59 protein-coding genes (2 of these 59 only partly in view) are annotated in these 54,129 nt (G+C 70.9%); 37 read left to right on the top strand and 22 right to left on the bottom strand.

Annotated features, from left to right (window positions below; genetic code table 11):
- The 5 genes from ACIP63_RS19750 to ACIP63_RS19730 all read left to right on the top strand — a co-directional run.
- Positions 1-1,181, top strand: partial view of an acyl-CoA dehydrogenase family protein gene (locus ACIP63_RS19750; protein WP_401517216.1) — the 3' portion only. 10 nt of this gene lie to the left of the window's left edge; the window shows 1,181 of its 1,191 coding nt (coding positions 11-1,191); the start codon falls outside the window, past its left edge; its stop codon occupies positions 1,179-1,181.
- A complete protein-coding gene (locus tag ACIP63_RS19745; protein WP_401517215.1) occupies positions 1,178-2,299 on the top strand; it encodes an acyl-CoA dehydrogenase family protein in 1,122 nt (373 codons plus the stop codon). The genes ACIP63_RS19750 and ACIP63_RS19745 overlap by 4 nt, the downstream gene beginning before the upstream one ends.
- 223 nt (positions 2,300-2,522) lie before the next feature.
- The gene (locus ACIP63_RS19740; RefSeq protein ID WP_401517213.1) at positions 2,523-3,413 is read left to right on the top strand and encodes a phosphatidylinositol-specific phospholipase C/glycerophosphodiester phosphodiesterase family protein; all 891 of its coding nucleotides are present in this window, start codon (positions 2,523-2,525) and stop codon (positions 3,411-3,413) included.
- A 137-nt stretch (positions 3,414-3,550) separates the two neighbouring features.
- Positions 3,551-3,745: a hypothetical protein gene (locus ACIP63_RS19735; protein ID WP_401517211.1), complete on the top strand. Its 195-nt coding sequence runs from the start codon at positions 3,551-3,553 to the stop codon at positions 3,743-3,745.
- Between the two features lie 164 nt (positions 3,746-3,909).
- Positions 3,910-4,659: a hypothetical protein gene (locus ACIP63_RS19730; RefSeq protein WP_401517209.1), complete on the top strand. Its 750-nt coding sequence runs from the start codon at positions 3,910-3,912 to the stop codon at positions 4,657-4,659.
- A 6-nt stretch (positions 4,660-4,665) separates the two neighbouring features.
- Here the strand turns inward: ACIP63_RS19730 and ACIP63_RS19725 are convergent, their stop codons facing one another.
- Positions 4,666-5,280 carry an endonuclease gene (locus ACIP63_RS19725; protein WP_401517207.1) on the bottom strand — a complete coding sequence of 205 codons (615 nt, stop codon included), beginning with the start codon at positions 5,278-5,280 and terminating at the stop codon, positions 4,666-4,668.
- Positions 5,277-5,459 (bottom strand): hypothetical protein, encoded by a 183-nt coding sequence (locus ACIP63_RS19720; protein WP_401517206.1) that lies wholly within the window; start codon positions 5,457-5,459, stop codon positions 5,277-5,279. Before ACIP63_RS19720 ends, ACIP63_RS19725 begins: the two co-directional genes overlap by 4 nt.
- Before the next feature lie 127 nt (positions 5,460-5,586).
- Between ACIP63_RS19720 and ACIP63_RS19715 the strand changes: the two genes are divergently transcribed.
- Positions 5,587-6,825, top strand: coding sequence for an aromatic acid exporter family protein (locus ACIP63_RS19715; RefSeq protein WP_401517204.1), 1,239 nt, complete (start codon positions 5,587-5,589; stop codon positions 6,823-6,825).
- A 6-nt stretch (positions 6,826-6,831) separates the two neighbouring features.
- Here the strand turns inward: ACIP63_RS19715 and ACIP63_RS19710 are convergent, their stop codons facing one another.
- The 5 genes from ACIP63_RS19710 to ACIP63_RS19690 form a co-directional block, all read right to left on the bottom strand.
- A complete protein-coding gene (locus ACIP63_RS19710; protein WP_401517202.1) occupies positions 6,832-7,059 on the bottom strand; it encodes a CDGSH iron-sulfur domain-containing protein in 228 nt (75 codons plus the stop codon).
- Positions 7,043-7,726, bottom strand: coding sequence for a HemK2/MTQ2 family protein methyltransferase (locus tag ACIP63_RS19705; RefSeq protein WP_401517200.1), 684 nt, complete (start codon positions 7,724-7,726; stop codon positions 7,043-7,045). The genes ACIP63_RS19710 and ACIP63_RS19705 overlap by 17 nt, the downstream gene beginning before the upstream one ends.
- A 50-nt stretch (positions 7,727-7,776) precedes the next feature.
- The gene (locus ACIP63_RS19700; RefSeq protein ID WP_401517199.1) at positions 7,777-8,739 is read right to left on the bottom strand and encodes an iron-containing redox enzyme family protein; all 963 of its coding nucleotides are present in this window, start codon (positions 8,737-8,739) and stop codon (positions 7,777-7,779) included.
- A 111-nt stretch (positions 8,740-8,850) separates the two neighbouring features.
- Entirely contained in the window at positions 8,851-9,870 is a 1,020-nt protein-coding gene (locus tag ACIP63_RS19695; protein ID WP_401517197.1) for a PHP domain-containing protein, read from the bottom strand.
- A 2-nt stretch (positions 9,871-9,872) separates the two neighbouring features.
- Positions 9,873-10,316: a hypothetical protein gene (locus tag ACIP63_RS19690; RefSeq protein WP_401517195.1), complete on the bottom strand. Its 444-nt coding sequence runs from the start codon at positions 10,314-10,316 to the stop codon at positions 9,873-9,875.
- A 123-nt stretch (positions 10,317-10,439) separates the two neighbouring features.
- Here ACIP63_RS19690 and ACIP63_RS19685 point away from each other — a divergent pair, with 123 nt between their 5' ends.
- The 14 genes from ACIP63_RS19685 (at position 10,440) to ACIP63_RS19620 (ending at position 20,754) form a co-directional block, all read left to right on the top strand.
- On the top strand, positions 10,440-10,760 hold the full coding sequence (locus ACIP63_RS19685) for a gas vesicle protein (protein WP_104782644.1): 321 nt from the start codon (positions 10,440-10,442) through the stop codon (positions 10,758-10,760).
- Between the two features lie 31 nt (positions 10,761-10,791).
- Positions 10,792-11,238: a gas vesicle structural protein GvpA gene (locus tag ACIP63_RS19680; RefSeq protein ID WP_401517193.1), complete on the top strand. Its 447-nt coding sequence runs from the start codon at positions 10,792-10,794 to the stop codon at positions 11,236-11,238.
- Between the two features lie 3 nt (positions 11,239-11,241).
- Complete coding sequence (locus ACIP63_RS19675) at positions 11,242-11,991, top strand: GvpL/GvpF family gas vesicle protein (RefSeq protein ID WP_401517191.1); 750 nt, start codon at positions 11,242-11,244, stop codon at positions 11,989-11,991.
- 1 nt (position 11,992) lies between these two features.
- Entirely contained in the window at positions 11,993-12,247 is a 255-nt protein-coding gene (locus ACIP63_RS19670) for a gas vesicle protein GvpG (RefSeq protein WP_362930336.1), read from the top strand.
- 7 nt (positions 12,248-12,254) lie between these two features.
- A complete protein-coding gene (locus ACIP63_RS19665; protein WP_401518300.1) occupies positions 12,255-13,172 on the top strand; it encodes a histone protein in 918 nt (305 codons plus the stop codon).
- 6 nt (positions 13,173-13,178) lie between these two features.
- Positions 13,179-14,273, top strand: a complete 1,095-nt coding sequence (locus ACIP63_RS19660) for an SRPBCC family protein (protein WP_401517189.1) — start codon at positions 13,179-13,181, stop codon at positions 14,271-14,273.
- Positions 14,270-14,602: a gas vesicle protein gene (locus tag ACIP63_RS19655; RefSeq protein ID WP_401517188.1), complete on the top strand. Its 333-nt coding sequence runs from the start codon at positions 14,270-14,272 to the stop codon at positions 14,600-14,602. Before ACIP63_RS19660 ends, ACIP63_RS19655 begins: the two co-directional genes overlap by 4 nt.
- A 22-nt stretch (positions 14,603-14,624) precedes the next feature.
- The gene (locus ACIP63_RS19650; RefSeq protein WP_401517187.1) at positions 14,625-15,443 is read left to right on the top strand and encodes a GvpL/GvpF family gas vesicle protein; all 819 of its coding nucleotides are present in this window, start codon (positions 14,625-14,627) and stop codon (positions 15,441-15,443) included.
- A gap of 2 nt (positions 15,444-15,445) precedes the next feature.
- Entirely contained in the window at positions 15,446-15,673 is a 228-nt protein-coding gene (locus ACIP63_RS19645; RefSeq protein ID WP_356741204.1) for a gas vesicle protein, read from the top strand.
- Positions 15,670-15,948 carry a gas vesicle protein K gene (locus ACIP63_RS19640; RefSeq protein WP_325744821.1) on the top strand — a complete coding sequence of 93 codons (279 nt, stop codon included), beginning with the start codon at positions 15,670-15,672 and terminating at the stop codon, positions 15,946-15,948. The genes ACIP63_RS19645 and ACIP63_RS19640 overlap by 4 nt, the downstream gene beginning before the upstream one ends.
- 155 nt (positions 15,949-16,103) lie before the next feature.
- Positions 16,104-16,259 (top strand): DUF6131 family protein, encoded by a 156-nt coding sequence (locus tag ACIP63_RS19635; protein ID WP_401517184.1) that lies wholly within the window; start codon positions 16,104-16,106, stop codon positions 16,257-16,259.
- Between the two features lie 111 nt (positions 16,260-16,370).
- Positions 16,371-17,039 carry a lytic polysaccharide monooxygenase gene (locus ACIP63_RS19630; RefSeq protein WP_401517182.1) on the top strand — a complete coding sequence of 223 codons (669 nt, stop codon included), beginning with the start codon at positions 16,371-16,373 and terminating at the stop codon, positions 17,037-17,039.
- Between the two features lie 183 nt (positions 17,040-17,222).
- Entirely contained in the window at positions 17,223-18,902 is a 1,680-nt protein-coding gene (locus tag ACIP63_RS19625) for an MFS transporter (RefSeq protein WP_401517180.1), read from the top strand.
- A 43-nt stretch (positions 18,903-18,945) separates the two neighbouring features.
- Complete coding sequence (locus ACIP63_RS19620; RefSeq protein WP_401517179.1) at positions 18,946-20,754, top strand: serine/threonine-protein kinase; 1,809 nt, start codon at positions 18,946-18,948, stop codon at positions 20,752-20,754.
- Between the two features lie 86 nt (positions 20,755-20,840).
- Here the strand turns inward: ACIP63_RS19620 and ACIP63_RS19615 are convergent, their stop codons facing one another.
- From ACIP63_RS19615 to ACIP63_RS19605, 3 genes are all read right to left on the bottom strand, one after another.
- Entirely contained in the window at positions 20,841-21,422 is a 582-nt protein-coding gene (locus ACIP63_RS19615; RefSeq protein ID WP_401517177.1) for an N-acetylmuramoyl-L-alanine amidase, read from the bottom strand.
- A 124-nt stretch (positions 21,423-21,546) separates the two neighbouring features.
- The gene (locus ACIP63_RS19610) at positions 21,547-22,839 is read right to left on the bottom strand and encodes an SWF or SNF family helicase (protein ID WP_401517175.1); all 1,293 of its coding nucleotides are present in this window, start codon (positions 22,837-22,839) and stop codon (positions 21,547-21,549) included.
- Positions 22,836-25,706, bottom strand: coding sequence for a DEAD/DEAH box helicase (locus ACIP63_RS19605; protein ID WP_401517173.1), 2,871 nt, complete (start codon positions 25,704-25,706; stop codon positions 22,836-22,838). Before ACIP63_RS19605 ends, ACIP63_RS19610 begins: the two co-directional genes overlap by 4 nt.
- Positions 25,707-25,964: 258 nt before the next feature.
- On the opposite strand from ACIP63_RS19605, the gene ACIP63_RS19600 reads away from it, so the two are divergent.
- The 3 genes from ACIP63_RS19600 (at position 25,965) to ACIP63_RS19590 (ending at position 27,847) form a co-directional block, all read left to right on the top strand.
- On the top strand, positions 25,965-27,029 hold the full coding sequence (locus ACIP63_RS19600; RefSeq protein ID WP_401517171.1) for a fatty acid desaturase family protein: 1,065 nt from the start codon (positions 25,965-25,967) through the stop codon (positions 27,027-27,029).
- A gap of 96 nt (positions 27,030-27,125) precedes the next feature.
- Positions 27,126-27,308 carry a hypothetical protein gene (locus ACIP63_RS19595; protein ID WP_028442276.1) on the top strand — a complete coding sequence of 61 codons (183 nt, stop codon included), beginning with the start codon at positions 27,126-27,128 and terminating at the stop codon, positions 27,306-27,308.
- On the top strand, positions 27,305-27,847 hold the full coding sequence (locus tag ACIP63_RS19590) for an MOSC domain-containing protein (protein WP_401518257.1): 543 nt from the start codon (positions 27,305-27,307) through the stop codon (positions 27,845-27,847). Before ACIP63_RS19595 ends, ACIP63_RS19590 begins: the two co-directional genes overlap by 4 nt.
- 37 nt (positions 27,848-27,884) lie before the next feature.
- On the opposite strand, the gene ACIP63_RS19585 is transcribed toward ACIP63_RS19590, so the two are convergent.
- Complete coding sequence (locus ACIP63_RS19585; protein WP_401517169.1) at positions 27,885-28,787, bottom strand: hypothetical protein; 903 nt, start codon at positions 28,785-28,787, stop codon at positions 27,885-27,887.
- A 207-nt stretch (positions 28,788-28,994) separates the two neighbouring features.
- Between ACIP63_RS19585 and ACIP63_RS19580 the strand changes: the two genes are divergently transcribed.
- A complete protein-coding gene (locus tag ACIP63_RS19580) occupies positions 28,995-29,900 on the top strand; it encodes an oxygenase MpaB family protein (protein WP_401517167.1) in 906 nt (301 codons plus the stop codon).
- Between the two features lie 60 nt (positions 29,901-29,960).
- Here the strand turns inward: ACIP63_RS19580 and ACIP63_RS19575 are convergent, their stop codons facing one another.
- Positions 29,961-30,560 (bottom strand): class I SAM-dependent methyltransferase, encoded by a 600-nt coding sequence (locus ACIP63_RS19575; protein WP_401517165.1) that lies wholly within the window; start codon positions 30,558-30,560, stop codon positions 29,961-29,963.
- 161 nt (positions 30,561-30,721) lie between these two features.
- On the opposite strand from ACIP63_RS19575, the gene ACIP63_RS19570 reads away from it, so the two are divergent.
- From ACIP63_RS19570 to ACIP63_RS19530, 9 genes are all read left to right on the top strand, one after another.
- A complete protein-coding gene (locus tag ACIP63_RS19570) occupies positions 30,722-31,519 on the top strand; it encodes an MHYT domain-containing protein (protein WP_401517163.1) in 798 nt (265 codons plus the stop codon).
- 76 nt (positions 31,520-31,595) lie between these two features.
- Positions 31,596-34,178 (top strand): nitrate- and nitrite sensing domain-containing protein, encoded by a 2,583-nt coding sequence (locus ACIP63_RS19565; RefSeq protein ID WP_401517162.1) that lies wholly within the window; start codon positions 31,596-31,598, stop codon positions 34,176-34,178.
- On the top strand, positions 34,175-34,612 hold the full coding sequence (locus ACIP63_RS19560; protein ID WP_362940537.1) for a roadblock/LC7 domain-containing protein: 438 nt from the start codon (positions 34,175-34,177) through the stop codon (positions 34,610-34,612). Before ACIP63_RS19565 ends, ACIP63_RS19560 begins: the two co-directional genes overlap by 4 nt.
- 16 nt (positions 34,613-34,628) lie before the next feature.
- On the top strand, positions 34,629-35,075 hold the full coding sequence (locus tag ACIP63_RS19555; protein ID WP_401518255.1) for a DUF742 domain-containing protein: 447 nt from the start codon (positions 34,629-34,631) through the stop codon (positions 35,073-35,075).
- Positions 35,076-35,248: 173 nt separating this feature from the next.
- The gene (locus ACIP63_RS19550; protein WP_401517161.1) at positions 35,249-35,884 is read left to right on the top strand and encodes a GTP-binding protein; all 636 of its coding nucleotides are present in this window, start codon (positions 35,249-35,251) and stop codon (positions 35,882-35,884) included.
- A gap of 180 nt (positions 35,885-36,064) precedes the next feature.
- Positions 36,065-36,448 carry a roadblock/LC7 domain-containing protein gene (locus ACIP63_RS19545; protein ID WP_356710879.1) on the top strand — a complete coding sequence of 128 codons (384 nt, stop codon included), beginning with the start codon at positions 36,065-36,067 and terminating at the stop codon, positions 36,446-36,448.
- Positions 36,449-36,582: 134 nt separating this feature from the next.
- Positions 36,583-37,590 carry a DUF6397 family protein gene (locus tag ACIP63_RS19540; RefSeq protein ID WP_401517160.1) on the top strand — a complete coding sequence of 336 codons (1,008 nt, stop codon included), beginning with the start codon at positions 36,583-36,585 and terminating at the stop codon, positions 37,588-37,590.
- 41 nt (positions 37,591-37,631) lie between these two features.
- Positions 37,632-38,153 (top strand): GNAT family N-acetyltransferase, encoded by a 522-nt coding sequence (locus ACIP63_RS19535; RefSeq protein ID WP_401517158.1) that lies wholly within the window; start codon positions 37,632-37,634, stop codon positions 38,151-38,153.
- 170 nt (positions 38,154-38,323) lie between these two features.
- Positions 38,324-38,968 (top strand): LAETG motif-containing sortase-dependent surface protein, encoded by a 645-nt coding sequence (locus ACIP63_RS19530; protein ID WP_401517156.1) that lies wholly within the window; start codon positions 38,324-38,326, stop codon positions 38,966-38,968.
- 155 nt (positions 38,969-39,123) lie between these two features.
- Here ACIP63_RS19530 and ACIP63_RS19525 read toward each other — a convergent pair whose 3' ends face one another.
- Positions 39,124-41,217, bottom strand: coding sequence for a SpoIIE family protein phosphatase (locus ACIP63_RS19525; RefSeq protein WP_401517154.1), 2,094 nt, complete (start codon positions 41,215-41,217; stop codon positions 39,124-39,126).
- 178 nt (positions 41,218-41,395) lie between these two features.
- On the opposite strand from ACIP63_RS19525, the gene ACIP63_RS19520 reads away from it, so the two are divergent.
- Positions 41,396-42,454: an enoyl-CoA hydratase/isomerase family protein gene (locus ACIP63_RS19520; protein WP_401517152.1), complete on the top strand. Its 1,059-nt coding sequence runs from the start codon at positions 41,396-41,398 to the stop codon at positions 42,452-42,454.
- 84 nt (positions 42,455-42,538) lie between these two features.
- Here ACIP63_RS19520 and ACIP63_RS19515 read toward each other — a convergent pair whose 3' ends face one another.
- The 5 genes from ACIP63_RS19515 to ACIP63_RS19495 form a co-directional block, all read right to left on the bottom strand.
- Positions 42,539-44,020 carry a rhamnulokinase family protein gene (locus ACIP63_RS19515; RefSeq protein ID WP_401517150.1) on the bottom strand — a complete coding sequence of 494 codons (1,482 nt, stop codon included), beginning with the start codon at positions 44,018-44,020 and terminating at the stop codon, positions 42,539-42,541.
- An 81-nt stretch (positions 44,021-44,101) separates the two neighbouring features.
- Positions 44,102-46,147, bottom strand: coding sequence for a bifunctional aldolase/short-chain dehydrogenase (locus ACIP63_RS19510; protein ID WP_401517148.1), 2,046 nt, complete (start codon positions 46,145-46,147; stop codon positions 44,102-44,104).
- A 65-nt stretch (positions 46,148-46,212) separates the two neighbouring features.
- A complete protein-coding gene (rhaI, locus tag ACIP63_RS19505; protein ID WP_401517146.1) occupies positions 46,213-47,379 on the bottom strand; it encodes an L-rhamnose isomerase in 1,167 nt (388 codons plus the stop codon).
- A gap of 360 nt (positions 47,380-47,739) precedes the next feature.
- Positions 47,740-47,967: a hypothetical protein gene (locus ACIP63_RS19500; protein ID WP_401517145.1), complete on the bottom strand. Its 228-nt coding sequence runs from the start codon at positions 47,965-47,967 to the stop codon at positions 47,740-47,742.
- 86 nt (positions 47,968-48,053) lie between these two features.
- Positions 48,054-48,539 carry a hypothetical protein gene (locus ACIP63_RS19495; protein ID WP_401517144.1) on the bottom strand — a complete coding sequence of 162 codons (486 nt, stop codon included), beginning with the start codon at positions 48,537-48,539 and terminating at the stop codon, positions 48,054-48,056.
- Positions 48,540-48,667: 128 nt separating this feature from the next.
- Between ACIP63_RS19495 and ACIP63_RS19490 the strand changes: the two genes are divergently transcribed.
- Entirely contained in the window at positions 48,668-49,567 is a 900-nt protein-coding gene (locus ACIP63_RS19490) for a pentapeptide repeat-containing protein (protein ID WP_401517142.1), read from the top strand.
- Between the two features lie 51 nt (positions 49,568-49,618).
- On the opposite strand, the gene ACIP63_RS19485 is transcribed toward ACIP63_RS19490, so the two are convergent.
- Positions 49,619-50,236 (bottom strand): TOPRIM nucleotidyl transferase/hydrolase domain-containing protein, encoded by a 618-nt coding sequence (locus ACIP63_RS19485; protein WP_401517140.1) that lies wholly within the window; start codon positions 50,234-50,236, stop codon positions 49,619-49,621.
- Positions 50,237-50,338: 102 nt separating this feature from the next.
- Positions 50,339-51,223, bottom strand: a complete 885-nt coding sequence (locus ACIP63_RS19480) for a SigB/SigF/SigG family RNA polymerase sigma factor (RefSeq protein WP_401517138.1) — start codon at positions 51,221-51,223, stop codon at positions 50,339-50,341.
- Positions 51,224-51,485: 262 nt separating this feature from the next.
- On the opposite strand from ACIP63_RS19480, the gene ACIP63_RS19475 reads away from it, so the two are divergent.
- Complete coding sequence (locus ACIP63_RS19475; RefSeq protein WP_401517136.1) at positions 51,486-52,673, top strand: PP2C family protein-serine/threonine phosphatase; 1,188 nt, start codon at positions 51,486-51,488, stop codon at positions 52,671-52,673.
- Positions 52,674-52,709: 36 nt separating this feature from the next.
- On the opposite strand, the gene ACIP63_RS19470 is transcribed toward ACIP63_RS19475, so the two are convergent.
- Positions 52,710-53,201 (bottom strand): MarR family winged helix-turn-helix transcriptional regulator, encoded by a 492-nt coding sequence (locus ACIP63_RS19470; RefSeq protein ID WP_401518251.1) that lies wholly within the window; start codon positions 53,199-53,201, stop codon positions 52,710-52,712.
- Positions 53,202-53,515: 314 nt separating this feature from the next.
- Here ACIP63_RS19470 and ACIP63_RS19465 point away from each other — a divergent pair, with 314 nt between their 5' ends.
- Positions 53,516-53,890 carry an STAS domain-containing protein gene (locus tag ACIP63_RS19465; protein WP_401517135.1) on the top strand — a complete coding sequence of 125 codons (375 nt, stop codon included), beginning with the start codon at positions 53,516-53,518 and terminating at the stop codon, positions 53,888-53,890.
- Positions 53,891-53,957: 67 nt separating this feature from the next.
- Here ACIP63_RS19465 and ACIP63_RS19460 read toward each other — a convergent pair whose 3' ends face one another.
- Positions 53,958-54,129, bottom strand: partial view of an SRPBCC family protein gene (locus tag ACIP63_RS19460; protein WP_401517133.1) — the final stretch only. The gene runs 374 nt beyond the window's last position; only the last 172 of its 546 coding nucleotides appear in the window; its start codon lies off the right edge, out of view; its stop codon occupies positions 53,958-53,960.

Below are 54,129 nucleotides of genomic sequence, written 5' to 3'. Positions count from 1 at the left end.
CCATCGACGCGGCACAGATCCGCCGCCTCACCCAGGAACTGCTGGCGGCCCACCCGCCGGCCACCACCGACCGCACCGACTTCCTCAAGGCGCGCTTCGACGCCGGTCTGGCCTGGGTGCACTACCCCGCCGGGCTCGGGGGCCTCGACGCGCCGCGCTCCCTGCAGCCCGTCGTCGACGCCGAGCTCGCCGCCGCGGGCGCCCCCGACAACGATCCCCGCCGTATCGGCATCGGCCTCGGCATGGCCGCTCCGACGGTCCTCGAATACGGCACCGAGGAGCAGAAGCAGCGCTTCCTGCGCCCGCTGTGGGTCGGGGAGGAGGTCTGGTGCCAGCTCTTCAGCGAGCCGGGAGCCGGTTCCGACCTCGCCGCGCTCGGCACCCGCGCGGTCCGCGACGGAGAGGACTGGGTGGTCGACGGGCAGAAGGTCTGGACGTCGAGCGCCCATGTGGCCCGCTGGGCGATCCTGATCGCCCGCACCGACCCGGACGTACCCAAGCACCGCGGCATCAGCTACTTCATCTGCGACATGACCGACCCCGGCGTCGAGGTGCGGCCACTGCGCCAGATCACCGGGGAAGCAGAGTTCAACGAGGTCTTCCTCACCGGAGTACGCATCCCGGACAGCAGGCGTCTCGGCCCGGTCGGCGCCGGCTGGAAGGTCGCCCAGACCACCCTGATGAACGAGCGCGTGTCCATCGGCGGAGCCCGCATCCCCCGCGAGGGCGGCATGATCGGCACCGTCGCCAAGACCTGGCGCGAGCAGCCCGGTCTGCGCACCCACGACCTCCACCAGCGGCTGCTCACCCTGTGGGTCGAGGCCGAGGTCGCCAGGCTCACCGGTGAACGGCTGCGTCAGCAGCTCGTCGCCGGACAGCCCGGGCCGGAAGGCTCCGGCATGAAGCTGGCGTTCGCCCGTCTCAACCAGGAGATCAGCGGACTCGAGGTCGAACTCCTCGGTGACGAAGGTCTGTTGTACAGCGACTGGACCATGCGCCGCCCGGAGCTGGTCGACTTCACCGGACGCGACGCCGGGTACCGCTATCTCCGGTCCAAGGGCAATTCCATCGAGGGCGGCACGAGCGAGGTCCTCCTCAACATCGTCGCCGAGCGTGTCCTCGGTCTGCCCGTCGAACCGCGTAACGACAAGGACGTCGCCTGGAAGGATCTTGCCCGATGACCGCACAGACCGAAGCCGCCCAGGCACCCGACCTGCTCTACTCGGAAGCCGAGGAGGACCTGCGGTCGGCCGTGCGCTCGCTGCTCGCAGACCGTGCCGACGCGCCCACGGTGATCGCCGGGATCGAGTCCGACACGCCGTACGACCTGCGCCTGTGGGAATCGCTCGCCGCGGGGATCGGGGCAGCGGGGCTGCTGGTCCCGGAGAAGCTCGGCGGGCAGGGTGCCACCCACCGTGAGGCCGCCGTGGTCATGGAGGAACTCGGCCGCAGCGCCGCCCCGGCGCCGTACCTGACGAGCGGCGTCGTCGCGACCGAGGTCCTCCTCGCGCTGGGTGCCGATGACGGCCCGGCCGCCGGACTCCTCGGTGAGCTGGCGGCGGGCAGCCGGATCGCCGTGCTCGCCCTGCCGTTCGCCACGGCCCCCGCCGACGGGGCCGCCGCGATGACCGGAACCCTGGAGCGGACCGTGACCGGCGTCGCGGATGCGGCGGCCGCCGACGTGCTGCTGGTGCCCACCGCGGAAGGGCTGTACGCGGTGGAGACCGGCTCGGACGGTGTCGCCGTCCAGCCGCTCGTCCCGCTCGACCTGACCCGCCCGCTCTCCACGGTCACGCTGGCCGGGGCCACCGGGACCCTGCTCGCGGAGGCGGGCCCGGCGGCCACCGCCGTGAGCAAGGGTCTGCTCGCCGGTGCGGGGCTGCTCGCCTCCGAGCAGCTCGGGCTGGCCGAGTGGTGCCTGACCGAGACCGTCCGGCACACCCGCGAACGCCACCAGTTCAACAGGCCGGTGGGCTCGTTCCAGTCGCTCAAGCACCGGATGGCCCAGCTCTGGCTGGAGGTCGTCTCCGCCCGCGCAGCCGCCCGCAACGCGGCGGACGCGCTGGCGACCGGGAGCCCCGACGCGCCGCTCGCGGTGGCCGTGGCGCAGGCCTACTGCTCCAAGGTCGCGGTACACGCCGCGGAGGAATGCGTACAGCTGCACGGCGGCATCGGGATGACCTGGGAGCACCCCGCGCACCTGTATCTGAAGAGGGCCAAGGCCGACTCGATCGCGTACGGAACCGCGGGACGCCACCGCGAGGCCGTAGCCGGTCTGGTGGAGCTTCCGGCTCCGTGAGGCGCTGACGGGCGGGGGTACGTGATCACACGTGCCCCCGCCCCGTCGTGCCTGGCGGACGACCGGAGCGGTGAGCAGGGAAACGGCAGACGCAGCGCAACCGACGCGCGGACGAAGGGCGTTCCAACTCTTGGCAGGTACCTGCCTATCGGTCGGCCCGCGCCTCCATAATCATCGCGTCCCCCCGCCCGCTCTGCCCGCCCGACCGCTTCAGGGAGACCCCATGGCACACCTGACCCGTCGCAGAGTCATCACCACCGCCCTCGCCACCGCAGCCGCGGGCGCGTTCGTCCCCGCCCAGGCAGCGGCAGCGGCACCCGCCGCGACCGCGCGCCCCCAGGGGCCCCGGCCGCTGGCCCGGGCGCACGCCCACAACGACTACCTGCATCCGCGCCCTCTCCACGACGCGCTCGCGCACGGGTTCTCGAGCGTCGAGGCGGACATCTTCCTCGTCGACGGCGAACTGCTCGTCGCCCACGAGGCCGAGAGCCTCGACCCCGCCCGCACCCTCGTCTCGCTCTACCTCGACCCCCTGCTCACCCGGGTCCGCGCCAACCACGGCACCGTCCACGCCGGGCACCCCGCCCCGCTGCAGCTGCTGATCGACATCAAGACCGACGGTGCGGCCGCCTACCTCCAGCTCGACCGGGTGCTCCGCCGCTACAAGCCGATCCTCACCCGCTCCGTCCACGGCGGGGTCCGCACCGGCGCGGTCACCGCCGTCATCTCGGGAGACCGCGCCGCGCGCGTCCCGATGGAGCAGCAGACCACCCGGTACGCCTTCTACGACGGCCGCCCGGAGGATCTCGGCACCGCCGCCCCCGCCTCCTTCGTCCCGCTCATCAGCGGCAACTGGGCCGCGAGCTTCAGCTGGCAGGGGACCGGTCCCTTCCCCGCCGCCGAGCGTGACCGGCTGAACGCCTTCGTCGCATCGGCCCACGCGAACGGGCAACGGGTCCGCTTCTGGGGCACGCCCGACCTCGCGGGCCCGGCACGCGACGCCGTCTGGACCGAGCTCCTCGCGGCCGGCGTCGACCATCTCAACACCGACGATCTGGCGGGGCTGGAGGCCTTCCTCCGCCGGCACGAGGCCGACGGCCGTCGAAACGGCTGACCGCCCCCCGGCAGTCCTCTCCGGTCACCGTGCGTCAACACCCGTTCGGCGGACACGCCAGCGCGCCGAGCGGTCCCTCCGCTGCGCCACACTGGCGGCCGAATGCCGCAATTCCGGCGCGGCGGAGGAGGTTGGCCATGGCCATTTCGATCTCAGTGGTGCTGCTTCTGCTGGTCCTCGCAGCGATCTTCCTGCGCAACGGCGGGCTCAAGCTGTCGCACGCGATCGTCTGTGGGCTGCTCGGCTTCCTGCTGGCCAGTACGAGCATGGCCCCCACCATCCATGAGGGGATCACGGCCACCGCGAACGTGGTCAGCGGCCTGAGGCCCTGACCCCGCACGCACCGTCCGGGTGCGGGAGAATGTCTGCCCGATCGCGGCACAGCGCCGCGGGGGACCCGGCCGGGGCGGTACCGTCGTCCGAGGGCCCCTGCGCGCGCTTCGTCGACATGGCTTGGACCTGACCGATCCTCGCCACGTACCTGGAGAACGCATCCATGTCATTCCCGCCCCCCGGACGGCACTCGGGCGCCGCCCACCACGAGTACTGCAACAACGCCCTGTGCTGCCGCTGCCAGCAGCGCCAATGGACGACGAAACTCGGCGACGAGCGGCTCTGCGGCCCGTGCGCCGCCTGCTGCCGTGACTGCGGCCGCGCCCCCGCGCCGCATCTGGACGGGCTCGACGACGGACTCTGCGCCGAGTGCCGGGGCCGCTGCGGACGGTGCCAGCGGGCCCTGCCCGCCGAGGGCGCCTGCACCTGCCGCAAGTGGCGCGAACGCGCGGCCGGCGATCCGGTCGCGTACATCCTTCAGGCCCTCCCGCAACCGCTGGTCCAGGCGCTCGGCCACCGCCACCCGCGTACGGTGCACGATCTGATCCACCAGGAGCTCGCCCGGCGCACCCCGGACCAGCTCCTGGAGCGGCTCGAACGCAGGTGGAACGTCCGCTGGTCCCACGCCCTCCACGAGAAGGACGAGGACGGCCGCCGCCGCTGGGCACCTCAGGAGATCGCCGAGGCGCTCGTGAGCCCGGGCCGTTGCGCGAATCCGCAGTGCGAGGACGGCTACCTGATCACCACCGACACGCCGTGCGGCCAGTGCCTTCGCCCCACCCACCGCTTCGTCACATCGGTCGCCGACCGGACGGCCACCTCGGAACACGCCCGTGCGACCGCCGCGCAGATCCGGCGCGCCCTCGTGGAAGGCCGCTCCACCAAGCCGGGCAAGCGGCGGCCCGCCGGCTGAGCCCGCTCAGCCCTTGTCCAGCGCGCCCCGCACCAGCGCCGCCGCGAGTACGGCCGGGTCCTCGTCCTTCGCCATCCGGAGGAGCTTGTCCGGCGTGGTGGGCAGGCCGAGCCGTTCCGCTCCCTGGAGCGCCTTGGCGTCGAGGTAGGGCGACGCCTCGGGCCACACCGTCTGCACCTCGCGCAGGAAGATGTCGGCACCCGCCGGCCCTATGCCGGGGAAGCGGCGGAGTCCGGAGCGCAGGGTGTCCATGTCGCCGTCGGCCTTCCGGCGCAGGCGCCGCAGGTCACCGCCGTACTCGTCGAGCACGAGCTGGGCACCGTCCCCCAGCTGGGTCGCCGTCCGTTCGTCGTACCGGCGGTAGCCGCCCTCGCCGAGCGCGTCGACGCGCTCCTGCCACGTGGCGTCGGTCATTCGGCGCGGAGTGCGCAGCCCGTGCGAGAAGAGCGCCTGCGCCGCGGCCACCGCCACCTGCGCGCGGATCCGCGCGCTCAGCAGGTGGCTCAGGACGAGCAGTTGGTACAGGGGCTGGGGGGTGTCACGCAGCCGGATGCCGGCCTCGGCGGCGTACGTGGTGCCGTGGCGCTTCAGCAGCGCCTCCAGAGTCCGGGGGGCGCTCACGTGAACCCGAAGATCCGCGCGATGAAGTAACCGGCCACGACGAGTGAGCCCAGCAGCACCACGGCTGCCCAGAAGACCGGGTGTTCCCAGATCCCTCCGTCGGGGCGTTCGACGTGCGCTTCGCTTATGCAGCCCTCGGCCGGAGGTGTCTCCGTGGGGGGCGTGAGTGAGATAGCCATGTATCCACCTTCTCTCCGGGCGCCCGTCCCCGCGAGGCCGGCGCCGATGGGGGCACGCGTACGTCCGTACGGAGTCCGACCGGTCCCCGAAGCGCTGCGGTGCCGTGGAACGGGGCACCGTCAAGGAATGCCTGCAGTTTCCACGCCCGAGCCCGTCGTCAAACTCGTCCAGCGCACCGCCGAACCGGCCGCGGCCCAGACACTGCGGTCGACGGCGGCGGCCGTCATCGCCTTCGCCGTGGCCCAGGCCGTACTGCCCGCGCCGCACCCCGCACCGCTCACCGCCCCTCTGACCGCCCTCCTCGTGGTGCAGGTGACGCTCTACGCCACGCTGACCACCGGGATCCGGCGTGTGAACGCCGTCGTCGTCGGGGTCCTGATCGCCAGCGGATTCAGCTCCCTGGTGGGCCTCAGCTGGTGGACCCTGGGCCTGACCATCTTCACGTCCCTGCTGATCGGGCGGCTCGTACGGGTCAACGAGTTCGTACCCGAGGTGGCCATCAGCGCGATGCTCGTCCTCGGCGTCGCCCAGGTCGCGGACACAGCATGGGAGCGTGTGCTGGAGACGCTGATCGGTGCGGGAGTCGGCCTGCTCTTCAACCTCCTGCTGGCACCACCCGTCTGGGTCGAGTCGGCGGGCGCCTCCATCGGCGGCCTGGGAGAGCGGATGGGCAAGATGTTCCGGGCCCTCGGCGACGAGATCGGCGGTAACCACCCCGTGCGGGAGGCTGCCGCCCGGCTGCACGAAGCCCGCCGCCTCGACCACGACATCGTCGAGGTCGACGCGTCCCTGAGGCAGGCCGAGGAGAGCCTGATGCTCAACCCCCGCGTCAAGCAGGGGCTGCTCTACCGCGTCGTCCTGCGGACCGGGCTCGACACGCTGGAGATCTGCGCCGTGGTGCTGCGCGTCCTGACCCGCACGCTGACCGACCTCGCCAAGGCGCGCACCGACGAGGCGCTCTTCCCCGAGGACGTGGCCACGGACCTCAGGGAGCTCTTCGGACACATGTCCGACGCCATCGAGGGGTTCGCAGTGATGATCACCACGCCGATGGCCGAGAGCGGCGAGGAGGCCGAGGAGCGCCTGGCCGACGCCCTCGCCCGCAGTCGCGCGACCCGCGACCGCGTGGCGGATCTGCTGCTCGAAGACGTCCAGGAGCACCCGAGGCAGTGGCAACTGCACGGCGCACTGCTCGCGGAGGTCGACCGCATCCTCGACGAACTCGACATCGACAAGCGCACGGAGCGCCTGGCGGAGGAGCTGGACCGCCGTTCCGCCGAGGCCCACGAGCGCCACCCACGGCTGCGGGAGGTGTCCCGCCGACTGCGCGGCGGGACACAGTTCCGGCGACGGGCCGGCGAGTGAGGGACGTCAGTCCGCCGGCCGGCGGGGCTCCTCGACGGGCCGTTTCCGGCGCCGGTGGCTGGTGTCGCACCACGGATACATCCGGCTGCGCCGGCACATGCAGACGGCCACGACGAACCGGTCGGAGACGGCCACACTGCCGTCCGCACACGTGACTTCCACGGGCCCCTCGACCAGAAGGGGACCCTCGTCGCCGAGGGTGATGCGGCACGGACGTTCAGACTCGTTCGGCACGGATCACCACCAGCTCCTCCGCCGTCTCTTCCTCGTCCATCAGGCCCGTCGCCCGCAGCCACCGCAGTCTGGAGCGCAGCACGGGCCCGAGGGGCACCAGGGCGCGGGAGCTGACATGAGCCCGCATCCCCGCTTCCGAGAGGCGCCGAAGGGTCACTTCGCTGTCGCACAGGCCCGAGTGCACGAGGAGGAGGCGCCCTCCGGGGCGCAGCGCCGCCGGGGCGGTCTCACAGACCCTGTCCAGGACGGCCCGGCCGTCGCGCCCCGCCTCCCAGGCCCGCGCCGCACCGCGCCCGGGAAGCCGGCCCAGCGGGGACGGCACATAGGGCGGGTTGCAGATCACCAGGTCGTAGGACCGGCCGGGCAGGGCCGAGAGTAGATCGCTGCGCCGCACGGTGATGCGCCGGCGGTGCAGCAGCGCGTTCAGCCGGGCCGTCGCCACGGCCCGCCACGCGACGTCCACTGCCGTCACCCGCGCTCCCCGCCGCGCCGCGTGCAGGGCGAGGGCGCCACTACCCGTGCCGACGTCCAGGACCTCGGTGCCCGGGCCGATGTCCTCCAGGTTCAGTGCCGCCATGAGCAGGAGAGTGTCGTGCTGGGGTGCGTACACCCCAGGGAGGGTCATCAAGCGGGTTTTACGGGTGTCCTCGGCCATGTCTGCTGACATCTGCGACTCCATTCGATGCTTCGCCGTCGGTGCGGACCAGGGCTTGTGGTTCAGACCTGCCAGTCCGCGAGCAGCCGGTCGCCGAGCCGGTCCTCCAGGCATGAGGTGGCGGTGATGCCGAACGCGATGTCGGCCGCCAGTTCGGGTTCGTCCTCGAGCAGCCCGCCGATCACCTCGCGACGCACCACCTGCTCGTGCACCGCGTCCGCTTCGACGTGCTCGGTGTAGAAGAACTCCGCCGCGGGACCCGCGCCCGTGCGCTTCATGGCGTCTGCCAGGCGCCGGGACGCGGGGGAGGAGGTGATCTCGACAGCGGCGAAGTGACCCACCAGCGCTCCGCGCAGCCGGCGGTGCAGGCCGAAGAGCGACATGAGGTTCACCAGGGCCAGCATGGGCGCGCAGCCCTCGTCCAGATAGCGGCCGTACGTCGTGTCCAGGCCCAGATCCGTCATGAGGTCGGCGAACAGCTGAGCGTGGACGCGGTCCGCGCGCCCGGCGCCGAACTCGTCGTACTCGATCGCCGCCATGCCCGCCTTGGCCCGTCCACTGAGCCGGGGCAGCACCCAGGCGTGCGGGTCGGCCTCCTTGAGGTGGTACAGCGAACGCTGTGCCGCGTACGCGCGCAGATGGCGCAGCTCGCCCCGGTCCTGGAGGAACCACGAGACACCGGAGCCGCGGACCGGTTCCACGAGGAGGCCGTCCAGGACCTCGTCCAGGCTCGCGTGCACCGGGGCGTCGCTCCGGAGGGCCGCCAGGAAGCGGTCCTCCAACGCTGCGCGTACGGCGAGCAGGGGCGGGTCCCACTCCAATTCGGGGCGTACGCCGCTGAACCCGCGGTAGTGCAGCTCGTAACAGACGTACAGAGCCAGCTGCAGGTCGTCGCCGTAGGGCTCGGCGGCCCCGGCGGCATCCGGGTCCGGCAGGACGCCGTCGTCCCGCAGATAGCCGATGACCCCTGTGGACAGCGCGCCGCGTCCTCGCGGAAGTGAAGGTCCTGTGTGTTGACGTGACATGGTGTTCCTCCTGCCCCGGCATGCCCCGGAGTCACACGGACTACCGTGATCGACTGTACGCCGATCGCCCGTGACCAGCCTGTCCGCAGGGACGCACCCCCGCACGGGCCCCTACGGGCGGGCTTTCTGAGCCGTCCAGCCCAGGAGCCGTTCCACCGGCCAGGTGGTGACCACACGGTCCACGGGTACTCCGCACTCCTCCGCCCGCGCGCACCCGTAGATCTGCCAGTCCAGCTGCCCCGGGGCGTGCGCGTCGGTGTCGATCGAGAGGAGGGCACCCGACGCGACCGCCTGCCGCAGCAGGCCGCGCGGGGGATCGAGCCGCTCCGGGCGGCAGTTGATCTCCACGGCGGTCCCGGCCTCGGCACACGCCGCGAAGACCCGCTCCGCGTCGAACACCGATTCCGGACGCTTCTTCCCGCCGAGGAGCCGCCCCGTGCAGTGCCCCAGGATGTCCGCGTGCGGATTGCGTACGGCGGCGAGCATCCGCGCCGTCATCGCGCCGGCGTCCATGCGCAGCTTCGAATGGACCGAGACGACCACCACGTCGAGCCGCTCCAGAACGTCGGGTTCCTGGTCCAGCGAGCCGTCGTCGAGGATGTCGCACTCGATGCCGGTGAGCAGACGAAAGGGGGCCCACCGCTCGTTGAGCTCCGCCACGACGGACAGCTGATCGAGAAGGCGCTCGGTCGAGAGCCCGTTGGCCACGGTCAGCCTGGGGGAGTGGTCCGTGAGCACCGCCCACTCATGGCCCAGCTCGGCAGCCGCCCGGCCCATCTCGGCGATCGGGCTTCCCCCGTCGGACCAGTCCGAGTGCAGATGGCAGTCCCCGCGAAGGGCCGAGAGGAGCGCCTCGCCGCCGGAGGCCAACGGTGCGGACGCCTCTTGCTCCAGCACCTCGAGGTAGGCGGGCGTCGCGCCCTCCACCGCCTCACGGATCACCTTGGCCGTCTTCGGCCCGATGCCGCGCACCGTCTCCAGCGAACCGTGTGCCACCCGCTGGGCGACTTCCTCGGCGTCCATGGAGCTGATCGCCTCCGCCGCCGTGCGGAAGGCCTTCACCCGGTACGTGGCCGCCTGGGACCGCTCCAGGAGGAACGCGATCCGCCGCAGCGCGTCTGCCGGATCCATCGTCAGGGCCGCGCGGTGTGATGAGGGTGCCCGTGCGTCCGGCGGCTTTCCTTCATCTCCGCCTCGTAGAGATGGCGCCGCCCACCCACGAGCTCCCGGCGTACCCGCTCCTCGACTGCGACGAACGGCCGGTAGTACGTGTCGTCGTACGCCTCGACCATCTGGAAGGTCCAGCAGCCGGGAATGACGTTGCGGCCCAGGATCTCCCGCTCCACCAGGTCGGCCTGGGCCGTGTGACCACCCATCCGGAGCAGCTCGACCGCCCGGTCCAGCGTCAGATCCGCACCGCCCGTGAGCTGGTGGAACCCGTAGAGCTGCCCCCGCGCACGCTCCACCCGTTCCAACGCCTCCGTCAGCGCTCCGAGCGCCTCGACGGTCGTGTCGTCGACCCCGGACGGCCGCACGTGCTCTTCCTCGGGCCCGTCGGGGCCACGGTTCTCACTCATGCATACGACTGTGCACGCGTCCCGGGCGATGCGTCCCGCCGGACCGGCGAAAGGGTGAGCGCTTCCCCGGCCGTCCTCGTCCGCCGAAGTGCGGCGGGACGGATTCTGATCAGACTGGATCTCATGGCAGAGAACCGTCGCGCCCGATCCGGGCACACCACGAAAACGGCAGCCCCACGCTCCTCGTCCCGACGCGGCCCCGAGCACGCTGCCCGTGCTGCCTGCGAGAGCCTCGAAAGACTGATCTGTCACCCCGCGGAAGGGGTGTCGGCGGTGCGGCGGAACGACGACGGCTGGTGTGTCGTCGTCGACGTGCTCGAAGTGCCCCGCATCCCGGACACCACGAGCCTGCTGGCCTCGTACGAGGTGCAGATCGATGAGCGGGGCGAACTCACGGAGTACAGCCGAGTCCGCCGCTACCGGCGTGGCTCCGCCGACGAATGACCGCTTCGCCCCTCACCCGGAAGGACGCTCCATGACCACGACCATGTACGCCGACGAAGTCGCCCCGTGCCCGCCCAGGGCCGGCACGCTCTACGACGTTCTCGAACTCATCCTCGACCGCGGCATGGTCATCGACGTGTTCATCCGGGTGTCGCTGGTCGGCATCGAGATCCTCAAGATAGACGCGCGCATCGTCGTCGCGAGTGTGGACACCTACCTGCGCTTCGCCGAGGCGTGCAACCGGCTCGACCTGGAGCGCGACTCCGGCAGCACCACCATCCCCGAGCTGCTCGGCGGACGTGCCGCCAAGTCCATGGGCAAGCGCAAGGTGCGCAAGGCGGCGGAGTCCGTCGGCGACTCCGTCCGCAAGGCCGTGGGGAGCGGTGACGATGACGACGACGAGCAGGAAGAGCGGCCGAAGAAGCGCCGGGCGCCCGCCCGCGACGGGGCGAGCCGACGCCAGCGCGCGGAGGCGTGAGCCGTGACCGAGAGCCGCGTGTACGTGTACGCGATCATCCCGACGGGAGTGAGGCTTCCGGCCGGCGCCGTCGGCGTGGGCAGCCCTCCCGCCGGGCTGCGGCTGGTCGGTGACGGGGACGTCACCGCAGTCGTGAGCGACGCGCCGGAGCAACTGCGCGCGCGCCGACGGGACCTGATGGCACACCAGGACCTGCTGCTGCGCCTCTCGGACAGCGGCCCCGTGCTGCCCATGCGGTTCGGCGTGGTCGCACCGGACGAGTCGTCGGTCCGTGCCCAACTGGCCGGATCGCAGCGCGAGCACCTGGCGACCCTCCACCACCTCGACCGGAGCGTGGAGATGAACGTGAAGGCGCTCCCTGCCCAGGACGCGCTGGCGGCTGTCGTCGCCGAGGAGAGGAACGTACGGCGGCTACGCGAAGACGTCCGCCGCCGCCCCAACTACGAGGCCAACGTCCGGCTCGGTGAGGCGGTGGCAACCGCGCTGTCCCGCCGAGCGGCCGAGGCCGGAAAGAAGCTCCTGCACCAGCTCACGCCCTTGGCCCGCGAGGTGGCTGCGGGGCCCGAGGTCCACGGGTGCGCGCTCAACGTGTCGTTTCTCGTCGACCGGAAGGACAGCGACGCCTTCCGGGCGACGGCGCAGCGGTTCGCCGACGCGCACAGGGAGCGCGTCGAGCTTCGCGTCGCGGGGCCGCTGCCCTGCTACAGCTTCGTCCCCTCCCGTGCTCCGCGGCCGACGGTCTCGAGGATCTGACATGGGACTGTTCACCGGCCTGCTCCTCCTGCCCCTCGCGCCGGTCCGCGGCGTGATCTGGGTCGCCGAGAAAGTGAATGACGCGGCCGACCGGGAGCTGCACGACCCGGGTGTGATCCGGGCTCAGCTTGCCGCGCTGAATCAGGAGCTCGAGGACGGCAACGTCGGCCTGGAGGAGTTCGAACGGGAAGAGGCGGAGCTGCTCGACCGGCTCTATGCCGGACAAGCCCGCCCCGCGCCGAACCATCGAAGGTGACTCACTCATGGAAGATCAGACAAAGGTGACGCTCGCAGCAGCCGTTGTGGGCGGATACGTACTCGGTCGCACGAAGAAGGGGCGCGTGGCGCTCTCCGTCGCGACCTATCTGGCAGGCAGGCGCTTCGGCCTGGAGCCGCGCCAGCTCGCCGCCGAAGGCATGCGCCGACTGGGCGAGATGCCGCAGTTCGCCGAACTTCAGGACCAGTTGAAGGGCGAGGTCCTCGACTCCGGCAGGAAGGCACTGACAGCGGCGGCCGACAGGGGCATGAACTCGCTGGCGGACGCTCTCAGCGACCGGACGGCGCGGCTGGGGGAACCCGACGAGGACGAGGACGAATACGACGAGGACGAGGGCGGGGACGAGGAGTACGAGGACGAGGAAGAGCAACCGGAAGAGGAAGACGAGGAAGACGAGGACGAAGAGGACGAAGAGGAAGAAGAACCGGAAGAGGACGAGGAAGAAGAGGAAGAGGAAGAGGAAGAAGAGCCGGAGGAGGACGAGGAGGAAGAAGAGGACGAGGAGGAGCCGGACGAGCCGGACGAGCCGGAGAAGCCGCGGCCGAGCCCTCGCAGGGGCAAGTCCTCCGACGGGGCAGCCGGCAAGAAAGCGGCGGCGAAGAAGCAGCCCGCTGCGAAGAAGGCCGCAGCCAAGAAGACACCGGCGAAGAAGGCCGCACCCGCCAAGAAGGCCGCACCGGCCAAGAAGACCGCTGCCAAGAAGACCGCAGCGAAGAAGGCAGCACCGGCCAAGAAGAAGGCGGCGGCCAAGAAGTCGGCTCCGGCGAAGAAGTCCGCGGCCAGGAAAGCGCCTGCCAAGAAGTCGGCTCCGGCCAAGAAGTCGTCGGCCAAGAAGAGCGCTTCAGGCAAGAAGGCGACGTCAGCGAAGCGAGCCGCGTCCCAGCGCGGCGCACGGCGGAGGTAGGCAGCAATGGCCAGGACGGACAAGGACGAGCCCGAGTCGGAAGCCTCGGGCATGGACCGCCTTCGCGAGGAGCTCACGAACTTCGTCGGCGCACAGACGGGGAAGCTCGCGCAGAAGGCCGGCGACAAGCTGACCGGTCTCACGGGGCAGCTCACCGACATCGCCGAGAACGGTGGCTCACTGCCGTCGATCGCCTCTCGTGTCATGCAGGGCGATTCCCCGGTGAAGGCCTTCGTCTCGGAGAAGGCCGGGGACGTCAAGGACAAGGTCGTGGACAAGGCCAAGGACGTGTTCGGGGGCGGGAAGGGCAAGAGCCAGTCCGGCGGGGGCAAGTCGATGAACATCATCGAGGTCCTCGATGTGGGGGTGCCACTGCGGGACGCGTACGACCACTGGACGCGTTACGACAAGTTCGGCAGCTTCACCAAGGGCGTTCAGAGCGTCTCGATGGATGAGGAGATGTCGAGCGACTGGAAGGTCAAGATCGGCCCTTCCTCGCGCGGTTTCAAGGCAACGGTCCAGGAACAGATCCCTGACGACCGCATCGTGTGGACGTCGGAAGGAGCCAAGGGCTCCACACGCGGTTGTGTCAGCTTCCACGAACTGGCGCCGAACCTCACCCGGATCGTCCTCGTGATCGAGTACTACCCCTCGGGATTCTTCGAGAAGACCGGCAACCTGTGGCGGGTACAGGGTCGGCGCATGCGACTCGACTTCAAACACTTCCAGCGGTTCGTGACGCTCACCGACGAGGAGCCCGAGGGCTGGCGCGGCGAGATCCGCGACGGGGAAGTCGTCATGACGCACGAAGAGGCCGAGGAGAAGGAGGAAGCCGAGAAGGAGGAGTCCGAGGACTCGGACTACGAGGACGAAGAGGAGCCGGAGGGGGACGAGGAAGAAGAGCCGGAGGACGAGGAGGAGGACGAGGAAGAGCCCGAGAACGAGTACGAGGACGGCGAGGAACCCGAGGACGAAGAAGAGGAAGACGAAGAGGAAGACGCAGAGCCCGAATTCGAGGACGAAGACGAAGAGCCCGAAGAAGACGAAGAGGAAGAGGAACCCGCCCCCAGGAAGCGACGCGGACGGAGGGCCTCGAGATGACTGACCTCGACGTCGGGCGGGAGGCGTACCCCGTTCCGGGGCCGCAGAACACCAACCTCGCGGACATTCTCGAACGTGTCCTCGACAAGGGCATCGTCATCGCGGGTGACATCAAGATCGACCTTCTCGACATCGAACTGCTCACCATCCGGCTGCGCCTTTTCGTGGCCTCAGTCGATACCGCGAAGAAGGCCGGTATCGACTGGTGGGAGACGGATCCCGCGCTGAGTTCGCGCGCTGCCCGCAACTCCCTCCTGGACGAGAACCGTGAACTGCGCGAGCGCCTGGAAGCGCTCGAGTCCAAGACGGACGAGACATCGGACAACTGATGAGCAGGGAGAATCGAACGACATGACGGAGCGGGGACCCGGACGATCTTCGGACAGAAGCGCCCTCTATGTATTCGCGGTGTGCGACGCACCGGATCCGGCGGTGTTCGCGGAGCTGCCTGGTGTCGCGGCCGGCCCTCCGCTGCGCCTGCTGCGTTTCGGTGAGCTGACCGCGGTCGTCCAGACCGTCCGGGCGGCCGATTTCACGGACGAGGTGTGGCAGGCCCGCATGTCGGACCGCGACGAGCTGGAACGATACGCACGCGCGCACCACGACGTGGTGTCGGCAGCCGCCGCGTCGTGCCCCACCGTCCCTCTCCCACTGGCCACCCTGTATCACGGTGAGGACCGGGCCCGGCAGGCTCTCCTCGACGAGACCGTCCGCTTCAACACCGCTATGGAGCGCACTGCGGGCCACTCCGAATGGGGAGTGAAGGTCTACGCGGCCGATTCCCCGGCGCCCGACCCGAGCCCCGCTCCGCTCCGGCCGGAGGCGCCGGCCGGGCGTTCCCGCCCGGCCCCCGGAGCCGGTCTGGCCTACCTGGAACGCAAGCGAGGAGTGCAGGCGCGGCGTGAACAGCGACACGATGACGCCCTCCGGCTCGCCGAAACGGTGGACGCGGCGTTCGGGAACGTTGCCGCCGCGGGGCGGCGTCTACGGCTGCACGCTCCCGAACTCGTGGGCAAGGGGCGTGTCCAGGTGCTCAACGCCACCTACCTCGTGGCGGAGCACCGCGGTGCCGAACTCCAGGAGCTCACCCGGGCACTGCGGGACGCGACCGGGGCCGGGATCGACATCTCCGGGCCCTGGGTGCCGTACTCCTTCGTCGGTGAGGTGTAGAGGTGGAGCGCGAGGTGGTGCCCTGGGACAACGCCGAGCCACTGAGCGGACCCATCGGGGTGCCGCTCGTCGATCTGCTGGACAGGGTCCTGGCGACGGGCGTGGTGATCAGCGGTGACCTGGTGATCGCGATCGCGGACGTTCCGCTCGTGCGGCTGTCGCTCCACGCCCTGCTCTCGTCCGTCAACGAACGTGTTCCGGCCCCCTGGGCGGACGGAGGCCCGCTGTGACCACTTCACGACTCGACGTCGACTCGGACCAGTTGGGGCGCGATCTCGTCGCCCTGGTGCTGACAGTGGTGGAACTGCTGCGGCAGCTGATGGAGCGGCAGGCCATCCGCCGTATCGATCAGGGGGACCTCACCGACAGCCAGGTGGACGAGATCGGCACCACGCTCATGCTGCTCGACCAGCGGATGGCTGAGCTCTGCGACCAGCACGGGGTGCGTCCCGAGGACCTCAACCTGGACCTGGGCCCGCTGGGCACCCTTCTGCCCCGTGACTGACATGCCCCTCGACCGACATGCCCGCTGCTGGCGCAGGCGAAATCCGGAGTTCACAGAAGCAACTGGATGTGCTCGGGCCTGGGCGCGGTGGCGGCAAGGGCATATGCTCTATATGTCCACAATGTTCGCACGGGGTGTTCGTTCCGGAGGCAGCAATGATCATCATCGGAGCCATCCTTCTGATTCTCGGCCTGGTGACGGGCCTCGGGTTCCTGTGGACCATCGGGATCATCCTGCTCGTGATCGGGCTCGCCCTGTGGCTCCTCGGTGCTGTGGGCCACGCGGTCGGAGGCCGCCGGCATTACTGGTGATGTCGCCTCGCCCATGTTTGAGGTGAGAGTGGCGGGGCAAAGCCCAAGTGGCGCGGGAGCGCTCCCACGCCGGTGGATCCCCCCACCTCCCCTCGAAACGGAGATCGCACCATGATATGTCATGATCGCGTCAACTTAGGCGGCTGGGTGCTGCGCCTGGGCGGCGTATTCGTCGCCGCTCTCCTCTGTCTTCTCCCGTGGACAGGCACCGCGAGCGCCCACGGCTCCGTCGTCGACCCGGCCTCCCGCAACTACGGCTGCTGGCTCCGCTGGGGCGATGACTTCCAGAACCCGGCCATGGAGCAGGAAGACCCCATGTGCTGGCAGGCGTGGCAGGCCGACCCGAACGCCATGTGGAACTGGAACGGGCTGTACCGCAACGGATCCGGCGGTAACTTCCCGGCCGCGGTGCCGGACGGTCAGCTGTGCAGTGGTGGACGGACGGAGAGCGGACGGTACAACTCGCTCGACACCGTCGGCGCGTGGAAGACCACCGACGTCACCGGTGACTTCACCGTGAAGCTGTACGACCAGGCCAGTCACGGCGCCGACTACTTCCAGGTGTACGTCACCCGGCAGGGCTTCGACCCCGCCACGGAGGCGCTGACCTGGGGTGACCTGCAGCTGGTCGCGGAGACGGGCAGCTACGCCCCCAGTCAGAACTACGAGATCCCCGTGAGCACCTCAGGTCTCAGCGGCCGTCATGTCGTCTACACGATCTGGCAGGCGTCGCACATGGACCAGACGTACTTCCTCTGCAGTGACGTGAACTTCACCTGACCCTGTGCCGTGCCCCCGACCCGGACCCCGTCGGCCGTTCCTGACCGGCGGGGTCATCGAACTCTCGTGCGTCCGAGCGCGTGTGCGTCTGTCAGGTGATCGATTGGCGGTCCGGTCAGGCCCGTCCTAACGTCGATGAGTGAACGTTTCCGTTCTCCCCTGACGTGTTTGGCGACTAAAGCTATGACCGGATCGCAAGCGAAGTCTGCGCCGGTTGCCGGATCCCCGGGCCGGGGCCACGGCAACGGGATTGCGCTGCTCGTCATCGCCTCGTGCCAGCTGATGGTGGTCCTCGACGTCACCATCGTGAACATCGCTCTGCCGCACATCCAGTCCTCCCTCGGGTTCTCGACCGAGAGCCTGTCGTGGGTGATCAACGCCTACACCCTGACCTTCGGCGGGCTGCTTCTGCTCGGTGGACGGCTGGGTGACATCCTCGGGCGCCGCAGGGTCTTCATCTTCGGCGTGCTGCTCTTCGTGGTGGCCTCGCTGCTGGGCGGACTCTCGCAGGATTCCTGGCAACTGCTCGCGGCGCGCGCCCTGCAGGGTGTCGGAGGCGCGATCGCCTCACCGACCGCGCTCTCCCTCATCACCACGACCTTCCGCGAAGGACCCGAGCGGAACAGGGCGTTCGGTGTGTTCGCCGCGGTATCGGCGGGCGGAAGCGCGATCGGCCTGCTCGCCGGCGGTCTGCTGGTCGAATGGCTCGACTGGCGCTGGGTGCTCTTCGTCAACATCCCCATCGGCCTGCTGATCGCCCTCGGAACACCGCGCCACATCAAGGAGTCCGAGCGGCATCCCGGCCACTTCGACCTCCTCGGGGCGCTGACCTCCACCCTGGGCATGGTGCTGCTCGTCTACGGCTTCATCCGTGCCTCCGAGGACGGCTGGAGCGACAGCCTGACCCTCGCCTCCTTCGGCGCCGCCGTGGTGTTCCTCCTGGTCTTCCTGGCCGTCGAACGCCGGTCCAGGCAGCCCATCACGCCCCTGCGCATGTTCAGCGACCGCAACCGCTCCGGCGCCTACGCGATGATGCTGAGCCTGGCCGCGGCGATGTTCGGCATGTTCTTCTTCCTGACCCTCTTCGTGCAGAACATCCTGGACTTCAGCCCGCTGCGCGCCGGGCTCGCCTTCCTGCCCGTGAGCGCGATCATCGCGATCAGCGCGGGTCTCGCCTCACGGCTGCTGCCCCGGTGGGGCCCCAAGCCCTTCATGGTGACGGGCGCGGTCCTGGCCGCGGTGGGGCTCGGCTGGCTCACGCAGACCGATGTCCACAGCACGTACCTGGGCAGCATCCTCGGCCCCATCCTGGTCTTCGGCTTCGGTATGGGCATGCAGTTCGTGTCGCTGACCCTGATGGCGGTCTCGGGGGTGGCGCCGAGAGAAGCGGGGGCCGCGTCCGGAGTCCTCAACGCCACCCAGCAGGTCGGCGGTTCGCTCGGGCTGTCCATCCTGGTCACGGTGTTCGGTACGGCCAGCCGCAACGAGGCGACGGATCAGATACCGCGCTTCCTGGCCGAGGCGACCCCCGCGCAGCAGCTGGAATTCCGCAGGACGGGTGAGCTCCCGGCGCCGTGGGGCGACCAGGTACTGGCTTCCGGTGTCTCCAGCGCGTTCATCGCCGCCGCCGTCTTCTCCGTCGTCGCGGCGCTGGTGGCTCTGCTGGTCATCCAGGTCCGGGCCTCCGACCTGGAACGCCTGCGGGGCGGAGGGGCCATGGGCCCGCCGATTGCCGAGCAGGACGCTCCGGAGGCAGTCGGGGGCGGAGGGGACCCGGATTCGGGCCGCGCCGGCGGGACGCGCGACGCCGGAGTTCCGACACGAAAGCGAGACGGAGGCGAAGGTTCCCCGCCACTTGGATAGGGTGCCGTTCGCCATCAGTGTCCTTCGGGGGAGATACAAGTAGATGAGTGGTCAGCAGCAGGACCGGGGCAACGGCTCCCAGATCTTTCAGCCACTGGCAGGGGACGACCCGGCGACGATCGCCGGATACCGGATCGCGGCCAAGCTCGGCGCGGGCGGGATGGGCAAGGTCTACCTGTCGTACACACCCGGCGGGCGTCCCGTAGCGATCAAGGTGATCCGCCCCGAATTCGGCGAGGACGCGGAGTTCCGGCGCCGCTTCGCCCAGGAAGTGCAGTCCGCTCAGCGGGTGCAGGGCCTGTTCACCGCGCCGGTCATCGACGCCGACACCCAGGGCGCTCAGCCCTGGCTGGCGACCGCGTACGTGCCCGGCCCCTCCCTCGCCGACGCGGTCGCCGCGCACGGAGCACTGCCCGTACAGGCGGTGCTCCTGCTGATCGCGGGCATGGCGGAGGCCCTCCATGTCATCCACGGCGCGGGCATCGTCCACCGCGACCTGAAGCCCTCCAACGTTCTGCTCGCCGCCGACGGGCCCCGGGTCATCGACTTCGGAATCGCCTACGCGGCCGACGCGACCTCCCTCACCGGCAGCGGGGTGACCATCGGCACGCCGTCGTTCATGGCGCCCGAGCAGGCCGCCGGCCGCAAGGTGACCCCGGCCACGGACATCTTCGCCCTCGGCCAGGTGGCGGCGTACGCCGCGACGGGCATCCCGGCCTTCGGCGAGGGGACCTCGCACGGAGTGCTCTACCGGATCGTGCACGAGGAACCGGACCTCACGGGGGTTCCCGAGCGGCTGACAGAGCTCGTCACCCGTTGCCTCACCAAGGACCCCGCGGGCAGGCCCTCGATCGCCGAGATCATCGAACTGTGCCGGACCGCGAACGCGGAGACGGTCCTGCGCCGTCCCGAGGACTGGCTTCCCGCGCCGGTGGCCGCCGACATCACCGTGCGCGCTGCCGCTCCCGCTCCCGTCCAGACCCCTCCGCCCCCGGCCACCGCACCGGGTGCGGCGTACTCTCCCACCGCGCCCGCGTCCCCGGCACCGGTCGCGCAGGCCCCGGCCACACCGCCCCCGGGGTTCGGGCCGCCGCAGCCCTACCCGCCGCACCACCCCACGCAGCCGTCCGGCGCCCAGGGCCACGCCTACGCACCCACCCAGCATCCCTCGCCTTCGCACCCGCAGCCGTATCCCGGGCCCGGGCGTCCCGCGCCCGCTCCCGTGAACCAGGCCGCCCCGCCGAAGAAGAGCACGGGAAGGCGCGCTCTGTTCATCGCTCTCGCGGCCGCACTGGTCTTCGGCATCGCGGGCGGTGGCACGGCGTACCTGCTGAGCAAGGACGACGAGAAGCAGACACAGGGCGGGAGTTCGCCCGAGGGCGGGCAGAAGGAGACGGCGAAGGGGACTCCGGACCCGGACGCGAAGCCCGCGGACACCTCGGACGACGGCGCTGAGGAGAAGCCCGACCCCGAGCCCGCCGAGTACAACGGCATCAACCTCACCGCCGGCTACCACCTGACCCTCGCGGACGAGGACGTACGGCCCCAGGAAGGCGAGGACGCCGGGTACGAACTCTCCTACGACACGGGCGGATACCTCGACGCGGAGAGCACCGACGGCAAGCTGGTGCTGCTCGACCCGTCCCAGGAGGGTTCGCTCGAGGCCTGCCGGGCGGACACGAGGTTCACCGAGAACATCGACACCGAGAAGCTGTCGAAGGGCCGTCAGGTCTGCGTGTTCACGGGCAGCGGCCACATCGGCCTCGTGACGGTGCAGGGCTTCTCGGCAGAGAACTCACCGAGCAAGTACATGACTCTGGACCTGACGGTCTGGCGCAACGCGGCCGTCTGACGGACCGCGCCGACCGACGGCGGGCGGTGGGGCGTTCCCGGGCTCACCGCCCGCCGCCCACCGCCCGCCACCCGCCGAGGCGGGTATCAGGCCAGATTCACGAGACGGATGTAGCGCACCCAGTCCCAGTGGGCCCCGGGATCCGTGTGGTCGCTGCCGGGTACCTCGTGATGGCCGATGATGTGCGCGCGGTCCTTGGGCAGGCCGTAGCGGTCGCAGATGCCCGCCGTGAGCCTCGCCGACCGCTCGTACATCGTGTGCGTGAAGTACGACGGCTGGTCGACCCAGCCCTCGTGCTCGATGCCGATACTGCGCGTGTTGTAGTCCCAGTTCCCCGCGTGCCAGGCGACGTCCCGCTCCCGCACGCACTGGGCCACGAGCCCGTCCCCCGAGCGCACCACGTAGTGGGCGGACACCTCGCTGCCCGGGTTCCGGAAGATGCCGATCGTCTCGGTGAACGTCTGCTGGGCGACATGGATGATGACGCGGTCGACGGGATACTCCGAAGGGCGGCTCGCCACCGTGTAGTTGGACGTGGACGCCGGAGCCCACCGGGCACCGGGGTGGTCCGTGTCCGCCGTCGGCGCGGCCACGGCGCGGGCCGAGGCCGGAAAGAGCGCCGCGGTGGCCGTCACCGCGGCGCTCTGAAGTATCCGTCTGCGCTGCATCGATGCTCCTGTGCGATGGACGTGGGCCCGGTCTACGGCACAACACGCGTCGCCCCGACCGTACGGTTCCGCGGCAGAGGGACCGCACGGGCAGGGGCACACCGGCAACCCCCACACCCCGGCCTCAGGCGCCGGACTGCACCCCGGCCAGGGCAGTCGCGGGATCGTCCTCCGCCGGGCCTGCCGGGACCCACCGGCCGCGCTCCTTGGCGTACGGCCACCATCGCCCGTCGGGGCCGTACCGCAGCTGCGCACCGGAACCGACCACCGTCCAGCGGTTGTCGGCGGCACGGAGCTGCGGGCCCTCGCCCTCCTCCCACGCCGAGGCGAGCTGCGCCCGGGCGCGTGCGAGTTCCTCGGGACCGGGCAGCCACTTCCCGTCGCACACCGTCAGGGCGGTCGTCCCGCCGTACCTCCAGGCCCGCACCGCCGCGTCGAGACCGGCCGGCCCACGCCCGGCCGCGGTACCGAGACGGGCCGTGAGACGGGCGTCCGGCCGGCCGTCGGCAGTCAGTCGCACGGCGTCCTGCTCCGGCGTCAGAACGGCTGCCAGGGGCTGCTGTCCGTGCCCGACCGCGAGCGCCTCAGCGAGCATCGCGAACGCCCGTACGGCGCTGTCCGCCGCCAGGAACTCCAGAGCGGAGGGGTCGATGCCCCCGGCGGGATCCGTCTCCGTGTCCAGCGAGGGCGGCACGCCCGGCTCGGCCGGCAGGGGCGGGGGAGGGGGCAGCGGCGGCAGGATGTCCCGCGCCGCGTACGCCTCGTCGGCACGCACCCCGCGTGCCGTCGGACCGCCCGCCGGGCTCACGGCCGACGACTCGTCACCCCTCCCGCGGACCGCACGCGCGGCGCTGCGCACCTGCAACTCGTCGAGGAGCCGCCGCTCGTCGCGTCCCCGCAACAGCAGCAGCACGAAGGGGTCCTGGTCGAGCAGCCGCGCCACCTGGTAACACAGGGCCCCCGTATGCGGACAGTGGTCCCATGCCTCGCAGCTGCACTCCGGCTCCAGGTCGCCGATGCCCGGCAGCAGTTCGAGACCGGCGGCGGCCGCGTCCTCCACCAGGTGCGGCGGCATCTCGCGGTCGAGCAGGGCGGCGATGTGGCCCGACCGCTCGGACGCCATGTCCAGGAACCTGTCCCACTCCTCCTCGGTCAGCTCCTGGAGCAGCACATCACTGCGGTACGCCGTCGAGTCGCGGTCCTGCACGACCGCTGTGATCCGGCCGGGCCGGACGGAAACCGCGCCGACCCGGCCCTCCCGGGCCAGCCGGCGCCCCTTCTTGAGCTGCTGACCGTCGAGTGCGGTGTCCTCCAAAGCCTTCAGCCACGCCCGCCCCCACCAGGAAGAGGCGAACCCCCGGCCCTGTGCGGGCGGCAGTGCGGCGAATGTGCGCTCCGGCTGGTAACCCTCGTTCATCGTGCGCCCCCTCGGAGCTCGACCAGCTCGGCCAGCTCCGCATCGCTCAGTTCCGTCAACGCGGCCTCACCGCTGCCGAGGACCGCGTCCGCGAGCCCCTGCTTCCGGGCCAGCATGGCGGCGATCCGGTCCTCGACGGTGCCCTCGGCGATCAGCCGGTGCACCTGCACCGGCTGGGTCTGCCCGATCCGGTACGCGCGGTCGGTGGCCTGCGCCTCCACGGCCGGATTCCACCAGCGGTCGAAGTGCACGACGTGAGCGGCCCGGGTCAGGTTGAGACCCGTACCCGCCGCCTTGAGCGACAGCAGGAAGACCGGCACCTCGCCTGCCTGGAACCGGCTCACCATGGCCTCCCGCTCGGCGACCGGGGTGCCACCGTGCAGGAACTGGGTGGAGACCCCGCGCGCGGCCAGATGCTGTTCCAGGAGCCGTGCCATCTGTACGTACTGGGTGAACACCAGGACCCCGGCGCCCTCGGCCAGGATCGTGTCGAGAAGCTCGTCAAGCAGCTCCACCTTCCCCGAACGGTCCACGATCCGCGGGCGTTCCTCCTTGAGGTACTGCGCCGGGTGGTTGCAGATCTGCTTGAGCGCCGTGAGCAGCTTCATGACCAGCCCGCGCCGGGCGAAGCCGTCCGCGCCGGAGATCTCCTCGAGCGTCTCGCGTACCACCGCCTCGTACAGGCCGGCCTGCTCCGGCGTGAGCGACACGGCGCGGTCGGTCTCCGTCTTCGGCGGAAGCTCCGGAGCGATTCCGGGGTCGGACTTGCGGCGCCGCAGGAGGAACGGGCGGACCAGAGAGGCGAGCCGCTCGGCCGCGACGGGGTCGTTGCCTCCCTCCACCGCGCTCGCGTAGCGGGTGCGGAACGTGCCGAGCCGCCCGAGCAGCCCGGGGGTCGTCCAGTCGAGGATGGCCCACAGCTCGGAGAGGTTGTTCTCCACCGGCGTACCGGTGAGGGCGACACGGGCCCGCCCACCGACGGCGCGCAGCTGCCTCGCCGTCGCGGAGTGCGGGTTCTTGACGTGCTGTGCCTCGTCTGCGACGACGATGCCCCAGGACGTCTGCGCCAGGTGCGCGGCGTCGAGACGCATGGTGCCGTAGGTGGTGAGGACGAACTCGCCGTCCACCAGGCCCTCCAGCGAACGCGACCCGCCGTGGAAGCGACGCACCGGTGTCCCCGGGGCGAACTTCTCGATCTCCCGCTGCCAGTTGCCCATCAGGGAGGTGGGGCACACCACGAGCGTGGGCCCGGCGGCGGACTCGATGCCCTGCCGGTGCAGGTGCAGGGCGATCAGCGTGATCGTCTTGCCGAGTCCCATGTCGTCGGCGAGGCAGCAGCCGAGACCGAGTGACGTCATGGTGTGCAGCCAGTTGAGGCCGCGCAGCTGGTAGTCGCGCAGACTCGCGTCGAGCGCCTCCGGCTGTGCGACAGCCCGGCGGTCCTCCGACTCGGGGTCGGCGATCCTCTCGCGCAGCTGCTCGAGCCAGCCCGTCGCCGCCACCTCCACCCGGTGCCCGTCGACATCGGTGGTTCCGGTCAGAACGGCCCCCAGCGCGTCGATGGGGGTGACCTTGCGGTCCTGGGTCCCGCGTGCCCGGCGGGCGTCCTCCGGATCGATCAGCACCCACTGGTCACGCAGTCTGACCAGTGGTCTGCCCGCCTCCGCGAGCTGGTGGAGCTCGGCGCGGCTCAGGTTCCTGCCGCCCAGCGCGAAGCGCCAGTCGAACGCCAGCAGTGCGTCGGCAGACAGGAAGGACGGAGTGTCCCCTCCCGTCCGCGCGGTCGGCGCACCGTCGTCCTGCGGGCCGATCACCGCTCGCGCGGTGAGCTTCCTCGACAGCTCTCTGGGCCAGTGCACCTGCACGCCCGTCGCGGCGAGCGCCCTGGCCGCCGGGCCCAGCAGTTCGGCGATCTCCTCGTCGGCAGGCTCGACCGCGTCCGGAACCGCGGCCGACAGAAGGGGCGCCAGCGGGGGCCAGGCCCGGGCGGCGCGCCGCAGGGCGAGCAGGGCGTCCATGCGGGCGCGCGGACCGAACAGCGAGGCGGCGGGGGAGCGGTCGGCCCACACGTCCGCCGCGTCGGCGACATGGGCGGGGTCCTGGACGCTGTGGATCTGCAGGACCGCACGGAACGAGGGGGCGCCGCCGGCGTCCTCCACACCCTCCGTATCGCCCAGTCCCGAGACCTCGACACGGAGGGAGAGCCGCACGCCCGCGTCGTGTCCGGCCGCGACGTCGGCCGCCCACGGCCGGAGCTCTGGCAGATGCTGCGCCTCCGGCGATGCGAACGCCGCTGTGCCCGTGGCCAGTCCGGCCGCCGGGGTGCGCGGGAGTCCGTCCACCACCGCGTCGAGGAACGACCGCAGCAACGACTCCGGTTCGGCGAGCAGCACGGGCTCGGCCGCGGGATCGATCGGCACCGCATGAGCGTCGGGCGGCATGGAAGCCGCCAGCACCCGGATCCGCTCCAGGTCGTCCGCGGTCAGCGGCCCGGCCCGCCAGGCATCGCGGTCGGTGGGGCTCAGCCCGGGCAGCAGCAGTCCACGCGCGACCAGTTGGAGCGCAAGGACACCGGCAGCGCCCCAGAACGCCGCGGAAGGGGATGAACGGGAGTCCGCCCGCGCCCTCGTCAGGACCGGCAACGCGTCCCGCACGGGCAAGAGCAACGCCGGGACCGTACAAGGGCGGACGTCGCCTCCGACGACCGTCAGCTCCGCCGGACTCCCTGCTTCACCGGGAGGGGTGCTACCGTCCGCATTCCAGAACGCGATCAGGCCGGTACGGGCCGGATCCGCGGGGAGGAAGACTGCGGAGCAGCGGGACAGTTCAGAGATCTCGTTGAGCGTTGCCGCAGGGAGCCTGTGCACAGCGATGTCAGATTCCTCAAATTTGACTAGTGAGCCCGGGGTTCGCCGAGGGTACTCCACCCACGGCCCGTTCCGGGAGAAATGCACAGTGATCCACCTCACTCATTTCTGCCTTCTGAAGCTTGGGGTGCAGCCCCCGCCACCACCGGACAGGGGGATTTCCCCCGCACGACCGGGGTGATGGCGCCATGGCTGCCGCAGGCCCGCTCTCCGTACGTTTGACGAGGTCAGCGCAGATGCCCAGAAACCGGAGACGTCATGCCCCAGGCGGTAGCAGCCACCGTTGCGCAACACATCGGCGACGGATCGGAGGGTCCGGCGGTCCCGCCGGCCACCGGAAGTGATTTCGCACCGCTCCTGAAGACCGTCAAGGGGCAGGGACTCCTGGAACGGCGCACGGGCTGGTACGCGGCGGGGATCGCCGCCAACCTCGCCGCTCTCGGAGCCGTGATCACCGGCATGGTGTTTCTCGGTGACACCTGGTGGAACCTGTTCCTCGCCCTCCCACTGGCCGTCCTGTGGACCCGCACGGCGTTCTTCGGGCACGACGCGGGCCACGCCCAGATAACCGGCGACCGCAAGGCCGGCCGGATCGTCGGTCTCGTCCACGCCAATCTGCTCCTCGGAATGAACGAGGCATGGTGGAACGACAAGCACGTACGCCACCACGCCAACCCCAACCACATAGACAAGGACCCCGACGTCGGGGTGGGCGCCCTGGTGTGGACCCAGAAGCAGGCCGCTCAGCGCGAGGGTTTCGCCCGCTGGCTCACCCGCAACCAGGCGCGGCTCTTCTTCCCGATGCTGCTCCTCGAGGGCATCGCCCTCAAGATCTACGGCTTCCAGTTCCTGCGGCGGCAGCCCGCCCGTCAACGCGCACTGTCCGGTCTTCTGCTGACCGGTCACCTCGCGCTGTACGCCACGCTGCTCCTGACCGTCATGTCCCCGGGCAAGGCCGTCGTCTTCGCCCTCGTGCACCACGCTCTGTTCGGTCTCCACCTGGGCATGGCCTTCGCTCCGAACCACAAGGGCATGGAGATGCCGGACCCCGACGGTGACCGCTGGGGGCACCTGCAGCGCCAGGTCCTCACCTCGCGGAACGTGAAGGGTGCCGTACTCACCGACTGGTTCCTCGGCGGTCTCAACTACCAGATCGAGCACCACCTCTTCCCGAGCATGCCCCGCCCCCATCTCCGGCTCGCCCAGCCGCTGGTGAAGGCGCACTGTGCCTCGATCGGGATGCCGTACGCGGAGACCGGCATCATCGAGTCCTACCGGCAGGCGCTGGAGCACATGCACGAGGTCGGCGAGCCGCTCCGGTAGACCGTCGCGGTGCTCGTGCCGCGCAGCCGGAACCGACGGACGCTCGCAGGCGTTCTCTCACCAGGAGCGGCCCCGGCCGCGGAGGAGGCACGGATCATGTCGAACGGTGCAAAGATCGCCATCGGGGGAGTTGTCGCGGCAGTCGTCCTGATTCCGTTCATCGGATTCTGGTGGTCGCTGCTGGTCCTCATCGGCGTACCCACGGTCGGGTACCTGATGCTCGACCCGTCGCAGAGGCGCAGGCTCCGCAGGATCAGCCGTAAGGAGATAGGGCGCTGAACAGCACGGTCATCGCGGTCAGCAGCAACGGCGAGTACTCCTTCACCAAGCCGAACAGGGGCAGCGTCACGCTCCTCGCCGGACTCGGTGTGGAGGGGGACGTCCACGCCGGAGTCACGGTGAAACACCGTTCGCGGGTCGCCCAGGACCCGACGCAGCCCAATCTGCGTCAGGTCCATCTCATCCACGAGGAGCTCTTCGCCGAGCTCAGGGACGCGGGATTCGAGGTCGGCCCGGGCGACCTCGGGGAGAACATCACCACGAGCGGAGTCGATCTCCTCTCGCTCCCCGTGGGCACGCTGCTCCACCTCGGCGGCGAGGCCGTCGTCGAGGTGACCGGCCTGCGCAATCCCTGCCTGCAGATCGACAACTTCCAGGACGGACTGCTCAAGCAGGTCGTCGGCCGCGCGGACGACGGCACCGTCGTCCGCAAGGCCGGAATCATGGGCGTCGTCACGGCAGGCGGAGTCGTGCGGCCCGGCGACGCGGTCGAGGCGGAGCTGCCCGTCGGGCCGCACCGTCCGCTGGAGCGCGTGTAGTACACACGGGTCGTGCCGCGCGAGCGCGCGGCACGCGTCAGGACGGCCGCACGGCCAATTCGTCGAGCGACTTCAGCAGGCCCGGCAGTTCCGGGCCGCGGCCGACCGGCATGATCTCGCCCGGCTCCTCGTCCAGCAGGATGAACGCGATGTCGTCGGTCCTGGCCACCAGGGACCAGCCGGGGCCGTCGGCCCGCAGTGTCCGGGCCCCGCCAGGGGCGAACGCGGAGCGGATCCGGCCGGGCGGGGGCGGAGATCCGACGTACGCCCGTGCCGCTTCGAGCGCCTTGCGTACGCCGGGGTGCTGCCCGGAAGCGGCGGGCTCCCCCGTGCTCCTCGCCTCTCCGGCCGGGGCATCCCCGTCGGGAGCCTCGGTGTGCGGCCCATCTCCGGCCGGAGGTCCGCCGTCCGGCCCGGGCTCCTCGGCCCGGACGAACGCGGTCTCGTCGTCGATCTGCTCGCGCCACGCGGCCCACTGCAGGGCAATCTCGTCCGCCCCGAGGCGCCGCTGCGGAGCACCCCAGACCTCGGTGTCCGGCGGCGTCAGAGGCGCAGGGCCCTCGTCGTCCGGGCCGGGCAGCGGGTCGTGCGGCTCGGGGACGCCGGGCGCGGCGACCGACAGTGCGAGCGGCCAACCCGGGAGTGCGCAGACCACCGAGCGGTCGTCGGGGGAGAGGTCGTACTCCATCCCGCAGTCCCACGAGGCGATGGCGACGGCCACCAGTGAGACGTCCTCGACGACCACCGTCCACCGGGCACCGCCGCTGTCCTGGCCGAGCACGAGGCCGTACCCCTCGGCGTACGGCTCCAGACCGAGCGCGGCGCACGCGGCCACGTAGTCGTCGCCGAGCACGCTCGGGAACTGCGCGGGCGTCAGCAGCACCGCGGTCAGCACAAACAGCGCGTCGTCGTCGGCGACCGTGTCGTCCGTCGCAGCCACAGCACCCACCCTCATCCCTGATCGCTTGGTCCGTCGGCGCACCTTAACTACTCGGTAACCCTGTCGTCGAGGCCCTGACAAGCGCTAACGGCCACGTACCCGGACCGCGCCACCGGCCACCGGGGCGCGCCGCGGCGCCCCTCGTGCCGTGGTGCCGGCCTGCCCGGCACACGTAGGGTTATGGCTCCGGCCGACGAGGGGGACAGCATGGTGAAGCGGTTCGAACGTCTGAAGGAGATCCAGCGGCTGGACCCGGAGCGGGACTTCCTCGAGATCTACCGGCTCTCCGTGTCGTACGAGTTCCCCTGGGACATCACCCGCGCTCTCGAACTCGCCCTGTACCGCACGTACGCCGTCCCCAGCATCGGGCGACTGCTCGCCGAGACGGGCGAACTGACGGAACGTTCACAGAAGAGGTACGACGACACCGCACTTCTTCTCGACGCCGTCGTCGAGCACGGTTTCGACAGCGAGGAGGGCCGCACGGCCGTCCGGCGGATCAACCAGATGCACCGCAGCTACGACATCAGCAACGACGACATGCGCTACGTGCTGTGCACCTTCGTCGTCACCCCCAAACGCTGGCTCGACACGTACGGCTGGCGTAGGCTGTCCGGTCACGAACTGCGGGCCTTCGCCGCGTACTACCGCACGCTCGGCGCCCGGATGGGCATCCAGGACGTGCCGCAGACGTACGAGGACTTCGAGCGCGCCCTGGACTCGTACGAGGAGGAGCACTTCGGCTGGGACGAGGGCGCACGCGCGGTCTCCGACGCCACCCTGGCCCTGATGGGCTCCTGGTACCCGCGCCTGCTCGCTCCCGTGGTCCGCGGAGCCAGCATGGCCCTCCTGGACGACTCGCTGCTCCGGGCGTTCCGGTACGAGCGGCCGAGCCCCCTCGCCCGGGGACTGACCCGCGGGGCGCTGCGTCTGAGGGCCCGCGCCGTACGGCTCATGCCGCCGCGTTCGACCCCTCATTACGCCCGCCAGAACCCGGAGATCAAGGGTTATCCGGACGGCTACGAGGTGGCCGGGCTCGGCACATTCCCCACACCGGGTGTGCGCGGCTGCCCCGTGCCGCACGGGCGGCCCTCGGACGCACCGGCCGAGTGACCGTGAGCGCGGCGGACGGGAGGGTGGGCCCACAGCGCCCGGGTGCCCGAGGGCGACCGCTCAGCCGGTCCGGACGGCCACTGCCAGGAATCGGCTGTCCTCGTCGGTGTACGCGTCGAGCCGCCAGCCGGCGTCCGCCAGCAGAGGCGTGAGGCGGGGCTCCGCCCTGAGATCGTCGTCCGAAAGGACACGGCCGTGCCGTGCGGCCAGCGCGGCACGGCCTATGGGGTGGAACAGCGCGAGCCGGCCACCGGGCCGCACCACCCGCGCCAGCTCCGAGAGCCCCTGGCCGGGGTGCGGGAGATGCGAGATCAGCCCGGCGGCGAAGACGCCGTCGAGGCACCCGGCGCGCAGCGGAAGCCGCGCGACATCGGCCAGCAGCACGGTGCCGCTCGCCGCCCTCCCCGCCCGCCGGGCCGCGTCCAGCATCGCGGGCGTCAGGTCGGCCCCGAGAACCGTCCCACCGGGTCCGACTGCGGCACGCAGCGCCGCCATCGCGCGCCCCGTACCGCACCCCGCGTCGAGCACGGCGTCGCCGGGACGCAGTCCGAGCTCTCCGACGGCGACGGCGAAGGCCGGGCCGTCATCGGGGAAACGGCTGTCCCAGTCCGCCGCCCGGGCGGAGAAGAAGTCCTGCACCTGTGTCCGGTCCTCGGTCATACGGACATGATCGCGCAGCGCGCACCCGAGCGGAACGGCACGAAGCGGTGCACACGTTCGAACGTTGCCTGATCGTTCGGGAACATCTCTCTGTCATATCCCAGCACCTTTCGAAATGCGCCCCCGGTGGGCGCCCCGGTGCGGGCTAGCGTCCCGGATCCATGGGACACCTGGACCACGCCACCTTCGGCTGGCTTACCCCCGTGCTGTCGTACGCGATGGCAGCGATCGGCGCCGCGCTCGGACTCCGCTGCACCGTGCGCGCGCTCGGCACCAGCGGCCGTTCACGCCGCAACTGGCTCCTCACGGCCGCGTCCGCCCTCGGCACCGGCATCTGGACGATGCACTTCGTCGCCATGCTCGGATTCGGCGTCACCGGCACCGACATCCGCTACGACGTGCCGCTCACCCTCCTCAGCCTGCTGGTCGCCATGCTGGTGGTCGGGGCGGGAGTCTTCACCGTCGGCTACGGCCACGACCGCACCCGCGCCCTCTTCGTCGGCGGCCTCACGACAGGCCTCGGCGTCGCCAGCATGCACTACCTGGGCATGGCCGCGTTGCGCCTCCACGGCGCCGTCTCCTACGACCCCCTGCTGGTGACCGTCTCCGTCGTCATCGCCGTCGTCGCCGCCACCGCCGCCCTGTGGGCCGCACTCCACATCAGGTCACCCGGGGCCGTGGCCCTCGCGTCGCTCGTCATGGGCGCGGCGGTGAGCAGCATGCACTACACCGGAATGCTGGCCGTCGGCGTGCGGGTCACACCCTCGGGATCCGAACTCCCCGGAGCCACGGTGATGCAGTTCATCTTCCCGCTCGCCGTCGGCCTCGGGTCGTACCTCTTCCTGACCTCGGCGTTCGTCGCCCTTTCCCCGCCCGCCCGGAACCACACGGCCGATGCACCGGCCGCGGCCCCCGGGGGAGCCTCCGCCGAACGGCCCGCCGAGGCCGCCGCCACCTGACAACCGCCCGACTGCGGCTCACCTGCCGTACACAGCGATTCGGGGCACAGAGCTCCCCACCCGGAACGAGGAGGCCATGCGCACACCCCGTACGACGACCCCGGACCCCGGCGCGCACACCGGCCGGTCCGTGACACCGCCGCGCGGACGGCGCGCACACGCCGGACCGCCGGCGGACGAGCGTCCCGAGCCCGAGGCGGAGCGGCCTTCGCCCGCCGGGCCGGAACCTGGACGCGGGTCTCTACGCCCCCGGACCGTGCGGGCAAAGATCATTTCACTCCTGATGGTGCCCGTCGTCTCTCTGCTCGCCCTCTGGGGACTCGCCACCGTCACCACGGCGCAGGACGTGGCACGCCTGCGTGAGATCCGGCGCGTGGACAGCACGGTACGAGCCCCGGTCGCCGCAGCCGTGAACGCGCTGCAGAGCGAACGCACGGCGGTACTGCGCCAGCTGGCCGCCCCCGGCGCCGGGCACGCCGGGGCCCTGCAACAGCGGGCCGGCCGCACGGACACGGCACTTGACGCCCTGCGCCTGGGTGACGCGCACACCGTCGCCGACGCCGGCATCCTCTCCGCAGGAGCCGCCAGCCGGCTGAGCACGTTCCTGGACCAGGCGCAGCGACTGCGGACCCTGCGCACCGGGATCCTGGACCCGCCCGAAGGGGATTCCGGCACGCCCCGGGCCACCGAGGACGAGACGCGGACCGTCTACACGCGGTACACGGAGACCATCGCCGCGGCATTCGGGGTCTCCGGGGCTCTGACCGGCACCCAGGACGCCGAAACCGGATCGGAGGCCCGTGTCCTCCTCGAACTGGAGCGGAGCGGGGAGATGCTGGCCCGCGAGGAGGCCCTGCTGGCGTCGGCCCTGCCGGCCGGCAGACTCGACGGGGAACGACTGCGCCTGTTCACCGGCGCCGTGGCGACCCGCCGGGCACTGTCCGGGTCCGCCGGAGCCGATCTGCCGGCCGCCGGACGGAAGGCCTGGCGTGCCCTCACCGACCGCACCGCCTACCGGCGGCTCACGGCTGCCGAGGACACCGTGCTGGCCGCACCCCCCGGCCGCCGCGCGGCGGAGGCGGTGCCCGACTCCTGGGAGCGGGACGTGGCGACGGTACGCACGGAGCTGCGCGCCATCGGGTCGCCGGCCGGCGGCCAGGCGTCCGACCGCGCGGGTCCCTTCACACATGCGCTGTTCAGCCCGGCGGGGGCAGCCGTCCTGCTCGGATTCCTCGCCGTCGCCGCCTCGTTGGTGATCTCCGTACGGATCGGCCGCGGGCTCGTCGTCGAACTCGTCGGCCTCCGGGACGGCGCGCTGGAGATCGCCCGGTACAAGCTTCCCCACGCCATGCGGCGCCTGCGTGCCGGTGAGGAGATCGACGTACGGGCCGAGGCGCCACCCGGACGGGCGTCCCACGACGAGATCGGCCAGGTGGGGGAAGCCCTGGACACCGTGCACCGTGCGGCCCTCGACGCCGCGGTCGAGCGCGCCGAACTCGCCAGCGGCATCTCCGGGGTCTTCGTCAACCTGGCCCGCCGAAGCCAGGTCCTCGTCCACCGCCAGCTCACGCTCCTCGACGGCATGGAGCGCCGTGCCGACGACCCGGGCGAACTCGGGGACCTGTTCCGCCTCGACCACCTCACCACCCGCATGAGACGGCACGCCGAAAGCCTGATCATCCTCTCCGGCGCCGCCCCTGGGCGCGCCTGGCGGATGCCCGTACCGCTGACCAACGTCGTACGCGCGGCGGTCGCGGAGATCGAGGACTACGCACGCGTGGAGGTGCGGGCGCTGCCCGACGCCGGCGTGAAGGGCGCGGCGGTGGCCGACCTCACCCATCTGCTTGCCGAACTCGTGGAGAACGCGGCCCAGTTCTCGCCACCGCACACCAAGGTGCGGATCAGCGGGGAACCCGTGGGCAACGGTTACGCCCTGGAGATCGAGGACCGCGGACTCGGCATGGGCAGGGAACTGCTCGACGAGGCGAACCGCCGCATCGAACAGTCCGAGGCGCTCGACCTCTTCGACAGCGACCGGCTCGGCCTCTTCGTGGTGAGCAGGCTCTCCGCCCGTCACCGCATCAAGGTCCAGCTGCGCACATCCCCGTACGGGGGCACGACCGCCGTGGTCCTGCTGCCGACCGCGCTGCTCCAGAGCGAGCTTCCGGAGGGCTCGCAGGCCGGCCCCGTGGACGCCGTGACCCGGACGACGACGGTGGCCAGGGACGACGAAGGCCCCGGGCCCGGAGGGCTCGCCCCGCACTCCGCCGCCCGGCCCCGCCCCACTGCCGTCCCCGCGCCGGCCCCCGTGCCGGCCCTCGAGCGGGGTGCGGCCGCGGGTGCCGGGCCCGGGCCGGCCCCGGTGACCACCCTGCACCGGCGTCCTCGCTCGACCGAGGAGGACGGCGAGCTGCCCCGGCGCGTCCGCCAGGCCAGCCTCGTACCCCAGCTGCGCGAGCAGCCGAAGCCGGACGAGGGCGAGCCGGACCCCGACGGAGGGCCCACGGTGGGACGCACCCCCGAACTGGCCCGTGACCGCATGACCGCCTACCGGGACGGATGGGCCCGCGGGGGCGGCCGGGCACCGGGGGGCAACTCCTCGGGCCGCTCCGCACCCGTCTCCCCGTTCCGCCGGCACACCGAAGGAGAGCAGACATGATGGTGAACGAGAGGCCCGGACGGGCGCCCCGCGGTTCCGGCGAACTCGACTGGCTGCTGGACGATCTGGTCGCGCGGGTCGCCGAGATCCGGCACGCCGTCGTCCTGAGCAACGACGGCTTGGCGGTCGGCGCCTCCCTGGCGCTGAGCCGTGAGGACGCGGAACACCTCGCGGCCGTGGCCTCGGGCTTCAACAGCCTGGCCAAGGGCACGGGACGGCACTTCGGCGCCGGGGGCGTACGCCAGACGATGGTCGAGATGGACGACGGCTTCCTGTTCGTCGCCGCCGCCGGGGACGGCTCCTGCCTCACCGTCCTGAGCACGGCCTTCGCGGACATCGGCCTCGTGGCGTACGAGATGGCGCGGCTGGTGAAGCGGGTGGGCGAACACCTCGCCACCCCGGTGAGGCTCGCCGGGCCACCGGCGACGGGCTGAGGACGGGGACGTGCGGATGAGCGAGGGCGGGGTGCCGCCGGGAAGCGCGGGCGGAGTGCCCCCGGGCAACGGCTCCCTACCGCTGGGAAGTCAGTGGTACGACGCCGAGGCGGGCCCGCTGGTCCGCCCCTACGCCGTCACCGGCGGCCGGACGCAGCCGGGACCCAGCGGGGTCCGGTTCGACCTGATCGCACTCGTGGCGGCCGACGACGGAGCCGGCGGCCGTCAGGGCGAGGCGCTGCTGGGCCCCGAGCACCGGGCTCTGCTCGGCCTGTGCCGCGACGAGGTGCAGTCCGTCGCGGAACTGTCCGCCGACGCCGATCTGCCCGTCGGAGTGGTGCGGGTGCTTCTCGGAGATCTGCTCGAAGCCGGCTGTGTCCGGGTCAGCAGGCCCGTACCGCCCGCCCAGCTCCCCGACGAGCGCATCCTGCGCGAGGTGATCGACGGTCTGCGGGCGCTCTGAGGGCTCCTGTAGTTGTCGTGCGCACCACCTACTCACGACGGATAGCGACCTCATCCGGACATCGGGCGAACCGGTCCGGACACATGAGTCAAAATCCGTTCACTGTCTTCGGCGACTGCCTCTGGTTGTCATGCTGTCGCCCCTACCGACGGCACTCGCGAGAGAAGTGATCGATGTCCTCCGAGCATGTGGACAGCACAGACCAGGAAGAGGCCGGGGACTCCACGGCACTCGCCCTGAAGATATTGGTCGCCGGCGGCTTCGGAGTCGGCAAGACGACCCTCGTCGGCGCGGTGAGCGAAATCCGGCCGTTGCGGACCGAGGAACTCCTCAGCGAGGCCGGACAGTCCGTCGACGACACCGGTGGGGTGGATCAGAAGACCACCACCACGGTCGCCATGGACTTCGGACGGATCACCATCCGGTCCGGACTGTCGCTCTACCTGTTCGGCACGCCGGGGCAGGACCGCTTCTGGTTCCTCTGGGACGAACTGTCGCAGGGGGCACTCGGAGCCGTCGTCCTGGCCGACACCCGGCGACTCGAGGACTGCTTCCCGGCCGTCGACTACTTCGAGCACCGCCGCATCCCCTTCGTCGTCGCGGTCAACTGCTTCACGGGTGCGAGGACCTACGCCGAGGACGACGTCTCGCGCGCACTGGATCTGGACCGGGGCACCCCCGTCGTCCTGTGCGACGCGCGTGACCGTGACTCGGGAAAGGAAGTTCTGATCCGCATGGTCGAGTACGCGGGGCGGATGCATACCGCGCGACTGCTCGACTCGGTCGGCCAGGCCGCCGGCCCGGCCTGAGGCAGGTGTCCCGGCAAGTGATCCGCATCCCACGCCGAGGTCCGTCCGCCTCTCCCCGGGGCCGGGCGGACGGTGGCGCGAAGCAACGCCCCCGCAGCGGGGTGGCGCTTGCCCGCAGGGGAGCCGTACGCAAGGCTTGCGCCGTAGGCGGGGGAACGGATGAACGGGGAGGACGAGCACATGGCGCTGGACCGGGGACTTGACTGGCTTCTCGACGATCTCACCAGCCGGGTGGAGCACATACAGCACGCGCTGGTGCTGTCGAACGACGGGCTGGTGACCGGGGCCAGCACAAGCCTGGCCCGGGAGGACGCGGAGCACCTCGCAGCGGTCTCGTCCGGGCTGCAGAGCCTGGCCCGAGGGTCTGGACGTCACTTCGGTGCGGGGAGAGCACGTCAGACCATGGTGGAGTTCGACGAGGCGCTGCTGTTCGTGACGGCGGCCGGGGACGGCAGCTGCCTGTGCGTACTGACCGCCGCCGAGGCCGATGTCGGCCAGGTCGCCTATGAGATGACCCTGCTGGTCAATCGGGTGGGCGAGCACCTCGGCGTGACGGCGCGGTAGAACTTCGCACGCCTGGACACCCACTGACCTGCATTTTCGTGGATATCCGGGAGTTATCCACAGGCTCTGCGGGTGGTCCCTCCCCGAGCTACCGTGGTCACGGAGAGTATTCGACCTCACGGGGGAGGACGGCCATGACCGTTACGGAAGCCACCCGCACGCACACCGCCGAAGCGGCGGCACCCGGCTGCCTGTCCGCCGCACGCGCGGCTCAGGAGCTGACCTTGAAACGCGGCGAATTCGATCTCGCCGTCCATCTGGGACTGATCCGTGCCGACCCGGCGACGGCCGGGGCGAGGCCCCGGATCCGTCAGCAGGAGATCGACCGGCTGCGCGGGCTGCCGGGATTTCCCGGATCCCTCCGGGACCAGGTGCGTACGGCGGGCACGGCGGAAGGCGCCACGCTCCTCGGGGTCAGGCCCGCGCGCTTCACCGGCCTGGCCCGCATCGGGTGCATCTCACCGGTCGCGTTCTATCTGAACCGCTACCGCGCGGTGGTCTGGCTCTATCTGGTGGACGAGCTTGTCGCCTTCGCCGCGAGAGAGCCCGATCTGATCGGCGGGAAGAACCCGGCGGGGATGCGGATTATGCTGGAGGGCGGCACCGACTGGCGTGCGCGCAACTGGCGTTCACGCAGGATCGACCGCCTGCTGAGCCGCGCGGACGACCCCTGGACGCGCGCGGCCCTGCAGGCCTCCGCCCTGGACCCCGTCCAGCTCGCGGAGGTGGTCGAGGACCCCTACGAGCGGGCCTACCTGACGCGTATGCAGCCGGACTCCGTCTTCGGGCGCCCGGGCTCCTTGTCCGGGAAGGAGGCCATGGCGAGGCTGATGCTGGCGGATGATCCGGACGAAATCCTCTGGCGCCGGGTGAATCTGACGCTGGAGCTGGAACAGGCGCGTGAAGTCCGCCCCGCGCCACGACCCGGATACGACCCCGCGATCCGCCCGGCTCCGATCCGCCCGGCTCCGATCCGCCCGGCCCGGGACCGGCCTGTGGCCGTACGGCCGGCCCCGGGCGTCCCAGGACCGGCATCCGGGCAGAGCGGCCACGCTCCTCGCCGCCCCGGCGGGAGCCCCGGCGTGGGGAGGAGGCTGCTCGTCAGGCTGAGGTTGCGCCGGCCCGGGCGCGGTGATCGATAAAGCGATTGCGCGGGGCGGCCCCCCGGGGCATCTTGGCCTCCATGTTGATCAGGGAAGCCACCGACAAGGACTGGCCCGCCATCTGGCCGTTCTTCCATGCCATCGTCGCCGCGGGCGAGACGTTCACCTACCCGGTGGAGCTCGGTGAGGACGTGGCCCAGGACTGGTGGCTCCTCCCGGAACCGGCCCGCACGGTGGTCGCGGTCGACGACGCCGGGACCGTCCTCGGCACGGCCAAGATGAACAGGAACCACATGGGCAACGGCTCGCACATCGCCAGTGCCAGCTACATGGTGGACCCCGAACACTCGGGCCAGGGCGTGGGCAGGGCTCTCTGCGAGTACACGGTGGACTGGGCGCGCAAGGCGGGGTATCGCGCCATGCAGTTCAACGCCGTGGTGGAGACGAACATCCACGCCGTCCGTCTGTACCGCTCGCTGGGGTTCGAGGTCATCGGGACCCTGCCCGAGGGGTTCAACCACCCCGCGCAGGGCTACGTGGGACTGCACATCATGCACAAGCCCCTCCGAAATCACCCTCACAGCACGCCGGAAGGACTGTGAGCGCAGTGTCTTCCGGCCATCCTGGTGTGTCCTTCATGTCACAAGTAGCGGTGATCTGAGCACAGTTGGCGCACAGCTGATACATGGGGCGGGTGCGCCCCCTGGGGCGGGGAGCAGTACTGTGCGCCCCACCGCCATCTCAGCGGTGAACTCATATGGAGGAAGAATCCATGACCATACCCAGGAGATCGTGGCGCGGCGCGGGAGCATTCGCGGCCGCCGCGGTAGTCGGCCTGGCCGGCGGAGTCCTCTCCGCAGGGCCGGCCGCAGCTCACACCCCCACCTGGGCCGTGACCTGCTCCGAAGTGACGCTCAACCTGACGGCCTACTCGGCCGACGCCACCAACGAGGTGACCGTTTCCGTCGTGGGCGGGGACGATCTGCTTGCCACGACCCAGTTCGGCCGCGACTTCAGCACGAAGACGCCGCTCCAGCTCCCGGAGCACGACAAGGAGCTGACTGTCCGCCTCGTCGTCAAGGCCGGGGACAACGACAGGTACTCCGTCGACGACACGAAGACCGCTCCGGTGTGTGAGGACGACACCCCGTCGCCCACCCCGACCGAGGCGACGCCTTCGGAGACCCCGAGCACGGAGCCGCCGGCCTCGGAGACCCCCGAGCCCAGTGCGACGCCCAGCGAGACCGCCACGGAGGCCGCACCGGCCCCCGCGGAGCCGAGCCCCAGCGCGCCGGACCTGGCCGAGACCGGTTCGTCGTCCGCCACTCCCGTCATCGGCGGAGCCGCTCTCGCGGTTCTGCTCGCCGGCGGCGGCATCCTGTGGTCCGTCCGTAAGCGCCGCAGCGCACAGCACTGACGCATACCGGTATCCCGGCACGGCGGTGGCAGAACACCGGCGGGCCGGGCCGGGGTGCACCGCAACAACTCCGTTGCGGTGCGCCCCGCGCCATTCCACCGCAGCGCGATTCGCGGCTCCGCAGCTGTGCGCCTGTCACCTCCGCGGCCGGAGGATCAGGAGGCGGGACCGATCTCGCACCAGACGGCTTTGCCTTCCCCCCGGGGCTCGATGCCCCAGCGTTCGGCGACTGCGTCGAGCAGCAGCAGACCACGTCCTGAGGTCGACGTCTCGCCCGGAGTGCGCCGCCGCGGCCAGACGCTGGACCGGTCCTGGACCGACAGCCTGATGCGCCGCACGGGTTCCGGCAGGACCTCCAGTGTCAGTACCGCCCCGCCCTCCGTATGCAGCAGCACATTGACCAGCAACTCCCCGGTGACCAGCTCCGCGTCGTCCGCCAGTCCGGCGAGCTCCCAGTCCGTCAACGCCTGACGGACGATGGACCGGGCCTCCGACAGGCCCTGGGGGTCCGCCTGATGGATGTACTGGTGCAGCCGGGGCGCACGCGGAGACCCGAGATCCGGACTGCGCCTCAGGACCAGCAGTGCCACGTCGTCGCCCGAACCCCATCGCTCCCACAGCCGGTCCGACAGATGGTCGGCCAGCGCCTCGGCGCCGTCCGGCCCGTCGCTCACCTCGTGGATCAGCGCCGCGACCCCCGTGTCGACATCGGCCCCCGGCTCCTCGACCAGGCCGTCCGTGTACAGGACGAGGGCCTCGCCCGGCACCAGGTCCAGGCGTGTCTCCGGATACTCCTCGTCCCGGAAATCCGTGGAGATGCCCAGGGGAAGACCCCCGCGCACCTGAGGGACACCGACCCGCCCGTCGGTATGTCTGATCAGCGGCCCGAAGTGCCCGGCGCGCGCCACACGCACCGCCCCCGTGGCGAGGTCGACCTGCGCGTACGTCGATGTCGCGAACCGCTCGGTGTCCAGCTCGGCGAGGAAGCGGGAGGCCCGCGCCAGCACGGTCGCCGGAGGATGCCCCTCGGCGGCGTACGCGCGCAGGGCGATACGCAGCTGGCCCATGATCGCCGCCGCGTGCGTGTCATGTCCCTGGACATCGCCCACCACGACGCCGATGCGGCCTCTGGGCAGGGTGATCACGTCGTACCAGTCGCCGCCGACCTCGCGTCCGCTCCACGCGGCGTGGTAGCGGACCGCGATCTCGCCGCCCTCGATCTCCTGGATACGCCGCGGGAGCATCGCCGACTGGAGCCCGGTGGCGAACTCGCGTTCCTCGTCGAAGAGGATCGCCCGCTGCAGGGACTGGGCCACGATGGCCGCCAGGCCCAGGCACAGGATCCGCTCGTCCGCGCTGAAGACCGTGCGGTCCCGGTAGAACAGGGCGAGTCCCCCCAGCGAGCGGGCCTGAGCTATCAGCGGAAGGTAGGCGACGGCCTGGAAGTTCAGCTCTCCGATGTGCGGCTCGAGCGCCGGGTAGCGCCGGATCAGTGAGCCGAGCGAGGTGATGAACCGGGGGCGCCCGCTGAGGATGGTGTCCCCGAGCGGGAGCGCCGCGTCGAGCTGCCCGGAGCCCAGGCCTTCGAGAACCTCCACCGAGTCACCGCTCAGTGCGATGATCTTGAGCGTGGAGTTCTCCACCAGCCCGAGCGCCAGCCCGTCGGCCCCGATGCCGACCAGGCCGCCCGGACCGGTGAGCGCGGCGGTGACGTCGTCCACGGTCACCGCACGTGACATCGCCGCGGTGGTGCGTTCGACGATGCTCGTCTGGCGGCGGCGCCGCTTTTCCAGATCCAGTACGAAGGCCGAATGGGTGACCTCGGCCGTCGCGTCCCGCACCACACCGATGACGCGGTGTGCCCGGCCGTCCTCGGACCGCAGGATCCGCGCCTGGACATGCGTCCACTGGCGCGACCCGTCCGGGAGGGGCACCTGGAAGTGGACGCTGTAGGAGCTGCTCCCGCCGGAGATCGCCTCCTGGATCGCGGCGTCCAGGCGCGTGCTCTCCGTCGTGTCCAGCTGCTCCAGCACCGCCCCCGGCCGCGACTCGAAGGTCGCGGGATCGAGGCCGAAGACCAACAGCCCCGCGTCGTCTATGTCCAGGGTCCGGGCGTCCAGATCCCATTCGAAGCTGCCGGTCCGGTTCATGGCGAGGCGCTCCGCGGTCCCGGTCTCACCGGCGCTGCGCCGGTCGATCCGGAGCCGAGACGCTGCGTCGTCGTCTGCTCGCCGTGAAGGGTCGGTCATGCCTGCTCCGGAGGTCGTCCGGCGGGGCTGCTGGACGTCGCGGCCCGTAGATCTCAATTGTCGAGCCCGCGATGCCGGAGTGCCACAGCGGTATCACGGGAGACCCGGCTCCGGGACCCCGCGACGGGCGACGCAGAATGGCACGCAGAGATCGTCCACGGCTGACCGGAGCGCACACATGAACGACGACGAGCCCGTCCTGCTGCACACCGAGGGCCACGTCCTGCACATCACCCTCAACCGCCCCCGGGCACTGAACGCGCTCACCCACACCATGGTGCGCGCGATCGACGAGGCACTGACCCTGGCCGCGGACGACGACGCGGTCACCGCCGTCGTGATCGGCGGAGCCGGCGGGCGGGGCCTCTGCGCCGGCGGCGACATCCGGTCGATCTACGAGGACGCCCGCGCGGGCCGGCGCGCGTCCGTGGACTTCTGGCGTGACGAGTACCGCCTCAACGCCCGGATCGCCAGGTTCCCCAAACCGTACGTGGCGCTCATGGACGGCATCGTGATGGGCGGAGGGGTGGGGGTATCGGCCCATGGCGACGTGCGCGTCGTCACCGAGCGCTCACGCGTCGCCATGCCCGAGACCGGGATCGGCTTCGTCCCCGACGTCGGGGGCACATACCTGCTGGCCGGCGCACCGGGCGAGCTCGGCACCCACCTCGCGCTCACCGGCCGGGCAGTCGACGCCGCAGACGCCATCCTGTGCGGGCTGGCCGACCACTTCGTCCCGTCGCAGCACCTCGCCGACCTCACCACCGCGCTCGCCGGAAGCACGACGGCCGCCGAGGTGACGGACACGGTGCTGCGGTACGCGACCGACGCGCCGGAAGGGGAGCTGGCCGCTCACCGTGCGTGGATCGACGACTGCTACGCCGCCGACACCGTCGAGGAGATCATCGACCGGCTGGTCGACAGTGGACTCCCCGCCGCGAAGGAGACCGCGGACGCGCTCCTCACCGCCTCACCCACCGCGCTCAAGGTCACCCTCGCCGCCGTGCGGCGGGCCGGTCGGCTCACCAGCCTCGAAGCCGCCCTCGACCAGGAGTTCCGTGTCTCGTGCCGGTCCTTCGCCGGGCATGACCTGGTGGAGGGCGTGCGCGCCCGGATCATCGACAAGGACCGCACGCCGCGATGGAGCCCCGCCGAGCCCCGCGAGGTCACCGACGCCGAGGTCGCCCGCCACTTCGAGCAGCTCGGCGACCAGGAACTGGGACTGGCCTCGATCTGACCGGCCACGCGCACAGCCCCGCCGTCCGCGCGCCGGATCCCCTGGCCGCCGCCGCCCGTCGGCGGAAGTGACCGGGGGATCCGCTCATTCGCGTACCGTCAGCCGGTCCGCCGCGCGGTCCCAGGCTTCCTGGTCCCCTTGCGGTGTGTAATGGCGCAGATCCTGCGTGCGTGCGACCAGCCTGCGCATGTCCGTCAGCCCGCCCACCAGCCCGTGTGCCCGCGCCTGGAGCAGCACATTGCCGAGCGCGGTGGCCTCGGCGGGACCCGCGGTGACCGGCAGCCCGGTGGCGTCCGCGGTCCACTGGCACAGCAGCTCGTTGCGCGAACCTCCGCCCACCAGATGGATCCGGGTCAGCTCTCGACCCGCCAGCGCGGCGGCCTCGCGCAGCGTCCTGCGATGAGCCAGCGCCAGACTTTCCAGCACGCACCGCACATAACCACCGGGGCTGCCCGGCGTGGCCTGCCCGGTCCGGGTGAGAGCAGCGTCGATCCGCGACGGCATGTCGCCCGGCGCCAGGAACACCGGATCATCCGGGTCGATCACCGCGGCGAACGGCCGTGCACGCGCCGCGTCCGCGAGGAGACCGGCGAGGCCCGTAGGCGTACCCTCGCGCTCCCACGTCCGGCGGCACTCCTCCAGCAGCCACATCCCCATGATGTTGCGGAGATAGCGCACCGTGCCGTCCACACCGCGTTCGTTGGTGAAATTCGCGGCCCTCGACTCCTCGGTCAGCACCGGTGCGTCCAGCTCCAGCCCGGCCAGCGACCAGGTACCGCACGACACATACGCGAACCCCGGTTCGACAGCGGGGACAGCGGCCACCGCTGACGCCGTGTCGTGCGAGGCGACGGTCGTCACCGGTGTGTCCGCCGGCAGGCCGGTGAATCCGGCCACGTGCGGAAGCAGGGTGCCCGCCCGTTCGCCGGGCTCGCGCAGGGCGGGAAACAGCGAACGCTCCAGCCCCAGCCGCCCGATCAGCGCATCGGACCAGTCGCCGGTCCGCGCGTCGAACAGAGCGGTCGTCGACGCGTTCGTCACTTCCGCGCCCACCGACCCCGTCAGCCAGTACACAAGGAGATCGGGCATCAGCAGCAGCGTCCTGGCCACCGGCCACTGGGCCGTCGAACGGTGGGCGGCCAGCTGGAAGACCGTGTTGAACGGCAGATGCTGCAGCCCGCCGATGCCGTACAGCTCCTGTGCGTCGAGACGCGCCATGACCTCCTCGGCGGCCTTCGTGTTACGCGCGTCGCGGTAATGGAACGGCAGGCCGAGGAGTGACCCGTCCGAATCCAGCAGACCGTAGTCCACGGCCCAGGTGTCCACGCCCACCGAGGCCACGGGGCCGCCGCGCGCGGCCGCGCGCAGCCCGTCCAGCATGCCCTGGAACAGGGCGAGTACGTCCCAGTGCAGCCCGTCGGGGAGCCGGACCGGCGTGTTGGCGAAGCGGTGGGCCTCGGTCAGCTCCAGCTTGTCGGGGGCCACTCTGCCGGTGATCACCCGGCCGCTGGTGGCGCCCAGGTCCACTGCGGCGAACACCGGGTCCTGCCGTGAAGTCGCAGACATGAAAATCTCATCCGATCCGGGCGGAGCCGCGCCCCGGGTGTGCACGGAACAGCATCCGGGGCGCGGCGGGGCGGCACACGGTCAGCGCAGGAACGCCGCTGCCACACCGGCGTCGACGGGAATGTGGAGGCCGGTGGTGTGGGTGAGGTCCCCGCCGGTCAGGGCGAACACGGCGTTGGCGACGTGCTCCGGGAGCACCTCGCGCTTGAGGATCGTACGCTGGGCGTAGAACTCGCCCAGCTTCTCCTCCTCGATGCCGTAGGTCGCCGCGCGCTGTGCTCCCCAGCCGGCCGCGAAGATTCCGGAACCCCGCACCACCCCGTCCGGGTTGACCCCGTTGACCCGGATGCCGTGCTCTCCCAGCTCGGCCGCCAGCAGGCGTACCTGGTGTGCCTGGTCGGCCTTGGTGGCCGAGTACGCGATGTTGTTCGGCCCCGCGAACACGGCGTTCTTGGACGCGATGTAGATGATGTCGCCGCCGAGATCCTGGGCCCGCATCACCCTCGCCGCCTCACGGGACACCAGGAACGAACCGCGCGCCATGATGTCGTGCTGCAGGTCCCAGTCCCGGGCCGTGGTCTCCAGAAGGGGCTTGGAGATGGAGATGCCCGCGTTGTTCACGACCAGGTCCACACCGCCGAAGGCCAGGGCTGCAGCCTTGAAGGCGTCGGCGATCTGCTCCTCGGACGTGACGTCCACGGTCACCGCGACCGCCCTGTCCGGACCGCCCAGCTCCTCGGCGACAGCTGCCGCGTTCACGGTGTTCAGATCCGCGACGACGACACACGCGCCCTCCGCGACGAGGCGGTGCGCGATGGCCTTGCCGATGCCCGACCCCGCTCCGGTGACCAGCGCGACCCGCGTGGCCAGCGCCTTGGGCTTCGGCATCCGGCGGAGCTTGGCCTCCTCCAGCTCCCAGTACTCGATCCGGAACTTCTCGGACTCCTCGATCGGCGCGTACGTGGAAACCGCCTCGGCGCCCCGCATCACGTTGACGGCGTTGAGGTAGAACTCCCCGGCGACCCGGGCGGTCTGCTTGTCCTTGCCGAACGAGAACATGCCCACACCTGGCACCAGCACGATCGCCGGGTCCGCGCCACGCATCGCCGGCGAGCCGGGCACCGCATGGCGCTCGTAGTACGCGCGGTACGCCTCCCGGTACTCCCCGTGGAGCACCTCGAGCCGGGCCACCGCCTCCTCCAGCGGAGCGTCGGCAGGCAGATCGAGGACCAGCGGACTGACCTTCGTACGGAGGAAGTGGTCCGGGCAGGAGGTACCGAGAGCGGCCAGACGGGGGTGCTCGGCCCGCGAGAGGAAGTCCAGCACGGGCGCTGCGTCGGTGAAGTGCCCGACCTGCGGCCGGTCCTTGGACGCCAGCCCCCGGATCACCGGAGCGAGGGCCGCGGCCCGTTCCCGGCGCGCCCCCTCCTCCAGGGCCTCCCGGCCGGGGAGTACGGGGCCGAACGGCTCGGCCCTGCCGTGTTCCTCGAGGAAGGTCTCGGCGGTCCGGATCATCCAGAGGGCGTTGCGCTCGCACTCCTCGGAGGTGTCACCCCAGGCCGTGATGCCGTGACCGCCCAGGATGACACCGACCGCCTGCGGATTGGCCTCCTTGACGGCCGCGATGTCGAGGCCCAGCTGGAAGCCGGGCCGACGCCAGCCCACCCAGGCGACCTTGTCACCGAAGCACTCGGCGGTCAGCTTCTCGCCGTCGGCGGCGCACGCCAGAGCGATGCCGGAGTCCGGGTGCAGATGGTCCACGTGCGCGGCCTCGACCAGCGCGTGCATCGCCGTGTCGATCGACGGGGCAGCGCCCCCCTTGCCGTGCAGGCAGTAGTCGAACGCCGAGACCATCTCGTCCTCGCGCTCCACCCCCGGGTACACCGTCCTGAGCGCTCGCACCCGGTCCAGCCGGAGCACTGCGAGACCTGCCTCGGTCAGCGTTCCGAGGTCGCCGCCCGAGCCCTTGACCCAGAGCAGTTCGGCCTCGCCACCGGTGACCGGGTCGGTCTCCGTCGCCTTGACCGAGGCGTTGCCGCCGGCGTAGTTGGTGTTGCGGGGGTCGGAGCCGATCCGGTGGGCGCGCTCCAGGAGCGCGGCGACTTCGGCGTGCGTCGCGGACGTCATGAGGGTTCCTTCGGGAAGAGGGTCGGGCGGGTGCGGCGGGACGTACGCAGGCGGGGGAGCGGGGCTCAGGCGCCCCAGCCCGCCTGCTCTCCGCCGACGCGGTCGGCGGCGATGCGCTCCTGGTTACCGGAGGCGAGGTAGGCGGCGAACGGGTCGCGCGCCAGGCCGAGCTCTTCCCGGACCTCGGCGAGCAGCGGCCGTACGTCCGTGTTGAACGCGTCCATCAGCACTCCGTTGGAAGCAAGGACGTCACCGGCACGCTGCGCCTCCGCCAGCGCCTCCGCGTCGATCAGCAGCGCCTTGGCGGTCGCTTCCTGGACGTTGGTGACCGAGCGGATGACGGCCGGGATCTTGGCCTCGATGTTGTGGCACTGGTCGAGCATGAAGTTGACGTTGGTCTCGGTCTCGAGGCCTCCGTTCTTGACGACCTCGTGCATGATCCGGAACAGCTGGAACGGGTCGGCGGCGCCGGCCATCAGGTCGTCGTCCGCGTAGAAGCGGGAGTTGAAGTCGAAGGCGCCGAGCTTCCCCTCGCGCAGCAGGAACGCGACGATGAACTCGATGTTCGTGCCCGGCGCGTGATGGCCGGTGTCGACGACGACCTGGGCCTTCGGCCCGAGCTTGAGGCAGTGGGCGTACGAGGTGCCCCAGTCCGGGACGTCGGTGGTGTAGAACGCGGGCTCGAAGAGCTTGTACTCCAGCAGCATCCGCTGGTCGTCGCCGAGCCGCTCGTACACCTCGGCGAGGGCTTCGGCCAGGCGGTCCTGGCGACCCACGATGTCGTCCTGGCCGGGGTAGTTGGTGCCGTCCGAGAACCACAGTTTGAGGTCGGCGGATCCGGTGGCGTCCATGATGTCGACGCATTCGAGCAGGTGATCGGTGGCCTTGCGGCGGACCTTCGGGTCCGGGTGGGTCACCGAACCCAGCTTGAAGTCGTCGTCCTGGAAGACATTGGAGTTGATCGCCCCGATCCGCAGCCCGAGCTCCTCGGCGTGCCGGGTCAGCGCCGCGTAGTCCTCCACCTGGTCCCACGGAATGTGCAGCGACACCTTCGGGGCGACCCCGGTCCAGCTGTGCACCTGAGCCGCGTCCGCAAGCTTCTCGAACGGGTCGCGTGGGACACCGGGCTGGGCGAAGACCTTGAAGCGGGTTCCGGAGTTGCCGTAACCCCAGGAGGGCGTCTCGATGACCTGAGACTTCAGAGCTGCCTTGACGGCCGACACATCAGACATGAACACCTCGTAAGCAGAGTCATCCGGCGACCGGTCAGGATCGGGGATGTGAATCGTTTCATCCGGAACGTACGCTAGGTTTGGGCACTGCACTAGTCAAGCGGCCAGTCCAGTTTTCTTCCGGGTTTGAATCAATTCATCGCGACGGGTGAACGGCGCTCGAAGCTCGGGCGGATCCGACGCGGCGCGGCCTGCCCGACGCTCGCAGAGGGTGTGGTGGCCGCCCGAACGGCCGGACGAAGGGCCCCGGAGCGGCCGGTCGCGGGCGGCCCGTCGCGGCGGGCGCCCCGGAGGACGCCCGGTCACATGTTCGGCCGGCCTTCCGCTCGGGACGGGGCACCTACCGCGACCTGGGAACGGTCAGCGACCGGAACCCGTCAAGCTCGGCTGAAGCTTCCGTACGAGAGCGAAGAGCCGGTCCTCGTTCCCCGCGAGACCCGCGCCGCGCAGGGCCTCGTCGGCCTCCTCGATCGGGGAGGCGAGCAGCGGCATGTACAGAGGGGCATCGGCCGGGTCGGCGAGCGCGGCGCGCGTGGCGGCCAGTAAACGGACGTACGCCTGGGCCGCGGCGATTTCGGCTTCGTGCATCTCAGCATCTCCCGGTCAGAAGGTGTCGGACCGTCAAGCATCCCTCATGGGTCTGACAACGCTCTCGCGCCCGCTGCGGAGAGGCGTCAGGACCGGGCCGCGGCCGGTGGTTCGACCTCGAGGAAGCGCCGCCTGCGCGGACCGCGGTAGAGCAGGGCCGTCCACCCCAGCCGTCGCAGTACGCCGGCGCACCCGGCCAGCGCCTCCTCCTCGTCGTGCGCCGCGCCGCTCCCCGGCGGACCTGCCCACTCGACGCGCACGGAACCGGACGTCTCGCCCTCGCACACGCGGTAGCCCACGGCGGACCGCTCACCGGACGGGCCGACGGCCGAAGCGGGTATGCCGGCGGCCTCCAGCGCCAACGCCACGGCCCTTACCGGCCGGTGCCGCTCCCAGGGGGCCGGCGCACCTTCGGGGTCCGCGCGCCCCGCACCGGTCAGACGCCTGATCTGGAGCAGTCCCTCGAAGGCGGTCCGCACTTCCCCGGCGCGCCCGCCCGGACTTCCACCGGCCTCGGGACCGTCTCCCGTGGCGGGCTCGAAACCTCGCTCCTGTTCCTGCGACGCGCTCATGTCCTGTCCCCTCGCCGGCGCCGGTCCCTGTCGCCAAGTGTGCTCCGCCGCACCGACAAAGGGCGCGCCGCCGGAACCGGGTACGGCCGTAAGCTTGGCGGATACCGCTCACCGGAGGAACCAGTCACGTGCCCGACGACGATCCGACAGCCGCACCCGTCACCGAACGCTCCGCCCTGCACGCGGACTGCGCGAACTGCTTCGGGCTCTGCTGCGTCGCGCTGACGCTCACCGCGTCGGCGGACTTCGCGATCAACAAGGAGGCGGGAACTCCCTGCCCCAACCTGGCGGAGGACTTCCGCTGCGGCATACACACCCGGCTGCGGCCCGAAGGCTTCTCCGGCTGCACCGTGTACGACTGCTTCGGCGCGGGACAGAAGGTGTCCCAGGAGACCTACGCCGGCCGGGACTGGCGGACGGCCGCGGACACCGCTCAGCAGATGTTCCAGGTCTTCCCGGTGATGAGACAGCTGCACGAACTGCTCTGGTATCTCACCGAAGCGCTCACCCTGCCCGCGGCCGCGAGCCTGTACGCCGATCTCCGCGACGCCCTCGGAGCGACCGACCGTCTCACCCGCCTGCCCGCCGAGGAGCTCGCGGAACTGGACGTGTCCGCACACCGGGACAGGACAGCGGCCCTCCTGCTGCGCGCCGGTGAACTCGAACGCGCCACGGTCCCCGGGCACGGGAAGCGCGGCCGACGAGGTGCCGACCTCATCGGCGCCCGGCTCAGGGGCGCCGATCTGCGCGGCGCCGAACTCCGCGGGGCGTACCTCATCGCGGCCGACCTGCGCGGAGCCGACCTCCGTCGCGCGGAGCTCATCGGCGCCGACTTCCGGGACGCCGACCTCTCCGACGCCGACCTCAGCGGCGCCCTCTTCCTCACCCAGGCGCAGCTGAACGCGGCGCGGGGCAACGCCGCCACGAAACTGCCGGACTCCCTGACCCGGCCTTCCCACTGGCCGGGGAGCAGTCCCGGGACGGCCTCGGCGCCCCAGGCCGGCCGCCGGGCCCGTCGGCGCAGGTGAGAGCGCCCCGGCCCCGGTGCGCGGGCACCGGTTCACGCGGGCGGGTGACGGTCACAGACCGCTGACGAGTTCGACGAGCGGAGCCGGTACCTCTCCGGGGCCGAGCGGCTCCACCAGGAGACGGCCGTATCGGATCTTGCGACCCTTCTTCGTGCCCAGGAAACGCCGCAACTGCTGCTGACGGGGCCGGCCGTGCTGCGCGGGCTGCCGCAGGAAGGTCTGCCAGGCCCGCAGGTCGCCCTCGGCCCGGATGACCTCCTCGACCCGCGCCGTGCCCAGCGCGCGGATGAGCTCGTCCTCCAGGTCTGCCACGCACACGAAGAAGCCCCCGTGCGGAGCCCGCGCCCGCCGCAGTCCACGGTCGTAGAAGCGCTGCTCGCGCTCGTCGCACAGTCCTCGCAGGCGCAGACCTAGACCGGGCGGCCCGAGAAGAGCGGCATAGCGGCCGATGCTCATGGCCCCGCCCATCGGCACGACACACACCCCCTCGGCGGCGAGGTCCCGGCCACGTCGTTCGGCCAGTGTCTCGACTGCCGCGAGGTCGCTCGGTCCTTCCAGCAGCACCGCCGTCCGCAGCCCCAGCCGGGCCGCCAGGTCGCTCGCCGGTCCACCGGGGCCGCCGGCCGCCCAGCCGCTGACCGCGTCCCGGAATGCGCGCATGTCCGTCATGGAGCGAGTCTGCACGTTCCCCGCCAGGTACGGCACCGGATATTCGACCCCGCACGGCAGGCGCGGCGTCTCGTCATCGAGGCCGCCCGACGCGAGAGGTGGTCAGGCGAGCATTCCGGCGCGGAGCTTGCCCAGCGTGCGGGTGAGGAGGCGGGAGACGTGCATCTGGGAGACGTCCAGTTCGGCGCCGATCTGTGACTGCGTCATCTCCTGCCCGAAGCGCATCTCGATGATGCGGCGCTCGCGCTCGTCGAGTTCCCCGAGGAGCGGGGCGAGGGCGTGCAGGTTCTCCACCGTCTCCATGGCCGAGTCCGGCTCGCCCAGGATGTCGGCGAACGTGCGCGACGCCTTGCCCGTGGTCTCGCCGCCGTCGGTCGGGAGGTCGAGGGATCCCGCGGTGTAGCCGTTCGACGCGATGATGCCCTCCATGACCTCGTCCTCGGTGAGGTCCATGAAGTCGGCCAGTTCCTTGGCCGTGGGGTCACGGTCCAGGTGTGTGGAGAGTTCGTCCTTCGCCTTGGCCAGATCGACGCGGAGTTCCTGCAGACGCCGGGGGACATGGACGGCCCACGTGGTGTCCCGGAAGAAGCGCTTGATCTCACCGACGATGTAAGGAACGGCGAAGGTGGCGAACTCGACCTCCCGGGACAGCTCGAACCGGTCGATCGCCTTGATGAGTCCGATCGTGCCGACCTGGGTGATGTCCTCCATGTCGCCACTGCCCCGGTTGCGGAAGCGCCGTGCTGCGAACCGGACCAGGGAGATGTTCATCTCGATGAGGGTGTTGCGCGCGTACTGGTACTCGTGCGTGCCCTCCTCGAGGACCTGCAACTGCTCGAAGAACAGGGTCGACAGGGCGCGGGCGTCCTTCGGGGCCACCTTGCCGGCGTCCTCGATCCAGGGCAGCTCCCCGATGTGCCCCGGCGAAGCCTCCGTAGCCGGCGCCTTGTCAGCCGATACGGTCCCGGCCGTCTTTTCAGGAATCACTGTGGTCCCACCCTCCCTGGTACTGAGCGCACTTCGTGACCAGCCCCTGCCCCGCCCCGGGAGGCCTATGCGCGATGACACGAACTTTCTTGCTGTGTGGAAACAGTTGTTGCTGGACATCGTAAGATGAGCACGCCGGCCACGGGTGCGACCTCCAGGGCGCGCCGCGCTGGATCGGGTACAGGACCCGTACGCTGGAGGCGACAGCCAGGGCCCACAGGTGGTCCGGGTTTCGGCGCAGCACGATGAGAAACAGGATCACGTGGACAGATTCGCTGCCGTCGAGCGGGAGCTGCGTAAGGCCGCGCCCCATCTGCTCCTCGATGTCGTCACGGCGGCTCTGCGGGAGCAGTGCGACGCACAGAGTGTGGAATTGCGGCTCGCCGACTACGGCGTGACCACGCTTCAGGTGGTGTCCGAGGCGCCGCTCGCCGAACCGGTGCCCATCCATGACAGCCCGCAGGGACGTGCCTTCGGTGCCCAGGAGCCGTTCGTGGAGCCCCTGACCACGCCGGGACCGGCGACGGTGCACCTGCCTGTGACCGTCCGGGGCGACCGGCTGGGCATCCTCACCGTCACGGCGCCGGAGAGCAGCTGTACTCCGGAGGGCCTGGCGGGGATGCAGCAGATCTGCGAAGCGCTCGGCCACGAGATCCTGGTCGCCGAGCGGGACACGGACCTCTACCTGCTGGCCCGCCGCGCCACCCGGCTGACCCTGGCCGCGGAGATGCAGTGGCAGCTGCTGCCCGGCCGCTCGGTCTCCCGCCCCGAATTCGCGCTCGGTGCCCATCTGGAGCCCGCGTACGCGATCTTCGGCGACAACTTCGACTGGTCGGTGTCGGCCCATCACCTCACGCTCACCGTCACCAACGGCATGGGCAAGGGGATGGAGGCGGCCCTGCTGACCAACCTCGTCGTCAACGCGCTGCGCAACGCCCGGCGCGCCGGCCTCGACCTCGCCGGCCAGGCCAGCCTCGCCGATCAGGCCGTCTACGCCCAGCACCGCGGCGCGCTGCACGCGTCGGTTCTGCTGCTGCGCTTCGACCTGGCAACGGGGGAGGTGGAGGCCGTGGACGCGGGATCCCCCCGGATGTGGCGGCTCAGGGGGCGCGCCGTCGAATCCCTCGACTTCGACGCGCAGCTCCCGCTGGGTATGTTCGAGGAGACGGAGTACGTCGCGGAGCACCTGCGGGTGGAACCGGGCGACCGGCTGCTGATCGGCAGTGACGGTGTCTACGACAGCGCGTCGGCGGCGGGGGAGCGCTACGGGCAGCGTGCTCTCGCGCGCTCGTTGTCCGCGCACCGCTTCCTGCCGTCCGAGCAGGTGCCGCTGGCGGTGCTCCGGGATCTCCGGGACTACCGAGGAGCCACACCGCTGGACGACGACGCCCTGGTGGTCTGCCTGGACTGGTTCGGCCGGCAGTCCGCCGGCGGCGGCGCGCCCGAGTGAGGGGCGCCTTCGGGTGGAAGTGCGGTCGGCCGGTCCCTATCCGGTCGACCGCAGGGGTCTCGCGCCGCCGCTGTCCTGCCCCGAGGCCGCGTTGCGGAAGGCCCTGAGCCCTTCGAGGAACGAACGCCGAGCCTTGGCCGGCATGGCGTCGATCGTGGACATCAGCACCTCCTCCCTGCGTGCACGCAGGTCGACGAGGTACGCCTTGCCGTGGCTGGTCAGCCGGAGCTCCAGCTCCCGGCGGCTCACCGGGCTGGGGGCGCGCTCCACGAGCCCCGTGGCCTGCAGGCGGTCGCACAGCCTGCTGACGGAGGGGGAGGCCGATCCCAGGGATTCGGCGAGCATCCGCAGATTGATGCCTTCCTCGCGGTCCAGCGTGTACAGCACGCGAAGCTGGGAAGGAGAGACCGGGCCGGTCGGCGCGGCCTCACGTCCGTGCTCCCAGAGGACCTCGAGGAGTTCGACGAACTCGGAACCCTCACGGGCCGCATCCCGGGACCGCTGGTCGGGTTCGGGGTTCAGGCCCATATTGATGACACTCCGATCCGGCATCGCCTCACTCGTCCGTCTGGCCACCGGACCGAGCAAACGAGCCGGGCATTCGATGCGCTCGTATGGAAAGCCAGGACAAAGGTTCAGGGACACGCGCGTGGCCCTGCATATCGTACCCCTGTCTGCCGCAGGCTTCCGAGGTCGCCGTCGCCACCCTGATCCGTTTCCTCATGACAATAGTTGTCATAGGGTACGGTTCTGCGGTTGACATCCGATCTGTGATCTTCCAGCGGGCTTTCGCTGCTCCCGCCACGGTGGCGGCCCGCTCCCGGCCTGGAGTACTGAGACCCATGACGCACAGCCAGTCCCTCGAACTCACCGTCCGGTACCCGGCGGAGAGCGTGGCAGTCCTCACCGTCGCCGGAGAGATCGACGTGGACAGTGTTCCGGCCTTGAGGACCAGGGCCCTGGAGCTGATCAGACAGGGCAGGCCTCATGTGGTTCTCGACCTGGAGCCCGTGGACTTCTGCGACTCCTCCGGCCTCAACGCGATGATCGGCATCCTGCGGTACGCGAAGGACCGGCACGGGTCCCTGTGCCTGGCCGCCGCGCCGTCACACCTCGTGAGGCTGCTCGACATCACGGGCGTCGGTGTCCTCATACCCGTGGCCCCGACCACGGCCGAGGCCCTGACCCGCATCGTGATGCCCGGCGAAGCCCTCTGAGGGCCGCCGCCGAGCTCGCGAGCACGGCCGGCCGGTGTGGGTCCCACCGGACGACCGCACCGGCCTCTCACCCCTGGTGCGGGCCGTCCTCCACGAGGCCGGACTCCGCCGCGTCGTCCTGCTCCATCGCGGCCTTGAGGCGCTCCAAGGTCGTACGGATGTTCCCGCGCTGGAATTCCGCGAACGTATGCCCCCGCGTCGCGACGCGGTCGAAGGCGTTGGCGAGGAAGTCCGGCCAT

The organism is Streptomyces sp. NPDC088746 (genome assembly GCF_044751065.1).
Lineage (GTDB): Bacteria > Actinomycetota > Actinomycetes > Streptomycetales > Streptomycetaceae > Streptomyces.
Note: the sequence above shows the minus strand (reverse complement) of the source record. Positions and strands in the feature narration are given on the sequence as shown.

Excerpts from the sequence above, each read along its gene's own strand:
- ACIP63_RS19650 (WP_401517187.1), top strand. The coding sequence starts at position 14,625 with ATGACGGAGCGGGGACCCGGACGATCTTCGGACAGAAGCGCCCTCTAT.
- ACIP63_RS19740 (WP_401517213.1), top strand. The coding sequence starts at position 2,523 with ATGGCACACCTGACCCGTCGCAGAGTCATCACCACCGCCCTCGCCACC.
- ACIP63_RS19720 (WP_401517206.1), bottom strand. The coding sequence starts at position 5,459 with ATGGCTATCTCACTCACGCCCCCCACGGAGACACCTCCGGCCGAGGGC.
- ACIP63_RS19700 (WP_401517199.1), bottom strand. The coding sequence starts at position 8,739 with ATGTCACGTCAACACACAGGACCTTCACTTCCGCGAGGACGCGGCGCG.
- ACIP63_RS19500 (WP_401517145.1), bottom strand. The coding sequence starts at position 47,967 with ATGCACGAAGCCGAAATCGCCGCGGCCCAGGCGTACGTCCGTTTACTG.
- ACIP63_RS19560 (WP_362940537.1), top strand. The coding sequence starts at position 34,175 with ATGATGGTGAACGAGAGGCCCGGACGGGCGCCCCGCGGTTCCGGCGAA.
- ACIP63_RS19570 (WP_401517163.1), top strand. The coding sequence starts at position 30,722 with ATGGGACACCTGGACCACGCCACCTTCGGCTGGCTTACCCCCGTGCTG.
- ACIP63_RS19655 (WP_401517188.1), top strand. The coding sequence starts at position 14,270 with ATGACTGACCTCGACGTCGGGCGGGAGGCGTACCCCGTTCCGGGGCCG.
- ACIP63_RS19690 (WP_401517195.1), bottom strand. The coding sequence starts at position 10,316 with ATGAGTGAGAACCGTGGCCCCGACGGGCCCGAGGAAGAGCACGTGCGG.
- ACIP63_RS19550 (WP_401517161.1), top strand. The coding sequence starts at position 35,249 with ATGTCCTCCGAGCATGTGGACAGCACAGACCAGGAAGAGGCCGGGGAC.
- ACIP63_RS19735 (WP_401517211.1), top strand. The coding sequence starts at position 3,551 with ATGGCCATTTCGATCTCAGTGGTGCTGCTTCTGCTGGTCCTCGCAGCG.
- ACIP63_RS19685 (WP_104782644.1), top strand. The coding sequence starts at position 10,440 with ATGGCAGAGAACCGTCGCGCCCGATCCGGGCACACCACGAAAACGGCA.
- ACIP63_RS19540 (WP_401517160.1), top strand. The coding sequence starts at position 36,583 with ATGACCGTTACGGAAGCCACCCGCACGCACACCGCCGAAGCGGCGGCA.
- ACIP63_RS19555 (WP_401518255.1), top strand. The coding sequence starts at position 34,629 with ATGAGCGAGGGCGGGGTGCCGCCGGGAAGCGCGGGCGGAGTGCCCCCG.
- ACIP63_RS19665 (WP_401518300.1), top strand. The coding sequence starts at position 12,255 with ATGGAAGATCAGACAAAGGTGACGCTCGCAGCAGCCGTTGTGGGCGGA.
- ACIP63_RS19545 (WP_356710879.1), top strand. The coding sequence starts at position 36,065 with ATGGCGCTGGACCGGGGACTTGACTGGCTTCTCGACGATCTCACCAGC.
- ACIP63_RS19705 (WP_401517200.1), bottom strand. The coding sequence starts at position 7,726 with ATGTCAGCAGACATGGCCGAGGACACCCGTAAAACCCGCTTGATGACC.
- ACIP63_RS19520 (WP_401517152.1), top strand. The coding sequence starts at position 41,396 with ATGAACGACGACGAGCCCGTCCTGCTGCACACCGAGGGCCACGTCCTG.
- ACIP63_RS19680 (WP_401517193.1), top strand. The coding sequence starts at position 10,792 with ATGACCACGACCATGTACGCCGACGAAGTCGCCCCGTGCCCGCCCAGG.
- ACIP63_RS19620 (WP_401517179.1), top strand. The coding sequence starts at position 18,946 with ATGAGTGGTCAGCAGCAGGACCGGGGCAACGGCTCCCAGATCTTTCAG.
- ACIP63_RS19580 (WP_401517167.1), top strand. The coding sequence starts at position 28,995 with ATGGTGAAGCGGTTCGAACGTCTGAAGGAGATCCAGCGGCTGGACCCG.
- ACIP63_RS19530 (WP_401517156.1), top strand. The coding sequence starts at position 38,324 with ATGACCATACCCAGGAGATCGTGGCGCGGCGCGGGAGCATTCGCGGCC.
- ACIP63_RS19485 (WP_401517140.1), bottom strand. The coding sequence starts at position 50,236 with ATGACGGACATGCGCGCATTCCGGGACGCGGTCAGCGGCTGGGCGGCC.
- rhaI (WP_401517146.1), bottom strand. The coding sequence starts at position 47,379 with ATGTCTGATGTGTCGGCCGTCAAGGCAGCTCTGAAGTCTCAGGTCATC.
- ACIP63_RS19635 (WP_401517184.1), top strand. The coding sequence starts at position 16,104 with ATGATCATCATCGGAGCCATCCTTCTGATTCTCGGCCTGGTGACGGGC.
- ACIP63_RS19565 (WP_401517162.1), top strand. The coding sequence starts at position 31,596 with ATGCGCACACCCCGTACGACGACCCCGGACCCCGGCGCGCACACCGGC.
- ACIP63_RS19575 (WP_401517165.1), bottom strand. The coding sequence starts at position 30,560 with ATGACCGAGGACCGGACACAGGTGCAGGACTTCTTCTCCGCCCGGGCG.
- ACIP63_RS19595 (WP_028442276.1), top strand. The coding sequence starts at position 27,126 with ATGTCGAACGGTGCAAAGATCGCCATCGGGGGAGTTGTCGCGGCAGTC.
- ACIP63_RS19670 (WP_362930336.1), top strand. The coding sequence starts at position 11,993 with ATGGGACTGTTCACCGGCCTGCTCCTCCTGCCCCTCGCGCCGGTCCGC.
- ACIP63_RS19525 (WP_401517154.1), bottom strand. The coding sequence starts at position 41,217 with ATGACCGACCCTTCACGGCGAGCAGACGACGACGCAGCGTCTCGGCTC.
- ACIP63_RS19600 (WP_401517171.1), top strand. The coding sequence starts at position 25,965 with ATGCCCCAGGCGGTAGCAGCCACCGTTGCGCAACACATCGGCGACGGA.
- ACIP63_RS19465 (WP_401517135.1), top strand. The coding sequence starts at position 53,516 with ATGACGCACAGCCAGTCCCTCGAACTCACCGTCCGGTACCCGGCGGAG.
- ACIP63_RS19535 (WP_401517158.1), top strand. The coding sequence starts at position 37,632 with ATGTTGATCAGGGAAGCCACCGACAAGGACTGGCCCGCCATCTGGCCG.
- ACIP63_RS19625 (WP_401517180.1), top strand. The coding sequence starts at position 17,223 with ATGACCGGATCGCAAGCGAAGTCTGCGCCGGTTGCCGGATCCCCGGGC.
- ACIP63_RS19695 (WP_401517197.1), bottom strand. The coding sequence starts at position 9,870 with ATGGATCCGGCAGACGCGCTGCGGCGGATCGCGTTCCTCCTGGAGCGG.
- ACIP63_RS19715 (WP_401517204.1), top strand. The coding sequence starts at position 5,587 with ATGCCTGCAGTTTCCACGCCCGAGCCCGTCGTCAAACTCGTCCAGCGC.
- ACIP63_RS19610 (WP_401517175.1), bottom strand. The coding sequence starts at position 22,839 with ATGAACGAGGGTTACCAGCCGGAGCGCACATTCGCCGCACTGCCGCCC.
- ACIP63_RS19730 (WP_401517209.1), top strand. The coding sequence starts at position 3,910 with ATGTCATTCCCGCCCCCCGGACGGCACTCGGGCGCCGCCCACCACGAG.
- ACIP63_RS19515 (WP_401517150.1), bottom strand. The coding sequence starts at position 44,020 with ATGTCTGCGACTTCACGGCAGGACCCGGTGTTCGCCGCAGTGGACCTG.
- ACIP63_RS19660 (WP_401517189.1), top strand. The coding sequence starts at position 13,179 with ATGGCCAGGACGGACAAGGACGAGCCCGAGTCGGAAGCCTCGGGCATG.
- ACIP63_RS19510 (WP_401517148.1), bottom strand. The coding sequence starts at position 46,147 with ATGACGTCCGCGACGCACGCCGAAGTCGCCGCGCTCCTGGAGCGCGCC.
- ACIP63_RS19615 (WP_401517177.1), bottom strand. The coding sequence starts at position 21,422 with ATGCAGCGCAGACGGATACTTCAGAGCGCCGCGGTGACGGCCACCGCG.
- ACIP63_RS19745 (WP_401517215.1), top strand. The coding sequence starts at position 1,178 with ATGACCGCACAGACCGAAGCCGCCCAGGCACCCGACCTGCTCTACTCG.
- ACIP63_RS19495 (WP_401517144.1), bottom strand. The coding sequence starts at position 48,539 with ATGAGCGCGTCGCAGGAACAGGAGCGAGGTTTCGAGCCCGCCACGGGA.
- ACIP63_RS19470 (WP_401518251.1), bottom strand. The coding sequence starts at position 53,201 with ATGGGCCTGAACCCCGAACCCGACCAGCGGTCCCGGGATGCGGCCCGT.
- ACIP63_RS19630 (WP_401517182.1), top strand. The coding sequence starts at position 16,371 with ATGATATGTCATGATCGCGTCAACTTAGGCGGCTGGGTGCTGCGCCTG.